Annotated in this window: 57 protein-coding genes (2 of these 57 cut by a window edge); 41 read left to right on the forward strand and 16 right to left on the reverse strand. The window is 60.9% G+C overall.

The annotated features are described in order from the left end of the window. A protein-coding gene (gene glpB / locus ACUTQY_RS19950) for a glycerol-3-phosphate dehydrogenase subunit GlpB (RefSeq protein WP_103101689.1) crosses the window boundary here: on the forward strand, nt 1-452 show its 3' portion. The gene continues 817 nt to the left of window position 1, outside the view; only the last 452 of its 1269 coding nucleotides appear in the window; the start codon falls outside the window, past its left edge; the stop codon is at nt 450-452. Further along, nucleotides 449-1648, forward strand: a complete 1200-nt coding sequence (glpC, locus tag ACUTQY_RS19955) for an anaerobic glycerol-3-phosphate dehydrogenase subunit GlpC (RefSeq protein ID WP_033645005.1) — start codon at nt 449-451, stop codon at nt 1646-1648. Before glpB ends, glpC begins: the two co-directional genes overlap by 4 nt. 35 nt (nt 1649-1683) lie before the next feature. Here glpC and ACUTQY_RS19960 read toward each other — a convergent pair whose 3' ends face one another. The 3 genes from ACUTQY_RS19960 to ACUTQY_RS19970 all read right to left on the reverse strand — a co-directional run bounded on the left by ACUTQY_RS19960 (nt 1684) and on the right by ACUTQY_RS19970 (nt 3463). Continuing rightward, nucleotides 1684-2247 carry a DcrB family lipoprotein gene (locus ACUTQY_RS19960; protein ID WP_046688053.1) on the reverse strand — a complete coding sequence of 188 codons (564 nt, stop codon included), beginning with the start codon at nt 2245-2247 and terminating at the stop codon, nt 1684-1686. An 80-nt stretch (nt 2248-2327) separates the two neighbouring features. Then, nucleotides 2328-2762: a GNAT family N-acetyltransferase gene (locus ACUTQY_RS19965; RefSeq protein ID WP_046688054.1), complete on the reverse strand. Its 435-nt coding sequence runs from the start codon at nt 2760-2762 to the stop codon at nt 2328-2330. 41 nt (nt 2763-2803) lie between these two features. Further along, entirely contained in the window at nt 2804-3463 is a 660-nt protein-coding gene (locus tag ACUTQY_RS19970) for a 7-cyano-7-deazaguanine/7-aminomethyl-7-deazaguanine transporter (protein ID WP_025304889.1), read from the reverse strand. 220 nt (nt 3464-3683) lie between these two features. Here ACUTQY_RS19970 and tusA point away from each other — a divergent pair, with 220 nt between their 5' ends. The 3 genes from tusA (at nt 3684) to ACUTQY_RS19985 (ending at nt 4466) form a co-directional block, all read left to right on the forward strand. Further along, a complete protein-coding gene (gene tusA / locus ACUTQY_RS19975; protein ID WP_025304890.1) occupies nt 3684-3929 on the forward strand; it encodes a sulfurtransferase TusA in 246 nt (81 codons plus the stop codon). 61 nt (nt 3930-3990) lie between these two features. Then, nucleotides 3991-4191 (forward strand): type II toxin-antitoxin system RelB family antitoxin, encoded by a 201-nt coding sequence (gene relB, locus ACUTQY_RS19980; protein ID WP_223524348.1) that lies wholly within the window; start codon nt 3991-3993, stop codon nt 4189-4191. Next, a complete protein-coding gene (locus ACUTQY_RS19985) occupies nt 4191-4466 on the forward strand; it encodes a type II toxin-antitoxin system RelE/ParE family toxin (RefSeq protein ID WP_033645001.1) in 276 nt (91 codons plus the stop codon). The genes relB and ACUTQY_RS19985 overlap by 1 nt, the downstream gene beginning before the upstream one ends. 59 nt (nt 4467-4525) lie before the next feature. Here the strand turns inward: ACUTQY_RS19985 and ACUTQY_RS19990 are convergent, their stop codons facing one another. Next, entirely contained in the window at nt 4526-6838 is a 2313-nt protein-coding gene (locus ACUTQY_RS19990) for a zinc/cadmium/mercury/lead-transporting ATPase (RefSeq protein WP_046688055.1), read from the reverse strand. Nucleotides 6839-7518: 680 nt separating this feature from the next. On the opposite strand from ACUTQY_RS19990, the gene ACUTQY_RS19995 reads away from it, so the two are divergent. After that, nucleotides 7519-8982 (forward strand): serralysin family metalloprotease, encoded by a 1464-nt coding sequence (locus tag ACUTQY_RS19995; RefSeq protein ID WP_033644999.1) that lies wholly within the window; start codon nt 7519-7521, stop codon nt 8980-8982. 54 nt (nt 8983-9036) lie between these two features. Beyond that, nucleotides 9037-9414, forward strand: coding sequence for an AprI/Inh family metalloprotease inhibitor (locus tag ACUTQY_RS20000; protein WP_025304893.1), 378 nt, complete (start codon nt 9037-9039; stop codon nt 9412-9414). Between the two features lie 40 nt (nt 9415-9454). On the opposite strand, the gene ACUTQY_RS20005 is transcribed toward ACUTQY_RS20000, so the two are convergent. Next, entirely contained in the window at nt 9455-10081 is a 627-nt protein-coding gene (locus ACUTQY_RS20005) for a lysoplasmalogenase (RefSeq protein WP_033644998.1), read from the reverse strand. Between the two features lie 160 nt (nt 10082-10241). Between ACUTQY_RS20005 and ACUTQY_RS20010 the strand changes: the two genes are divergently transcribed. Next, complete coding sequence (locus ACUTQY_RS20010) at nt 10242-10598, forward strand: DUF2500 domain-containing protein (RefSeq protein WP_033644996.1); 357 nt, start codon at nt 10242-10244, stop codon at nt 10596-10598. A gap of 3 nt (nt 10599-10601) precedes the next feature. Here the strand turns inward: ACUTQY_RS20010 and ACUTQY_RS20015 are convergent, their stop codons facing one another. Together ACUTQY_RS20015 and rsmD are read right to left on the reverse strand one after the other, a co-directional pair. Next, entirely contained in the window at nt 10602-10874 is a 273-nt protein-coding gene (locus tag ACUTQY_RS20015) for a DUF1145 family protein (RefSeq protein ID WP_004934327.1), read from the reverse strand. Beyond that, entirely contained in the window at nt 10864-11484 is a 621-nt protein-coding gene (gene rsmD, locus ACUTQY_RS20020; protein WP_033644994.1) for a 16S rRNA (guanine(966)-N(2))-methyltransferase, read from the reverse strand. The genes ACUTQY_RS20015 and rsmD overlap by 11 nt, the downstream gene beginning before the upstream one ends. Before the next feature lie 242 nt (nt 11485-11726). Between rsmD and ftsY the strand changes: the two genes are divergently transcribed. From ftsY to rpoH, 4 genes are all read left to right on the forward strand, one after another. Continuing rightward, complete coding sequence (gene ftsY, locus ACUTQY_RS20025; protein ID WP_046688056.1) at nt 11727-13358, forward strand: signal recognition particle-docking protein FtsY; 1632 nt, start codon at nt 11727-11729, stop codon at nt 13356-13358. A gap of 5 nt (nt 13359-13363) precedes the next feature. After that, a complete protein-coding gene (gene ftsE / locus ACUTQY_RS20030; protein ID WP_004934337.1) occupies nt 13364-14035 on the forward strand; it encodes a cell division ATP-binding protein FtsE in 672 nt (223 codons plus the stop codon). Further along, nucleotides 14025-14978 (forward strand): permease-like cell division protein FtsX, encoded by a 954-nt coding sequence (gene ftsX, locus ACUTQY_RS20035; protein ID WP_033636680.1) that lies wholly within the window; start codon nt 14025-14027, stop codon nt 14976-14978. The genes ftsE and ftsX overlap by 11 nt, the downstream gene beginning before the upstream one ends. Nucleotides 14979-15295: 317 nt before the next feature. Further along, entirely contained in the window at nt 15296-16153 is an 858-nt protein-coding gene (gene rpoH, locus ACUTQY_RS20040; RefSeq protein ID WP_004934345.1) for an RNA polymerase sigma factor RpoH, read from the forward strand. Nucleotides 16154-16217: 64 nt separating this feature from the next. On the opposite strand, the gene ACUTQY_RS20045 is transcribed toward rpoH, so the two are convergent. The 3 genes from ACUTQY_RS20045 to panM are packed head-to-tail and all read right to left on the reverse strand — an operon-like array spanning nt 16218 to nt 19880. Beyond that, nucleotides 16218-18230 carry a hypothetical protein gene (locus ACUTQY_RS20045; RefSeq protein WP_405053043.1) on the reverse strand — a complete coding sequence of 671 codons (2013 nt, stop codon included), beginning with the start codon at nt 18228-18230 and terminating at the stop codon, nt 16218-16220. A 43-nt stretch (nt 18231-18273) separates the two neighbouring features. Further along, nucleotides 18274-19491 (reverse strand): DUF3142 domain-containing protein, encoded by a 1218-nt coding sequence (locus ACUTQY_RS20050; RefSeq protein WP_033644989.1) that lies wholly within the window; start codon nt 19489-19491, stop codon nt 18274-18276. Continuing rightward, nucleotides 19488-19880: an aspartate 1-decarboxylase autocleavage activator PanM gene (gene panM, locus ACUTQY_RS20055; protein WP_033644987.1), complete on the reverse strand. Its 393-nt coding sequence runs from the start codon at nt 19878-19880 to the stop codon at nt 19488-19490. The genes ACUTQY_RS20050 and panM overlap by 4 nt, the downstream gene beginning before the upstream one ends. Before the next feature lie 405 nt (nt 19881-20285). On the opposite strand from panM, the gene ACUTQY_RS20060 reads away from it, so the two are divergent. The 12 genes from ACUTQY_RS20060 to ACUTQY_RS20115 all read left to right on the forward strand — a co-directional run bounded on the left by ACUTQY_RS20060 (nt 20286) and on the right by ACUTQY_RS20115 (nt 32572). Continuing rightward, the gene (locus tag ACUTQY_RS20060) at nt 20286-21401 is read left to right on the forward strand and encodes a branched-chain amino acid ABC transporter substrate-binding protein (RefSeq protein ID WP_025304902.1); all 1116 of its coding nucleotides are present in this window, start codon (nt 20286-20288) and stop codon (nt 21399-21401) included. 117 nt (nt 21402-21518) lie between these two features. Further along, entirely contained in the window at nt 21519-22445 is a 927-nt protein-coding gene (gene livH / locus ACUTQY_RS20065; protein WP_015376290.1) for a high-affinity branched-chain amino acid ABC transporter permease LivH, read from the forward strand. Further along, the gene (locus tag ACUTQY_RS20070; RefSeq protein ID WP_445583312.1) at nt 22442-23725 is read left to right on the forward strand and encodes a high-affinity branched-chain amino acid ABC transporter permease LivM; all 1284 of its coding nucleotides are present in this window, start codon (nt 22442-22444) and stop codon (nt 23723-23725) included. The genes livH and ACUTQY_RS20070 overlap by 4 nt, the downstream gene beginning before the upstream one ends. Continuing rightward, on the forward strand, nt 23722-24489 hold the full coding sequence (livG, locus tag ACUTQY_RS20075; RefSeq protein ID WP_004934389.1) for a high-affinity branched-chain amino acid ABC transporter ATP-binding protein LivG: 768 nt from the start codon (nt 23722-23724) through the stop codon (nt 24487-24489). The genes ACUTQY_RS20070 and livG overlap by 4 nt, the downstream gene beginning before the upstream one ends. A 4-nt stretch (nt 24490-24493) precedes the next feature. Next, nucleotides 24494-25195, forward strand: coding sequence for a high-affinity branched-chain amino acid ABC transporter ATP-binding protein LivF (gene livF, locus ACUTQY_RS20080; protein WP_015376292.1), 702 nt, complete (start codon nt 24494-24496; stop codon nt 25193-25195). A 44-nt stretch (nt 25196-25239) separates the two neighbouring features. Then, on the forward strand, nt 25240-26427 hold the full coding sequence (locus tag ACUTQY_RS20085; RefSeq protein ID WP_033652643.1) for an aminotransferase-like domain-containing protein: 1188 nt from the start codon (nt 25240-25242) through the stop codon (nt 26425-26427). 187 nt (nt 26428-26614) lie between these two features. Next, nucleotides 26615-27934, forward strand: coding sequence for a sn-glycerol-3-phosphate ABC transporter substrate-binding protein UgpB (gene ugpB, locus ACUTQY_RS20090; protein WP_033644983.1), 1320 nt, complete (start codon nt 26615-26617; stop codon nt 27932-27934). Between the two features lie 78 nt (nt 27935-28012). Beyond that, a complete protein-coding gene (ugpA, locus tag ACUTQY_RS20095; protein ID WP_342188422.1) occupies nt 28013-28900 on the forward strand; it encodes a sn-glycerol-3-phosphate ABC transporter permease UgpA in 888 nt (295 codons plus the stop codon). Then, complete coding sequence (ugpE, locus tag ACUTQY_RS20100; RefSeq protein ID WP_033638989.1) at nt 28897-29742, forward strand: sn-glycerol-3-phosphate ABC transporter permease UgpE; 846 nt, start codon at nt 28897-28899, stop codon at nt 29740-29742. The genes ugpA and ugpE overlap by 4 nt, the downstream gene beginning before the upstream one ends. Before the next feature lie 5 nt (nt 29743-29747). After that, nucleotides 29748-30818, forward strand: a complete 1071-nt coding sequence (locus ACUTQY_RS20105) for a sn-glycerol-3-phosphate import ATP-binding protein UgpC (RefSeq protein ID WP_046688059.1) — start codon at nt 29748-29750, stop codon at nt 30816-30818. Next, complete coding sequence (gene ugpQ / locus ACUTQY_RS20110) at nt 30818-31555, forward strand: glycerophosphodiester phosphodiesterase (RefSeq protein WP_047573114.1); 738 nt, start codon at nt 30818-30820, stop codon at nt 31553-31555. The genes ACUTQY_RS20105 and ugpQ overlap by 1 nt, the downstream gene beginning before the upstream one ends. 60 nt (nt 31556-31615) lie before the next feature. Then, complete coding sequence (locus ACUTQY_RS20115) at nt 31616-32572, forward strand: AEC family transporter (protein ID WP_046688061.1); 957 nt, start codon at nt 31616-31618, stop codon at nt 32570-32572. Here ACUTQY_RS20115 and ACUTQY_RS20120 read toward each other — a convergent pair. Further along, a complete protein-coding gene (locus ACUTQY_RS20120) occupies nt 32553-32882 on the reverse strand; it encodes a hypothetical protein (protein ID WP_033652650.1) in 330 nt (109 codons plus the stop codon). The genes ACUTQY_RS20115 and ACUTQY_RS20120 overlap by 20 nt on opposite strands. 151 nt (nt 32883-33033) lie before the next feature. On the opposite strand from ACUTQY_RS20120, the gene ACUTQY_RS20125 reads away from it, so the two are divergent. Further along, nucleotides 33034-33894 carry a carboxylate/amino acid/amine transporter gene (locus tag ACUTQY_RS20125; RefSeq protein WP_033652651.1) on the forward strand — a complete coding sequence of 287 codons (861 nt, stop codon included), beginning with the start codon at nt 33034-33036 and terminating at the stop codon, nt 33892-33894. A gap of 15 nt (nt 33895-33909) precedes the next feature. Here the strand turns inward: ACUTQY_RS20125 and metR are convergent, their stop codons facing one another. Beyond that, complete coding sequence (gene metR, locus ACUTQY_RS20130) at nt 33910-34854, reverse strand: HTH-type transcriptional regulator MetR (protein WP_046688062.1); 945 nt, start codon at nt 34852-34854, stop codon at nt 33910-33912. Between the two features lie 90 nt (nt 34855-34944). On the opposite strand from metR, the gene metE reads away from it, so the two are divergent. Beyond that, nucleotides 34945-37233, forward strand: coding sequence for a 5-methyltetrahydropteroyltriglutamate--homocysteine S-methyltransferase (gene metE / locus ACUTQY_RS20135; RefSeq protein WP_083223815.1), 2289 nt, complete (start codon nt 34945-34947; stop codon nt 37231-37233). An 84-nt stretch (nt 37234-37317) separates the two neighbouring features. Here the strand turns inward: metE and ACUTQY_RS20140 are convergent, their stop codons facing one another. Beyond that, nucleotides 37318-38145 (reverse strand): dienelactone hydrolase family protein, encoded by an 828-nt coding sequence (locus tag ACUTQY_RS20140; RefSeq protein ID WP_033644976.1) that lies wholly within the window; start codon nt 38143-38145, stop codon nt 37318-37320. Between the two features lie 487 nt (nt 38146-38632). On the opposite strand from ACUTQY_RS20140, the gene udp reads away from it, so the two are divergent. The 12 genes from udp to hemB all read left to right on the forward strand — a co-directional run bounded on the left by udp (nt 38633) and on the right by hemB (nt 49405). Then, nucleotides 38633-39394 carry a uridine phosphorylase gene (gene udp / locus ACUTQY_RS20145; RefSeq protein WP_004934432.1) on the forward strand — a complete coding sequence of 254 codons (762 nt, stop codon included), beginning with the start codon at nt 38633-38635 and terminating at the stop codon, nt 39392-39394. Between the two features lie 294 nt (nt 39395-39688). Next, complete coding sequence (locus ACUTQY_RS20150; protein WP_046688063.1) at nt 39689-40471, forward strand: tyrosine-protein phosphatase; 783 nt, start codon at nt 39689-39691, stop codon at nt 40469-40471. A 79-nt stretch (nt 40472-40550) separates the two neighbouring features. Next, a complete protein-coding gene (locus tag ACUTQY_RS20155) occupies nt 40551-41081 on the forward strand; it encodes a DedA family protein (RefSeq protein ID WP_004934438.1) in 531 nt (176 codons plus the stop codon). A 140-nt stretch (nt 41082-41221) separates the two neighbouring features. Then, on the forward strand, nt 41222-42769 hold the full coding sequence (gene rmuC, locus ACUTQY_RS20160) for a DNA recombination protein RmuC (protein ID WP_033644974.1): 1548 nt from the start codon (nt 41222-41224) through the stop codon (nt 42767-42769). Between the two features lie 78 nt (nt 42770-42847). Beyond that, nucleotides 42848-43603: a bifunctional demethylmenaquinone methyltransferase/2-methoxy-6-polyprenyl-1,4-benzoquinol methylase UbiE gene (gene ubiE, locus ACUTQY_RS20165; protein WP_004934443.1), complete on the forward strand. Its 756-nt coding sequence runs from the start codon at nt 42848-42850 to the stop codon at nt 43601-43603. A 13-nt stretch (nt 43604-43616) separates the two neighbouring features. Next, nucleotides 43617-44225, forward strand: coding sequence for a ubiquinone biosynthesis protein UbiJ (ubiJ, locus tag ACUTQY_RS20170; protein ID WP_033644973.1), 609 nt, complete (start codon nt 43617-43619; stop codon nt 44223-44225). Beyond that, the gene (gene ubiB / locus ACUTQY_RS20175; RefSeq protein ID WP_033644971.1) at nt 44222-45853 is read left to right on the forward strand and encodes a ubiquinone biosynthesis regulatory protein kinase UbiB; all 1632 of its coding nucleotides are present in this window, start codon (nt 44222-44224) and stop codon (nt 45851-45853) included. Before ubiJ ends, ubiB begins: the two co-directional genes overlap by 4 nt. Before the next feature lie 80 nt (nt 45854-45933). Beyond that, the gene (gene tatA, locus ACUTQY_RS20180) at nt 45934-46197 is read left to right on the forward strand and encodes a Sec-independent protein translocase subunit TatA (RefSeq protein WP_004934452.1); all 264 of its coding nucleotides are present in this window, start codon (nt 45934-45936) and stop codon (nt 46195-46197) included. 3 nt (nt 46198-46200) lie between these two features. Next, nucleotides 46201-46758 (forward strand): Sec-independent protein translocase protein TatB, encoded by a 558-nt coding sequence (gene tatB, locus ACUTQY_RS20185; RefSeq protein WP_033644970.1) that lies wholly within the window; start codon nt 46201-46203, stop codon nt 46756-46758. 3 nt (nt 46759-46761) lie between these two features. Beyond that, nucleotides 46762-47532 carry a Sec-independent protein translocase subunit TatC gene (gene tatC / locus ACUTQY_RS20190; protein ID WP_033644968.1) on the forward strand — a complete coding sequence of 257 codons (771 nt, stop codon included), beginning with the start codon at nt 46762-46764 and terminating at the stop codon, nt 47530-47532. Nucleotides 47533-47585: 53 nt separating this feature from the next. Next, nucleotides 47586-48368 carry a 3'-5' ssDNA/RNA exonuclease TatD gene (gene tatD, locus ACUTQY_RS20195; protein WP_445583313.1) on the forward strand — a complete coding sequence of 261 codons (783 nt, stop codon included), beginning with the start codon at nt 47586-47588 and terminating at the stop codon, nt 48366-48368. 14 nt (nt 48369-48382) lie between these two features. Then, the gene (gene hemB, locus ACUTQY_RS20200; protein ID WP_042783470.1) at nt 48383-49405 is read left to right on the forward strand and encodes a porphobilinogen synthase; all 1023 of its coding nucleotides are present in this window, start codon (nt 48383-48385) and stop codon (nt 49403-49405) included. A gap of 42 nt (nt 49406-49447) precedes the next feature. Here the strand turns inward: hemB and rfaH are convergent, their stop codons facing one another. Next, nucleotides 49448-49936, reverse strand: a complete 489-nt coding sequence (rfaH, locus tag ACUTQY_RS20205; RefSeq protein WP_033644965.1) for a transcription/translation regulatory transformer protein RfaH — start codon at nt 49934-49936, stop codon at nt 49448-49450. Between the two features lie 245 nt (nt 49937-50181). Between rfaH and pepE the strand changes: the two genes are divergently transcribed. From pepE to fre, 3 genes are all read left to right on the forward strand, one after another. Next, nucleotides 50182-50907 (forward strand): dipeptidase PepE, encoded by a 726-nt coding sequence (pepE, locus tag ACUTQY_RS20210; RefSeq protein WP_033644964.1) that lies wholly within the window; start codon nt 50182-50184, stop codon nt 50905-50907. 62 nt (nt 50908-50969) lie between these two features. After that, nucleotides 50970-52490 (forward strand): 4-hydroxy-3-polyprenylbenzoate decarboxylase, encoded by a 1521-nt coding sequence (gene ubiD, locus ACUTQY_RS20215; protein ID WP_046688064.1) that lies wholly within the window; start codon nt 50970-50972, stop codon nt 52488-52490. A 50-nt stretch (nt 52491-52540) separates the two neighbouring features. Continuing rightward, on the forward strand, nt 52541-53242 hold the full coding sequence (gene fre, locus ACUTQY_RS20220; RefSeq protein ID WP_033644962.1) for an NAD(P)H-flavin reductase: 702 nt from the start codon (nt 52541-52543) through the stop codon (nt 53240-53242). A gap of 172 nt (nt 53243-53414) precedes the next feature. On the opposite strand, the gene fadA is transcribed toward fre, so the two are convergent. Both fadA and fadB read right to left on the reverse strand, forming a co-directional pair. Further along, complete coding sequence (gene fadA, locus ACUTQY_RS20225) at nt 53415-54578, reverse strand: acetyl-CoA C-acyltransferase FadA (RefSeq protein WP_025304928.1); 1164 nt, start codon at nt 54576-54578, stop codon at nt 53415-53417. Nucleotides 54579-54588: 10 nt separating this feature from the next. Then, on the reverse strand, nt 54589-55098 hold the 3' portion of the coding sequence (gene fadB / locus ACUTQY_RS20230) for a fatty acid oxidation complex subunit alpha FadB (protein WP_033644960.1). It continues 1680 nt past the right edge of the window; 510 of the gene's 2190 nt are visible here — the last part of the coding sequence; its start codon lies beyond the right edge, outside the window; it ends in the stop codon at nt 54589-54591.

Raw genomic sequence — 55098 nt, forward strand, 5'->3', positions numbered from 1 at the left:
AGTTGGGCGGCGTTTTCATGCCGGGCGACAGCGTGCTGCGCGCCGAGAGCGAGGCCAGCCGCGTCACCGGTTTGTACACCCGCAACCACGGCGATATTCCGCTGCGGGCGCAGCAGGTGGTGCTGGCCAGCGGCAGCTTCTTCAGCAATGGACTGGTGGCCGATTTCGACGGGGTGCGCGAACCGATCTTCGGGCTGGACGTACACAGTCGGGCGGATCGCGCCGACTGGAGCCGACGCGAGCTGTTCGCGCCGCAGCCTTACCTGCAGTTCGGCGTGCGTACCGACGGCAGGTTGCGGGCGATGAAGCAGGGAGTGCCGTTCGACAACCTGTACGCCATCGGCGCGGTCGCCGGCGGCTACGACCCGCTGCAGCAGGGCTGCGGCGCCGGCGTGTCATTGATCGGCGCGCTGCACGTCGCGCAGCAGATCGCCGCGGAGGAGAACGTATGAGCCTGCATCGGGACCACAGCTTTGAAAGCTGCATCAAATGCACCGTCTGCACCACTTACTGCCCGGTCGCCAAAGTGAACCCGCTCTACCCGGGGCCGAAACAGGCGGGGCCGGACGGCGAGCGGCTGCGGCTGAAAGACCCGGCGCTGTACGACGAAGCGCTGAAATACTGCACCAACTGCAAGCGTTGTGAAGTGGCCTGCCCGTCCGACGTCAAAATCGGCGACATCATTCAGCGCGCCCGCGCCGACTTCGCCCAGAGCAAGCCGACGCTGCGCGATGCCATCCTCAGCCATACCGATATCATGGGATCGCTGTCGACGCCGTTTGCGCCGATCGTCAACGCCGCCACCGGGTTGAAACCGGTGCGCAAGCTGCTGGACAAGGCGCTGAAGATCGATCACCGGCGCGAACTGCCGAAATATTCCTTCGGCACCTTCCGCCGCTGGTACCGGCAACAGGCGCAGGCTCAGCAGCGTTACGCCGAGCAGGTGGCATTCTTCCACGGTTGCTTCGTCAACTATAACCACCCGCAGCTGGGCAAGGATTTGGTCCGGGTGTTCAACGCGCTGGATATCGGCGTGCAGCTGCTGAAACGCGAGAAATGCTGCGGCGTGCCGCTGATCGCCAACGGATTTATCGAGCAGGCTAAAAAGCAGGCCAGGGTCAATGCCGAATCGCTGCAGGAAACGGTGCTGGAGCGCGGCATTCCGGTGGTGGCGACCTCATCGAGCTGCACCTTCACCCTGCGTGACGAATACCCTCATCTGCTGGACGTAGACACCACTGCGGTGCGCGATCGGGTGGAGCTGGCGACGCGCTATCTCTATCGCCTGATCAATCAGGGGCGCAGCCTGCCGCTCAAGCGCACGCCGCTGCGGGTGGCTTATCACACGCCTTGCCATATGGAGAAGATGGGCTGGACCGCCTATACCCTGGAGCTGCTGCGGCAGATACCGGGGCTGGAGCTGGTGGTGCTGGATTCGCAGTGCTGCGGCATCGCCGGCACTTACGGGTTCAAATCGGAGAACTACGCCACGTCGCAAGGCATTGGCGCGCCGCTGTTCCGGCAGATAGAAGAGAGCGGAGTGGATCTGGTGGTGACCGACTGCGAAACCTGCAAGTGGCAGATCGAAATGTCCACCAGCAAACGCTGCGAACATCCGATCACCCTGCTGGCGCAGGCGCTGGCATAAAAACGAAAGGGCCGGCAAGCCGGCCCTCTGTGGGATTACTGCTTCAGCTTCAGGGTGGAGATGATGCCTTCGGCTTCAGTCTGCGCCTGCTGCTGATTGTCTGCCGGCAGCGTTACCTGGATGGTCAGCATGTTGTTGTTCAGCGAGCCGATCAGGACGGAAGAATACGCCTTTTCACCGCCGCTGGTGATGATGCTGTCCAGCTGACGCAGCGGCACACCGTTGACGTCGAGCGCTTTGTTGGTGATCACCTGCAGGTTGGCGTCACGCGCGCGCTGGGTGTTCTCCAGGCGCTGGGCCAGGGTCTCCAGGCTGTCTGCGGTCTTGTCGCCCAAGATGACGATCACTGCGCGCTGGCCGGTGCTGTCTGCGTAAACATGCATGTTGTTGGCCTGGTTGCCCAGCTTGCCGCTCTGATCCGCCATGCCGACCGGCAGGGTGAACGCCAGCTTACCGTCCAGCAGGCTCACCTGCTGCCCGGCCGGCGCGCTGGCCGCCGCGCCGTCTGGCGCTGCCTTGGTGTCTTTGGTGTCGCCGTCGCAGGCCGCGAGGCCAAGCGCCAGCAGGCTGATACCCATCAATTTCGCTACTTTACGCATCGGGCTTCCTTCTTCCTTTCCGGTAGGGATTCACTGTCGTATCGCAACCTATTCCAGGTTGAAATGCAAGGCAGATGTTGTCACAAGTTTTTTTCCAGTAATAGCCGATAATCAGCCACTTCGCCTTTCTTTTCCAGCTGAACAATCTGATAGTGGTGGGCGAGCAGCATCGTCAGCATGGCGCGGAACCGGTTACGGGTTTTGACCGTCAGTTGGCGATAGCCCTGCACCCGCGCCCAGCGTTCTTGTTCGGCCAACAAGGCCTGCGCCACGCCGTGGCGACGGAATGCCGGCAGCACGCCGCCCAGCCAGCTGTAAAACACCGTTTCCTGCCGTTGATAGCCGAGTTTGAAACCGGCCGGCTGCCCGTCTATCTCGGCGATCAACAGGCTGGCGGGGGCGGTGCCGATACGCTGCTGCAGATCGGCCAGGCTATGCAGGCTGCCGAATTCGGGGATGCTTTGGTAAAGGCGGTGGATTTCTTCGAGCGTGGCGGTGCGGACGATGGGGAGCATGGGCGGCCTCCAAAGGATAGGGCCGCCCAGAATAACACGACTCAGCTCGGCTGCAGGCTGCCGCTGCGCGCCGCGATGCGTTTGAGCAGCATGTTCAGCAACACGCCGTACATCGGCAGGAAGAACAGCAGGCAGATCATCACCTTGAAGCTGTAATCCACCAGCGCGATCTCCACCCAGTTGTTGGCCATGAAGGGATCGCTGCTCTTGTAGAAGGCGATGAAGAAGAACGCCAGCGTATCGCTGATGTTGCCGAGGAACATCGCCGCCGCCGGCGCCACCCACCAGGCGCTGCGTTGGCGCAGGCGGTTGAAGACGTGTACGTCGAGGATCTGGCCGAGCACATAGGCCATAAAGCTGGCCACGGCGATGCGCGCCACGAACAGGTTAAAACTGCTCAGCGCCGCGAAGCCCTGCCATTCTCCCTGATAGGTGACGGTGGAGATCACATAAGAGATGAACAGCGCCGGCACCATCACCGCCAGGATAATACGTCGCGCCAGCGGCGCGCCGAAAATGCGTACGGTCAGATCGGTCGCCAGGAAGATAAACGGGAAGGTAAAGGCGCCCCAGGTGGTATGGAAGCCGAAAACGGTGATCGGCAGCTGCACCAGGTAGTTGCTGGAGGTAATGATGGCGATATGAAACAGCGAAAGCCAGACCAACGCCGTGAAGCGCTGCTGTGCGGTAAACGAATACATGTTGTAGCCTTTTTAGCAGTGGGGTGAGGGAACCCAGTGTGTCTTGTCAAAACAGCAAAAAACGCTGCGCGGCGGCATGATACGCGTTTGCGCAACCAATGCAATGGTTAAATTTAACGCAAACGTTAACGCATCTTGCGCAGAAAAACTACCGGCGTAAACTAGGCGCTAATGAGATGCGGCGAGCGTTCGCCGATCGTTTTTGAACGAGAAAAATTGCATGACTGACTTATTTGCCCAGGCAGACCAGACGCTCGACGCGCTGGGGCTGCGTTGCCCGGAACCGGTGATGATGGTGCGTAAAACCGTGCGCCATATGGACAACGGCGAAACGCTGCTGATTATTGCCGACGATCCGGCCACTACCCGCGATATCCCGGGGTTCTGCCGCTTTATGGAGCACACGCTGGTGGCGCAGGAGACCGAGCAGGCGCCATACCGTTATCTGTTACGGAAAGGTGTATAGTTTTTAATCGTCTCGTAAGATAAGCTCCCTGCGATTGGGGAGCGTTCGAAAGGGACAAACGATGATGAGTATTTTACTACTGCCTACGGTTGCCAAGATGGAAAATGAGGAACACACACAGGGCTATGAGCGCTGGTTTCTTGAAAGAGTTCAGGAAGCCATGGATGAGCCGTGGCCCGGTATTCCTCATGATGACGTGATGGCTGAAATGGATGCTGTTATCGCTGCTGCAGAAGCCAGGATCAACGCGAAGCAGGCATAATGCTCAACATCGAATGGACTCGAGCCGCACGTCAGGATCTGGCGGAGATTGTGGGATTCATCGCCAACGATAACCCTCTGGCGGCCAGAAAAATGAAGGTTCTCATCATGGAGGCCGTCACTCCCGCCGCCAGGCATCCTCGAATTTTCCGGCGTGGCAGAGTGGACGGCACGCATGAAATCCCCTTGCATCCCCATTATCTCCTGATTTACCAGGTGCTGGAAACTCACATCCGGGTGTTGCGGGTGTTACATACGCGCCGACAATATCCTTAGTATCTTCGCTGCAATCGATAATGGCGGGTTCCCATTGAGGAACCCGGCCTGGCGTCACGTTATTGGCGCTTTCTCAACAGCCGCAGCGCGTTGGCGGTGACCAGCGCGGTGGCGCCGGAGTCCGCCAGCACTGCCAGCCACAGCCCGGTTAACCCCAGCAGGCTGGTGATCAGAAAGACCCCTTTCAATCCCAGCGCGATGGTGATGTTTTGCCGGATATTGGCGTGGGTGGCGCGCGAGATGCGGATCATTTCCGCGACGCCCACCAGCCGGTTGTGGGTCAGGGCGGCGTCGGCGGTCTCCAGCGCCACATCGGTGCCGCTGCCCATGGCGATGCCGATGTTGGAGGCTTTCATCGCCGGGGCGTCGTTGATGCCGTCGCCGATCATCGCCGTCGGGCGCAGTTCGTTCAGCTCGGTAACCGCGGCGACCTTATCTTCCGGCAACAGACCGGCGCGATAGTCGAGGCCCAGCTCGCCGGCGATCGCCGCGGCGGCGCGCGGGTTGTCCCCGGTCAGCATCACGCCGCGAATACCCAGCGCGTTCAGTTCGGCTATCGCCTGTTTGGCGTCGCTGCGCAGCGTATCGCGCAGCGCCAGCAAGCCGATGGGCGCGCCGTCTGCCAGCACCACCACCGCCGTTTTACCGGCGTTTTCCAGCTTGTCTACCTGGCTCTGCCATTGGGTGTCGAGCAGGCCCGGCGCCAGCTTGCCCGGCGCGCTGATCAGCACGGTCTTGCCGTCCACGATCCCTTCCACACCGACCCCGGCCAGGGCGCGGCGCGCCTGCGCCAGCGGCAGCTCGGCACCGCTGGCGGCGGCGCGGTTAATGATCGCTTGCGCCAGCGGGTGATGTGAACCGGCCTCTACCGCGGCGGCAAGCTGCAACAGCCGTTGTTCGGTGAGCGCGCCGATGGGCAGCACGTCGGTGACCGTCGGCTTGCCTTCGGTCAGGGTGCCGGTTTTATCGAAGGCGATGGTTTGAATCTGGCCCAGTTGCTCCAGCGCCGCACCGCCTTTAATCAGCGCGCCGCGCCGCGTGGCGGCGGCCAGCCCAGATGTGATGGCCGCCGGTGTCGAGATCACCAGCGCGCATGGACAGCCGATCAGCAGCAGCGTCAGGCCGCGATAGATCCAGGTCTCCCACGGCTGCGAGAACAGCAGCGGCGGCACCAGGATCACCGCGACGGCCAGCAGCATGATGGCCGGGGTGTAGTAGCGGCTGAAGCGATCGAGGAAGCGTTCGATCGGCGCGCGGCGCTCTTCGGCCTCTTCAATCAATTGCAGAATGCGGTCGATGGCGTTTTTGCCGGGCTCTGAGATCACCTTCATCTGTGCCGCCTGATCGACGGACAGGCTGCCCGCGGCCACTTTTTCCCCCCGTTGACGCTCGACCGGCACCGATTCGCCGGTCAGGGCGCTTTCGTCGAAGCTGGCGAACGGATTGAGCAGTTCGGCGTCGGCCGGCAGACGCCCGCCGGGCGCGATTTCAATCACGTCGCCGGGGCGCAGGCTGGCGACCGGCACGCGTTTGCGTTCCGTGCCTTGCAGCAGCAGCGCATCTTCCGGCACCAGCTCCATCAGCGCCTTCACCCCGCGCCGCGCACGGTTGGCGGCGTAGGATTCCAGCAGCTCGCCAACCATAAACAGCAGCAGCACCATCGCCGCCTCGGCGGTGGCGCCAATGAACAGCGCGCCGATGGCCGCCACGCTCATCAGCGTTTCGATGGCGAACGGCGTGCCGGAGCGAATCAGACGCAGCGCCTTCGCGGCGACCGGCGCCAACCCGACCAGCGTGGTGGCGATAAAGGCGATGCGACCCAGCTCCGGGTTAATCCGATCCAGCACCCAGCTGACCACCATCAGGGTGGTTAACAACAGCAGCGGCGCAAATTCGCCGAAGCGCGAGGCTTTTGGCACGGCATCTTTGGCTGTCTGAGCGCCGAGCAGGGTAAAACCGGCCTGGGCGACCGCGTCCTGGATCCGCAGGCTGATATCGGACTGTGCGTCGACCACCAGTTTTTCGGTGGCGAACAATACGCGTGCGCTGTCAACGCCGGGGAGCGCGGTGACGGCATTTTCGATTTTCTTGGCGCAGCTGGGGCAGTCCATACCGGTGACTTTCCAGCTGAAACGTTGGCTGCCGGAAGGGGGAGCGGCGGCCAGCCTGTCGCTTTCCTCGTCCGGATCGTCGTGTGCGGCGGCGCAGCAGCCGCTCTCGCCATGATCGTGATGGTGATGGGCGGTCTGCGCAGCGGCGTTTTTCGGCTCGCTGCTGCAGCCATGCTGGTTTTTGCTGTGGCTGTGGTTGCAGCCGCATCCGCCTTCGGCGTGGTGATGTTCCTGATGATTATGATTTTGCTGATTGTGCATAACGTCCCCCTTCGGGCAGTTAACCGGGTTTGCTCAGCTGACTCTACACCCTGGAGTCCACTCCAGAGTCAAGCGCCGGATGAGAATTATTGCTAACGGCGTACGGGCGTTATGGGGGGGTTCATTCAATAATGAATAATGCGAATTTTAATCTATTGCTTTTTCTTATTACCTATTTCGAGAAAAAGTCTCGCCGCCGTTAGTTTAAATAAGAAAATAATATTCCTATAGAAACTAAAAAGTCGCCCGGTCTAATAATAAAGAGTTATTTATCTATAACGCGTTAGCAAAATTTATCTTTTTGCGCCTGATTAGCCAGCATGATTCGCTTGTGTCTGCAAGCCGCATTGCTATTGAAGTTTGGTGCCAACTTCTCCTCTCTAAGTTTCATTTGTTTTGTAAATAAGCGCAAAAAGTAGCATAACAAACTTTCGTTGCGATAATAAATGGTTGATTATTTTATGTGCAGTTTTGCGGTCCTGCCTATAATTGGAATCGATTACCATTTTTAATGGTGATCTTATTTGCTGATATATATGCATTAATTCTACCAAACACACTGCCGGCAACGGCGCATAAGCCCCTTCCAGCAAGCTTAAGGTTCATTAACCGTGGCTTACGGGGAGGTTATGTCTATCTGTCTGATTGATATCAATCAGGTAATGAGTGGAATCGAACCAATGCAATCTACTAAAAAGGCAATTGAAATTACTGAATCCAACTTCGCGGCCGCCACAACCGGCTACGATGCTGTAGACGACCTGTTGCATTATCATGAGCGGGGCAACGGGATTCAGATTAATGGCAAGGATTCATTTTCTAACGAGCAAGCTGGGCTGTTTATTACCCGTGAGAACCAAACCTGGAACGGTTACAAGGTATTTGGCCAGCCGGTCAAATTAACCTTCTCCTTCCCGGACTATAAGTTCTCTTCCACCAACGTCGCCGGCGACACCGGGCTGAGCAAGTTCAGCGCGGAACAGCAGCAGCAGGCTAAGCTGTCGCTGCAGTCCTGGGCCGACGTCGCCAATATCACCTTTACCGAAGTGGCGGCCGGACAAAAGGCCAACATCACCTTCGGTAACTACAGCCAGGATCGTCCCGGCCACTATGATTACGGCACCCAGGCCTACGCCTTCCTGCCGAACACCATTTGGCAGGGGCAGGATCTGGGGGGCCAGACCTGGTACAACGTCAACCAGTCCAACGTGAAGCATCCGGCGACCGAAGACTACGGCCGCCAGACGTTCACCCACGAGATTGGCCATGCGCTGGGTCTGAGCCACCCGGGCGATTACAACGCCGGTGAAGGCAACCCGACCTATCGCGACGTCACTTATGCGGAAGACACCCGCCAGTTCAGCCTGATGAGCTACTGGAGCGAAACCAACACCGGTGGTGATAACGGCGGTCATTACGCCGCAGCTCCGCTGCTGGATGACATTGCCGCCATTCAACATCTGTATGGCGCCAACCTGTCGACCCGCACCGGCGACACCGTGTACGGTTTTAACTCCAACACCGGTCGTGACTTCCTCAGCACCACCAGCAATTCGCAGAAAGTGATCTTTGCGGCCTGGGATGCGGGTGGCAACGATACCTTCGACTTCTCCGGTTATACCGCTAACCAGCGCATCAACCTGAACGAGAAGTCGTTCTCCGACGTGGGCGGCCTGAAAGGCAACGTCTCGATCGCCGCCGGTGTGACCATCGAGAACGCCATTGGCGGTTCCGGCAACGACGTGATCGTCGGCAACGCGGCCAATAACGTGCTGAAAGGCGGCGCGGGTAACGACGTGCTGTTCGGCGGCGGCGGGGCGGATGAGCTGTGGGGCGGTGCCGGTAAAGACATCTTCGTGTTCTCTGCTGCCAGCGATTCCGCGCCGGGCGCTTCAGACTGGATCCGCGACTTCCAGAAAGGGATCGACAAGATTGATCTTTCGTTCTTCAACAAAGAGGCGCAGAGCAGCGATTTCATTCACTTCGTCGATCACTTCAGCGGCGCGGCCGGTGAAGCGCTGCTGAGCTACAACGCTTCCAACAACGTGACCGATTTGTCGGTGAACATCGGTGGTCATCAGGCGCCGGACTTCCTGGTGAAAATCGTCGGTCAGGTAGACGTCGCCACTGACTTTATCGTGTAACGCAGCAACGGAGCGCCCGGCGCAGTCTCGGCCGGGCGTGATGTGGGAGCCGGTATGAAAGGTACTTTAACGCGCGCTGCCCTGGCGGCGGGGGGCATGATGGTGACGAGTGCGGTGATGGCCGGCAGTCTGGCGCTGCCGACCGCGCAGTCGCTGGCGGGGCAATGGCAGGTAGCCGACAGCGAACGGCAATGCCAAATCGAGTTTCTGGCCAATGAGCAAAGCGAGACCAACGGCTACCAGCTGGTGGATCGGCAGCGTTGTCTGCAAAGCGTATTTGCGGCCGAGGTGGTGGGCTGGCGCCCGGCGCCGGACGGCATCGCCCTGCTGCAGGCGGATGGCAGCACGCTGGCGTTCTTCTCGCGCGACGGCGATCTGTACCGCAATCAGCTGGGTGCGGGTGATGCCCTGACGTTGAAAGCGCTGGCTTGATGAAGAAACGGGTTCGGCGCGCCGAACCCGCGGCAGGTCTCTACAGGTAGAGCGAACGCACGATCAGGAAGTGGCCGGAGAAGTAACAGAAAGCCACGATGGCGTCCGCCGCGCGGAAGGTGAAGCGGTAGCGGTTGAGCAGCCAAACCACGTTGGCCAGCAGCAGCAGCGAGGTGCCGGTCAGCAGCGAGAAGCCGAAATCGGTGCTGCGCAGGAAATATTGCTCGCCCGCCAGCCAGACCATCAGCAGCGTCATCGCCACATAGGTGACGATCGGCCAACGCATCTCTTCCAACCGGGTCCAAAGGGCGGCCAGCAGCAATGCGCCGATCGCCAGCAGCGCCAGCGGCAGCGGCCAGAACAGACTGAACGTCATCTGGCTAGCGAAACTCAGGGTGTACAGCAAGTGGGACAGGAAAAAGGCGCCGATGGCGTACAGCACCCGCTCGCGCGGCAACAGAAGCAGCGCATCGCCGATCAGCGTTGCCAGCAGGCCGAGTACGATCAGATAGCCCGCGGCGCTGAGCACCGGCGCCTGCCAGGCCAACAGCAACAGCAGCAGCAGCGTGACGGGTTTGAACACCCAACGCTGCCAGCGCGGCCCACGGTAAGAGGCGTCGACGAACAGCCAACCGGAAAAGAATACGGCAAGGAACGGCCAACTCATTTATGTCTTCCTTATGTAGGAGGGAGCCGCAACCACCGGCTCCAAACTGTCACCCATGTCACTTCTTCATTTCAGTGTAGGTAGCCTGCCGACGATCGACAATGCTTTCTTGAGAATGCTATGTTTACGCCGATTTGACCGTGAAGGAAATGGGAAACCGATGAGTAAGCCACCGTTATTTTTTGTCGCCGTCATTGCGTTGATCGCCGTGCTGGCCACGCAACGTTACTTCAAACAGCGCCAGCAGGAGGCGGAAAACGATCGCGCGCCGATGCGCAGTCTGCAGGTGACGGTGAGTGACAAGCGGAGCTTCCCGGTCGCCAAGACCCGTGCGCCGCAGCGCGAGCCGTTGGTCAACGAGCCGATGTATTACGAGGTGGTGTTCAGCCCTAACCAGGGTGGTGAAAACATTACGCTGCGGCTGAAGCAATGGCAGTACAACCCGATAGAAAAAGGCGCGCAGGGCACGTTAAACATGCAGGGCACGCGCTTCGTCTCGTTCACCGTTCAGCCGTAGCGGTCACTTTTTCTTGATGGGCGGCTGTTTCTTTTGCCAGGCCAGCAGCTCGAACACGCCAAAGATAAAGATCTTGGCCTCTTGCCAGTAGCTGATCGGCTGATCCTTCGGCTGGGTGGATTTCAACAGCACCAACTGCAGGCCGTGCATCACCACCATAAAGAACAGCGCCACGTCGATGAAATACTTCAGCGGCTTGGGAAACGGATGGAACAGGTTAGAGAGCAGGAAGCCCCATACGCACAGCATCAGCAGGCGGCCCAGATTAATCAGCATGGTCGGTTTTCTCTTGCGAACGAAGATAAAGGCGATAAGCCACCTGGCCGGCGACCTTCTCCCGGTGCAACTGCCAGCTGGCAGGCACGTCCGCCGCGGCGCTTTCCGCCTCGGCTTCTACATAGATCCAGGCCTCGTCGGCCAGCCAGCCCCGCTGCTCCAGCAGCAGGGCGGTCTCCGCCAGCAGGCCTTTGCGAAACGGCGGATCGAGGAACACCACGTCGAACGGTTGACCGTCGCCCGCCAGCCAGCTCAGCGCGTTGGTGTTGATAACCACCCCTTTGCCCTGCAGCAGCGCCAGATTTTTTTCCAGCTGCTGCGCCACCGGCCGCTCGAATTCCAACAGCGTGGCGCTGCCGGCATAGCGCGACAGCGCTTCCAGCCCTAATGCGCCGCTGCCGGCGAAGCAGTCCAGGCAGCGCGCGCCCTGAATCACCGGCGCCAGCCAGTTGAACAGGGTTTCGCGTACCCGATCGGTGGTGGGGCGCAGCCCCGGGCTGTTCGGCACCGGAAGCTTACGGCCGCGCCATTGGCCGCCGATGATGCGGATCTGTCCGGCTGCGGCCTGGGGCGGTTTTTTGGCCGCCGCCCGTGGCGAGAGTCTTGTCATAAGCGTTGTTTGATTTCTTTTGCGGCGCGGGGCCGCAGAGGTTAACGAAAAGTTGTCCCTATTCTACCGGTGACGGGCGTCGGGGGGAACGGTAAAACTTTGTTGTCTGATTTCACACCGGAAAGCATGCCGGATGCGTGTTGCTGCGCGAGGGAAAGTGATAGACTCGGCGGATTATTGTCAGCATATATCCTTCAGGTATGTAGGGTAAGCGAGCCTTCGGTACGGAGTAGAGTCATAACATGGCAAAAGATAAGAAACGTGGGTTTTTCTCCTGGCTGGGCTTTGGCCAGAAGGAAAAGGAAGAAGAGCAACAGCAACCTGAGCAGGCGGAAGCTCAGGCCGCGGAGACGCCGGCTGCACCGGCCGCCGCCAAGCTGGACGACAAGCTCCCCGCCCAGGAATCTGAACCTGCCGCCTCCGTCGACACCCCGGGAGAGTGGGATAACGGTCAGGCCGGCGAGCAAATCGCGGAAAATTTGCCGGCGGCGGCTGAACAGCCGGCGGCGCAAGCGCTGGCCGAAGAGATCGTCAGCGTCACCGAACAGGTGGCGGCGCAACAGCAACCGGTCGTTGAACCTGAGCCGGTCGTCGAGCCTGAGCCGGTCGTTGAGCCTGAGCCGGTCGTTGAGCCTGAGCCGGTGGTTGAACCCGAGCCGGTGGTTGAACCCGAGCCGGTCGTCGAACCTGAGCCGGTCGTCCAACCTGAGCCGGTGCCGGTCGTTGAACCTGAGCCGGTCGTCGAGCCTGAGCCGGTCGTTGAGCCTGAGCCGGTGGTTGAGCCTGAGCCGGTCGTCGAGCCTGAGCCGGTTGTTGAGCCTGAGCCGGTCGTCGAGCCTGAGCCGGTCGTCGAGCCTGAGCCGGTCGTTGAACCTGAATCCGTGCCGGAAGTGGAAGAAGAACCGCTTGAGCCGGTGGTGCCGGCCGCGGCGCAAGAACAGGAAAGGCCGACCAAAGAAGGCTTCTTCGCCCGCCTGAAACGCAGCCTGCTGAAGACCAAACAAAACCTCGGCTCCGGCTTTATGGGGCTGTTCCGCGGTAAAAAGATCGACGACGATCTGTTCGACGAGCTGGAAGAACAGCTGCTGATCGCTGACGTCGGCGTGGATACCACGCGCAAAATCATCACCTCCCTGACCCAGCACGCCAGCCGCAAGCAGCTGAAAGACGCCGAAGCGCTGTACGGCAAGCTGAAGGAGGAAATGTCCGAAATTCTGGCCAAGGTCGATCAGCCGCTGGATGTCAGCGGGAAAACCCCGTATGTCATCTTGATGGTCGGGGTGAACGGCGTGGGTAAAACCACCACCATCGGCAAGCTGGCGCGTCAATTCCAGGCGGAAGGCAAGTCGGTGATGCTGGCGGCGGGGGATACCTTCCGCGCCGCCGCGGTGGAGCAGCTGCAGGTGTGGGGTGAACGCAACCGCATTCCGGTGGTAGCGCAGCATACCGGCGCGGATTCCGCTTCGGTGATCTTCGATGCAGTGCAGGCCGCCAAGGCGCGCGGCATCGATGTGTTGATCGCCGATACCGCCGGCCGTCTGCAGAACAAATCGCACCTGATGGAAGAGCTGAAGAAGATCGTCCGCGTCATGAAAAAACTGGACGACCAGGCCCCCCATGAGGTTATGCTGACGCTCGATGCCAGCACCGGCCAGAATGCGGTCAGTCAGGCGAAATTATTTAATGAGGCCGTGGGCTTAACCGGCATCACGCTGACTAAACTGGACGGTACCGCCAAGGGCGGGGTGATCTTCGCCATCGCCGATCAGTTCGGTATCCCGATCCGCTATATCGGCGTCGGGGAAGGCATCGAAGATTTGCGGCCGTTTAAGGCTGACGATTTTATTGAGGCACTTTTTGCCCGAGAGGATTAATACGGATGATTCGCTTTGAACAGGTCAGTAAAGCTTATCTGGGCGGACGGCAAGCGCTGCAGGGGGTTGATTTCCATCTGCGCCCAGCGGAGATGGCGTTTCTGACCGGCCATTCCGGCGCGGGGAAAAGTACCCTGCTGAAACTGATTTGCGGTATCGAACGGCCCAGCGCCGGCCACATCTGGTTTGGCGGTCACGACATCAGTCGCTTGAAAAACCGCGAGGTGCCGTTCCTGCGTCGGCAGATCGGCATGATCTTCCAGGATCACCACCTGCTGCTGGATCGCACGGTGTATGACAACGTGGCGATGCCGCTGATCATCGCCGGCGCCAGCACCGAAGATATCCGCCGCCGCGTTTCCGCCGCGCTGGACAAGGTCGGTTTGCTGGATAAAGCGAAAAACTTCCCGATTCAGCTGTCCGGCGGTGAGCAGCAGCGCGTGGGCATCGCCCGTGCGGTGGTGAACAAGCCGGCGGTGCTGCTGGCGGATGAACCGACCGGTAACCTGGATGATGCGCTGTCGGAAGGCATTCTGCGCCTGTTTGAAGAATTCAACCGCGTCGGCGTGACCGTACTGATGGCGACGCACGACACCGGGCTTATCGCCCGCCGCAATTACCGCATCCTGACGCTGAGCCAGGGCCGCATGCAAGGGGGCGCTCACCATGGCCAATAACGCAAAAACCGCCAAGAGCAAGGCGCTGCGCGGCGGCTGGCGCGAACAGTGGCGTTACGCCTGGATGAACGCCATCAAAGACATGCTGCGTCAGCCGTTGGCGACGCTGCTGACGGTGATGGTGATCGCCATTTCCCTGACGCTGCCGAGTGTGTGCTACATCGTGTGGAAAAACGTCAGCACCGCGGCCAGCCAGTGGTATCCAACGCCGCAGCTGACCGTTTATCTGGATAAATCGCTCGATGACGACGCCGCGCTGAAAGTGCTCGACGCCATCAAGGCGGAAGCCGGCGTGGAGAAGGTCAATTACCTGTCGCGTGAAGAAGCGCGCGGCGAGTTCCGCAACTGGTCGGGCTTTGGCGGCGCGCTGGACATGCTGGAAGAGAACCCGCTGCCGGCGGTGGCGATCGTCACGCCGAAGATGAGCTTCCAGAGTTCGGATACCCTCAACACCCTGCGCGATCGCGTAGCGGCGGTGCAGGGCGTGGAAGAAGTGCGTATGGATGACAGCTGGTTTGCCCGCCTGGCGGCGCTGACCGGGCTGGCGGGTCAGATCGCGGCGATCATCGGCGTGCTGATGATCGTGGCGGTGTTCCTGGTGATCGGCAACAGCGTGCGTCTGAGCATCTTCAGCCGCCGCGACACCATTAACGTGATGAAGCTGATCGGTGCCACCGACGGCTTTATTCTGCGGCCGTTCCTCAACGGCGGGGCGATGCTGGGTTTTGCCGGCGCGCTGCTGTCGCTGGTGTTGTCCGGCGCGCTGGTGTGGCAGCTGGAGTCGGTGGTCGCCGGGGTGGCCAAGGTATTCGGCACCACCTTCACCTTGCACGGGCTGGGCTGGGATGAGGCGCTGCTGCTGCTGATCATCTCCGCGATGATCGGCTGGATCGCCGCCTGGCTGGCGACGGTGCAACATTTACGCCGATTTACACCACAGTAAGATTTTTTTGGTATACTCTTCTCCTGCTGCTTTTGATCGCGTTGCGGGAGAAGAGTGACCTCAAGCGAAGTCAGCACCATCCCTCTCTTCTTAGCGCACAAATTCCCTATCGGCCTGCACCCTCGTCACGTATTGTCAGCAACAATGCTTGCAAAAAAGGGTGAACTTTTAGGGCGGAGTACGGTCAAAAATTGCAGCAAATGTTAAGGTGCCCGGCGTGTGGAACCGCTTTTGCTTCAGCAACTGCCGTAGAATCAATCATTTCCCCGCTGTAATAATCACCTGCATGATTTTGTATTCTCATAGAGAGGGTTTGAATGACCAAAGAAATGCAAACTTTAGCCTTAGTACCCCAAGGTAGCTTGGAAGCCTATATCCGGGCAGCCAACGCCTATCCGATGCTGACGGCAGAGGAAGAGCGGGAGCTGGCTGAACGGCTGCATTATCAGGGCGATCTGGATGCCGCTAAGCAGCTCATCCTGTCTCACCTGCGCTTTGTCGCTCATATTGCCCGCAACTATTCAGGCTATGGTCTGCCGCAGGCGGATCTGATTCAGGAAGGCAACATCGGCCTGATGAAAGCCGTTCGCCGCTTCAACCCGGAAGTCGGCGTGCGTCTGGTTTCCTTTGCGGTGCATTGGATTAAGGCGGAAATCCACGAGTACGTATTGCGCAACTGGCGCATCGTGAAAGTGGCGACCACCAAAGCGCAGCGCAAGCTGTTCTTTAACCTGCGCAAAACCAAACAGCGTTTGGGCTGGTTCAACCAGGACGAAGTGGAACTGGTGGCCCGTGAGCTGGGCGTCACCAGCAAAGACGTGCGCGAGATGGAATCGCGCATGGCGGCGCAGGACATGACGTTCGATCCGACTCCGGACGACGAGGCCCGCGATGGCCAGTCGATGGCGCCGGTGCTGTACCTGCAGGACAAGAGCTCGGACTTCGCCGAAGGCATCGAGGAAGATAACTGGGAAAGCAACGCCGCAGACAAACTGGCCTATGCGCTGGAAGGTCTCGACGAGCGCAGCCAGCATATCATCCGCGCCCGTTGGCTGGATGACGACAATAAGTCGACACTGCAGGAGCTGGCCGATCAGTACGGCGTTTCCGCCGAACGCGTGCGCCAGCTGGAAAAGAACGCCATGAAGAAACTGAAAATGGCGATCGAAGCCTGAGTCGATGCGAGATTCGATAAAAAAAGCCCGGCGAGCCGGGCTTTTTAGTGCCTGAAATTCGGCGTTATGGCGCCACGGCGGCGAAGTCCGGCGCCGGGCAGTCGTAGCCGAATTTCGCCGCCCACGGATAACGGGTGCCGGTGTTGATATAGCGCTGATAAAGCGCCCGGCCGGTTTTGGCATCGCGTTTGATAACCCAGCTGGCGGCGTTACACAGCACGGCGGCATAGGCCTGGCTCTTAGGCGGCAGCAGATCGGCCGCCTGTTGCGCCAGCCCCACCGCCTGCCAGCGATAGTGCAGGAAACGGTTGTCTTCCGCCGGTAGCGCCGCCTTGGCGCGCGCCGCTTCGGCGCTGTCGATCCAGCTTTTATGCTTCAGCTCGCGGGTATCGAACGCATCTCCCAGATAGGAATAGCCGGCGCCATAGATGGCGTAATCCGGCGTCATCTCATAGCCGGTAAACTCCAGCCCCTGGGCGCGCAGCAGGTTGGCGGCGCGATAGTAAGCCTGCGCGCGCGCCAGCGGCGCAGCGGATTTGTCCTTGGCGGCCTTCAGCTCGTCGGCGAACTGCTGCGCCGCTTGCCGGTAGTTGGGAATATCGAAGTAGGCCAGCGCCTCCGGCGATCGCCCGGCGCGCATCAGCCGCCGCGCCAGCAGTTCGCGCAGCTGCACCTCCGGCGTGATCTGCTGGCCGCCGTAATCGTCCGGATTAACCGGCTTGAGCGGCGTCGTCGGCGCCGGGGCGTGCTTATCGACAAAGCCTTTCAACTCATCGACGGTCAGCACCCGTTCCGCCACGTCGGCCACGTCGGCCCAGTAAAGCGCTTTGCCGCGATACAGCAGGTCCATCGCCTGCAGATAGTCGCCTCGGTTCAGCGCCAGGATGGCCTGTTCGCCGGCCACCCGGCACTCCGGCACGATGGTTTCCGCGACGAAGTCGGCGTTGCGCTGTTCACCCCAGCTTTCGTCGGCGGGGAACGCGCTTGCCGCCTTGGCGTAGGCGGCGGTGGCGGCTTTCACGTCACCGTCGCGCAGCGCCATTTTGGCGCGCAGCCACCACGCCAGGCCGCTGTCGCCGGCGTTTTTCAGCAGGCTGGCCGCCATCGGGTACTGCCCCGAACGGTAAGCCAGCGCCGCCAGCCGATCGCTGCCGGCGAAGCCGCTTTTCACTGAGCCGTCCAGCAGCGTCAGGATCTGGTTGATGATTTGCGCGGAGCGGCCGTTGCCGTCGGTATCCGCCATTTGCAGGTTGCCGCTGCGGGCGAACAGCTCAATGGTCACCAGCTGCTGGATCAACGGATCGCCGATAATCTGTTTCAGCGTGTCCAAATGGTCGGGATTGACCAGGAAGCTGGAGACGTACTGCAGCGACTGCCCGCCGCTCGGATCGCCCTGCGCCGCCTGTTGCGCGTACAGATGGGCGGCGGGGGCGACGTCACCCAGCCACAGGTGGATGCGCGCCTGCTGCCCAAGGCTGCTCAGCGCCAACTGATCGGGATCGGCGGCGCCGCTTTTCACCCGGTCGATCACCTGCTGGAATGCCGTCAGCGCCTGTTCAAGCGCGGCTTTTGGCGGGTGCTCGGCGGCGGGGGCCGCTTCACCGGATTCGTTCACCGGCGTCCCGTGGTCAGCCATCAGTACGCGGCCAAGCGAATACTGCGCCCGCAGTCCCCAGTCGCCCTGTTCGGCGGCCGGTAGCTTCAGCACCTGCTGGAAATAGTCTGCGGCGCGCGGATCGTGGTTGGCGAAAGCCACGGCGCCCAGTTGATAGAGACGCGCGGCGTTGGACAACCCCTGCGTATTGACGGCGTCAGCCTCTTCCACCGTTTTGGCGGCGCGCATTTTGCCTATCGCTATCGTTTCCGGCGATTGCGGCATCGGTTTCGGCGGCATCGGCGGCGGCGGGGCTTGCCAGTGCGGCAACTGTTTATCCGTCGGCACCAGCCGGCCGGCTTCGAAGGCGAAATTGCCCTCCGGCATATACAGCAGGGTGCCGTTGCGATCGATCAGCAGCCGATTAGGAAAATCCGGGCCGCAGGCATAGCCGCCCAGCGGCAGTGCGGCGCCGATCAGCATGGCCAGCGGAAGAAGGCGGCGGGTGTTCCGTGCCGCGCGCGAATCAAGGTGTGACAAGGGTGCCTCCTGGCGTCAGTTGTTGGCAGCGCAGCCAGCCCAACGGCCGGGATTGCCCGGCGCGCAGCTGGTCGCTGCTGATGCGAATAAAGCGTTGCCGTTGCGGTGCGGATTCCAGCCGGTAGTTGCCGACCGCGTCCGCCGCCAGGCAGTCGTCGGCGCGGATGACCACCTCTTGCGGCAGCGGGGCGTCCACCGGCCCGTTGTTATGAATTATCAGATCATACAGCCCGTTTTGCTGCGGCTGAGGCCTAAATTTTACCTGCCAGTCTACATTCAGCGGCCGCTGTTCGATCACCGCTCGCAGCGTGGCGAGCGACCAGGCGCGCCGATCGTCCGCCAGCGGCAGTCGGAACCAAATCACGCCGCGCAGCCGGGGCGGCGTTTGCTGCGCCAGCGTTTGCAGAAAATCGGCGATCTGCTGCGGCGCGACCGTCAGTTCTCGGCCGTTGCCGGCTACGCGCAGCGAGGATTCGCTCTCCACCTGCGCGCCCTGCGCATCAAACCCCAACAGCGCCATGCCATAGGCCGGCAGCGCGACGCGAAACGGTTTCGGTGTGACGGCGGCGTACTGCCGCACCCAGCGCAGCGCCAGCGGGCCGTCAAACAGCCCCTGCTGCGGTGAGAGCACCGCATGCACTTGCAGAACGGAACTGTCGGCCTGTTGCAGTACGCCGGGCAAGTTGGGCGAGCCGATCCAGGCGGGCAGGGCGGTGATGCCGAGTTGCAAAGCGGCGGGCAGCCGTTGGCGCAGCCGCTGCAGAAAACGTTGGTAATCCGGCAGGCGAGCCGTGGCGGCGTCATGATCGATCTCGACGCCGGTGACGGGCAGCCCGGCCGCCTGCCAGCGCTGGGTGATCGCCAGCAGACGCTGGATAATGGCTTCTTGGTCCAGCTGCGGCAGCTGGCCGTCGAGGCGCGCTACCAGCCAGAGCGGGCGGCCGTCCCGCTTCAGCAGGCTGAGATCGGCCGGGATTTCCCGCCAGCCTTCGCGTGGATGCACCTGCAGCACCAGCACCCGCAGCGCGCCGAACAGATCGCGGCTACGCGCCAGCGCATCGGCGTGTTGCGGCGTCCAAACCCGCTGCCAAACGTAAACCTGCTGATCCCAGCCTGAGGCCTGGCGCAGCGCCTGCTGACGCCCGGCGAACCAGGCCGCCAACCCCAGCGCAATCAAGACCAGCGCCGCCAGCCAGCGTTTCATTTTTGCCAGAGATCGCCCTGCGGCGCGAAGCCGCAGGCGCGCATGAAGTTATCGACTTCCCCACGTTCGCGCGGCGCCAGACCGGCGGTCGACAGCTGCCAATGGGCGACCTGCGGCAGCTGACGCTGTGCATCTTGCACCAGGTAAAGACCGACGCCGCGGCGGCGCGTCACTTCGCGTACCAGCAGATCCAGCAGTTCGGCGCGGTCGTCCTGCAGCGCAATTTTCACCGCGCCCAGCAGACGCTCGTTGAAGCGGGCGGCGAACAGCGCCTTGCCGCCGCTCAGCCAGCTCTGCCACTGTTCCGGCTGCTGGTGCGGCCAAATTTTACCGAGGTCGATAAGGTCTTGCGGGGACAGCGCGGTCAGGCGCTCGATGGTCAGTTTCATGCAGAATTTCCGCGCAGCTAAATGATGCCGACAGTGTAATAGATCTTGTGCAGAGCGTTGTGTAAGTTTTTCTGTACGATTACTGTGCAATATGTTTTTTGCACGGGGCATTTTCCGAGTAAATAGTTAGTAAACGGATTGTTAACCAGCACAACGCGCTACGACTCAAGGTAAACAGCGCAGATTTAATTCGAATTTTATCCTGTTTACACCGCTTGTTTCTGTCGGATGAAGTTGATTTGCAGCAGAAAATTCCTGTTTAATGGTATGAAAAATAAAGTCTTATTAGAAAATAATGCCAACGAAGCGCCTAAATCATTATTACTTATAACAAAAGCGGTCAATAACGATCGGGCGCAGCCAAACACAACAGGTACGTTCACAACGACAGATGGGGATTTGCGGATGAAATTAACAACAGGTAAGGCACTGCTGGCGGGTTGTATTGCGATGGCCATGAGCCAGGCGGCCATGGCGAAAGACATCAAGGTGGCGATCGTCGGGGCAATGTCCGGCCCGGTCGCGCAGTATGGCGACATGGAATTTACCGGCGCGCGCCAGGCGATTGCCGACATTAACGCCAAGGGCGGCATCAAGGGCGACAAGCTGGTCGGCGTGGAATACGACGACGCCTGCGACCCGAAACAGGCGGTTGCGGTCGCCAACAAGGTGATCAACGACGGCATTCGCTACGTGATCGGCCACCTGTGCTCCTCATCCACCCAGCCGGCGTCCGATATCTATGAAGATGAAGGCGTGATCATGATTACCCCGGCGGCCACCAACGCCGATCTGACCACCCGCGGCTACAAGATGATCCTGCGCACCACCGGTCTGGATTCGGATCAGGGCCCGACCGCCGCCAAATACATCCTCAGCGACATCAAGCCGAAGCGCATCGCCGTGGTGCACGACAAGCAACAATACGGCGAAGGCCTGGCGCGCTCGGTGCGCGACAGCCTGAAAAAACAGGGCACCGAAGTGGCGATGTTCGAAGGCATCACCGCCGGCGACAAAGACTTCTCCACCCTGGTGGCGCGCCTGAAGAAAGAGAATATCGACTTCGTGTACTTCGGCGGTTACTACCCGGAAATGGGCCAGATCCTGCGTCAGGCCAAACAGGCCGGGTTGACTACCCGCTTCATGGGGCCGGAAGGCGTGGGCAACTCCTCACTGTCCAACATCGCCGGCGCCGCTTCGGAAGGCATGCTGGTGACGCTGCCGAAACGCTACGATCAGGTGCCTGCCAACCAGCCGATCGTCGATGCGTTGAAAGCCAAGAAGCTGGATCCGACCGGCCCGTTCGTCTGGACCACCTATGCCGCGCTGCAGTCGCTGACCACCGGCATGGAGCGCAGCGGCAGTCAGGAACCGGCGGACATCGTCAAGGATCTGAAAACCGGTAAGCCGGTGGAAACCGTGATGGGGCCGCTGACCTGGGATGACAAGGGCGACCTGAAAGGCTTCGAGTTCGGCGTGTTCGAATGGCATGCCAACGGCACGTCCACACCGATCAAATAAGCCATAATGATTAGGGTGGGGCGCAGCCCGCTGCGCCCGGCGGGTCGGCTTGTCGGCCCCGTCTCCCTTTACCCGCCGGTTCTCCGCCGGCGGGTTTCGCAGCCAAGGGTTCAGAGTATGTCAGAGCAGCTCCTCTATTTTCTGCAGCAGATGTTCAACGGCTTAACGTTGGGCAGCACCTATGCATTGATCGCCATCGGTTACACCATGGTTTACGGCATCATCGGCATGATCAACTTCGCCCATGGCGAGGTGTACATGATCGGCAGCTATGTCTCCTTTATCGTTATTGCCGCCCTGATGATGCTCGGCATCGACGTCGGCTGGCTGCTGATCGGCGCCGCGTTCCTGGTCTCGATCGTCATCGCCAGCGCCTACGGCTGGAGCATCGAGCGGGTGGCCTACAAGCCGGTGCGCAACTCCAAGCGCCTGATTGCGCTGATCTCGGCCATCGGCATGTCGATATTCCTGCAAAACTACGTCAGCCTGACGCAGGGCTCACGCGATCTGGCGCTGCCCAGCCTGGTCACCGGCCAGTGGGTGCTGGGGGAAAGCAACGGCTTCGCCGCCACCATCAGCACCATGCAGCTGACCATCTGGCTCGTGACCTTCCTGGCGATGCTGGCGCTGACGCTGTTTATCCGCTATTCGCGCATGGGCCGTGCCTGCCGCGCCTGTGCGGAAGATCTGAAGATGGCCAGCCTGCTGGGCATCAACACGGACCGGGTGATCTCGCTGACCTTCGTCATCGGTGCGGTGATGGCGGCGGTGGCCGGGGTGTTGCTCGGCCAGTTCTACGGCGTCATCAACCCTTACATCGGCTTCATGGCCGGTATGAAAGCCTTCACCGCCGCGGTTCTGGGCGGCATCGGCAGCATTCCGGGCGCGATGATCGGCGGCCTGGTGCTGGGCGTGGCGGAAGCGCTGACCTCCGCCTACCTGAGCACCGAATACAAAGACGTGGTGTCGTTCGCGCTGCTGATCGTGGTGCTGCTGATCATGCCGACCGGCATCCTCGGGCGTCCGGAGGTTGAGAAAGTATGAAACTCAATCTGCTCAATGCGCTGATCGCCACGGCGGTGCTGTTCGTGATGGCGTCGTTCCTGATGGGCATGCAGCTGAGCCTGGACGGCACCAAACTGGTGGTGCACGGCGCGGCGGAAGTGCGCTGGATGTGGATCGGCATCGGCTGCGTCATCGTCTTTTTCTTCCAGCTGTTGCGCCCGCTGCTGCAGCAGGGCCTGAAAAAGGTCTCCGGCCCGGCGTTCGTGCTGCCGAGCTTCGACGGCACCACGCCGCGGCAAAAGCTGCTGGCGGCTCTGCTGCTCGTCGCGGCGGTCGCCTGGCCGTTCCTGGTGTCGCGCGGCACGGTGGATATCGCCACCCTGACGCTGATCTACGTGATGCTGGGCCTCGGCCTCAACGTGGTGGTGGGCCTGTCCGGTCTGCTGGTGCTCGGCTACGGCGGTTTCTACGCCATCGGCGCCTACACCTATGCGCTGCTGAATCATTATTACGGCCTCGGCTTTTGGGAGAGCCTGCCGCTGGCGGGTATCGTCACCGCCGCCTTCGGCTTCCTGCTCGGTTTCCCGGTGCTGCGGCTGCGCGGCGACTATCTGGCGATCGTGACGCTCGGCTTCGGTGAGATCGTGCGCATTCTGCTGCTGAACAATACCGAGATCACCGGCGGGCCGAACGGCATCAGCCAGATCCCGAAACCGACCTTCTTCGGCCTGGAGTTTAACCGCAGCGTGCGCGACGGCGGCTGGGATACCTTCCATAACGTCTTCGGCCTGAAATACGATCCGAGCGATCGCATCGTATTTTTGTACCTGGTGGCGTTGCTGCTGGTGGTGCTGACGCTGTTCGTCATCAACCGCCTGCTGCGCATGCCGCTCGGGCGCGCCTGGGAAGCGCTGCGCGAAGACGAGATCGCCTGCCGCTCGCTGGGCCTCAGCCCGACGCGCATCAAGCTGACCGCCTTTACCATCAGCGCCGCGTTCGCCGGGTTTGCCGGCACGCTGTTCGCCGCGCGCCAGGGGTTCGTCAGCCCGGAATCCTTCACCTTCGTCGAGTCGGCCTTCGTGTTGGCGATCGTCGTACTGGGGGGCATGGGCTCGCAGTTAGCGGTCATTCTGGCGGCGATCCTGCTGGTGGTGTCGCGCGAGCTGATGCGCGATCTGAATGAATATAGCATGCTGCTGCTGGGGGCGCTGATGGTGCTGATGATGATTTGGCGGCCGCAGGGGCTGTTGCCGATGAAGCGGCCGCAGCTGAAGCTGCAGGCGGCGGACATTCACGCGGGCAAGGGGGAACAGGCATGAGCGTTCAACCTTTACTGCAGGTGGAAGGCCTGTCGATGCGTTTTGGCGGGCTGCTGGCGGTCAACAATGTCGCGTTGACGCTCAATGAAGGCGAAATCGTGTCGCTGATCGGCCCCAACGGCGCCGGTAAAACCACGGTGTTTAACTGCCTGACCGGTTTCTACCGCCCGAGCGGCGGCACCATCAAATTGCGCGATCGCCATCTGGAAGGGCTGGCGGGGCAGGCCATCGCCCGTATGGGCGTAGTGCGCACCTTCCAGCATGTGCGGCTGTTCCGTGAAATGACGGTGATTGAGAACCTGTTGGTGGCGCAGCATCAGCACCTGAAAAGTGGCGTGTTCGCTGGGCTGCTGAAAACCCCGGCCTTCCGCCGCGCCGAAGCCGAGGCGCTGGCGCGCGCGGCGGAGTGGCTGGAGCGCGTCGGCCTGCTATCGATGGCCAACCGTTCGGCGGGCAACCTGGCCTACGGGCAGCAGCGTCGGCTGGAGATCGCCCGCTGCATGGTGACCCGGCCGGAGCTGCTGATGCTGGACGAACCGGCCGCCGGTCTGAACCCGAAAGAGACCGACGAGCTGGATCATCTGATCGTCGAGCTGCGCGATCGGCATAAGGTCTCGGTGTTGCTGATCGAGCACGACATGAAGCTGGTGATGGGCATCTCCGATCGCATTTACGTGGTGAATCAGGGCACGCCGCTGGCGCAGGGCACACCGGCGGAGATCCGCAACAACCCGGACGTGATCCGGGCTTATTTGGGCGAATAATAATATGTTGTCATTCAATCAGGTATCCGCCCATTACGGCAAAATTCAGGCGCTGCATCAGGTCAGTCTCACGATTAGTCAGGGCGAAATCGTGACGTTAATCGGCGCCAACGGCGCCGGTAAAACCACGCTGCTCGGCACCCTGTGCGGCGAACCGCGCGCCAGCGAAGGCAGCATCGTCTTCCAGGGGCAGGACATCACCCAGTGGCAAACCTCGCGCATCATGCGCGAAGCGGTGGCGATCGTGCCGGAAGGGCGGCGCGTCTTCTCGCGCATGACGGTGGAAGAAAACCTGGCGATGGGCGGCTTCTTCGCCGATCGTCACCAATATCAGCAGCGCATCGAACGGGTGTTCACGCTGTTCCCGCGCCTGCTGGAGCGCCGAAGCCAGCGTGCCGGCACCATGTCCGGCGGCGAACAGCAGATGTTGGCCATCGGCCGCGCGCTGATGAGCCAGCCGAAGCTGCTGCTGCTCGACGAACCTTCGCTTGGGCTGGCGCCCATCATCATCCAGCAGATTTTCGACATCATTCAGCAGCTGCGGGAAGAGGGCATGACCATCTTCCTGGTGGAGCAAAACGCCAATCAGGCGCTGAAATTGGCGGACCGCGGTTATGTGCTGGAAAACGGCCGCGTGGTGTTGGAAGATACGGGGGCTGCATTGTTAGCCAACGAAGCAGTGAGGTCGGCGTATCTGGGCGGTTAATCCGCCCCCCTACGAATTAAAATAATCAGGTACGAGAAGAAGAAATGAAGACAGAAGGGTTACTCGCGCAGCGCATCGTTAACGTAAAAAGTTCGGCCATCCGTGAATTGCTTAAGCACAGCAAGATGGAACACGTCATTTCGCTGGCGGGCGGCATCCCCTCTGATGCGTTGTTCGATTTCGAAGGATTGAGCATCGCCACCCAGCAGGCGATCACCGAACAGCCGAAAAGCGCATTCCAGTATGGCCTGACCGAGGGCAGCCCGCTGCTGCGTGAGCGCATTTGCGCGCTGTGCGCCGAGCGCGGCGTCACCGCGCGCGCAGAAGAGGTGATGGTCACCGCCGGCTCTCAGCAGGCCCTGGATTTGGTGATGCGCGCCATCGTCAACCCGGGCGACGTGTTCGTGGTGGAGCGCCCGACCTACCTGGCGGCGCTGCAAACGCTGGAACTGGCGGAGGCCAACATCATGTCGGTCTCGTCCGACAGCGACGGCATGGTGGTGGAAGAGCTGGCCGAGCTGCTGAAAACCCAGCGCATCAAGGGCGTGTACGTGGTGCCGAACTTCGGCAACCCCAGCGGCATCACCCTCAGCGCCGCGCGCCGCGAACTGCTGGTGAAGCTGGCCGCCGAACATAACTTCCTGATCATCGAAGACGATCCGTACGGCGAGCTGCGTTTCACCGAAGAGCGCCACCCGACGCTGCATCAGGTGTCGCAGCAGGTGCTGGGCAACACCGACCACATCATCTATACCTCGACCTTTTCCAAGATCCTGGCGCCGGGCCTGCGTTTGGGCTGGGCGATCCTGCCGCCGTTCCTGCTGCATAAAGTGGCGATCATCAAACAGGCGGCGGATCTGCACGCCAGCGCCCTGTCGCAGAGCATCGTCGAATGCTACCTTGGCCTGGATCGCCTGCCGGCGCAGATCGACAAGATCCGCGCCGCCTATAAACACAAGGGCGAGATCCTGGCCGGTTTGGTGGAGCAGGAGCTGGGCGACTACATCACCTTCGATAAACCGAAGGGCGGCATGTTCCTGTGGGCGCGTTTCCGCCAGCCGTTCAACGCCACCGAATGGCTGAACACCACGCTGCAGCAGGGCGTGGTGTTCGTGCCGGGGGAATACTTCTTCTCCGACAACCCGGATCGTTCGACCTTCCGCCTGTCGTTCGCCACCGCCACCGAGCAGCAGATGCAAGAAGCGGTCGCGCGCCTGCGCCGTTCGCTGTAATCCTCGCGGCGGCGGAGCCCATGCCCGCCGCCGACATCAAACCGCCATCTTCACTTCACTTTGCCGTCATGTGGCTGTCATCTAACGGTTATTTTTCTGTCATCCGCGCATGGCATGTTAGCTTCCGAACAAAAAACTGATTCTTTTCGCTCACGCGCTTTTACACCAGCTTTTTCAGGAGTTAGGCATGCTCACCTACGCTATTCGCAAAACCACGCTGTGCGTCGCATTGACCCTGGCGGTCAGCGCACAGGCGCTGGCGGCGACAGAAATCCCGTTCTGGCATTCGATGGAAGGCGAACTGGGTAAAGAAGTGGACTCTCTGGCGGATCGCTTCAACCAGTCGCACAGCGACGTCAAGATTGTGCCGGTTTATAAAGGCAACTACGAACAGAGCCTGGCGGCGGGCATCGCCGCTTACCGCTCCGGCAAGGCGCCGGCGATCCTGCAGGTTTACGAGGTGGGCACCGCCACCATGATGGCCAGCAAAGCCATCAAACCGGTCTATGAAGTGTTTAAAGAGGCCGGCATCAACTTCGACGAGTCGGTGTTCGTGCCGACGGTGGCCGGCTATTACACCGACAACAAGAGCGGCCATCTGCTGTCGCAGCCGTTCAACAGCTCCACGCCGGTGCTGTACTACAACAAAGACGCCTTCAAAAAGGCCGGCCTGAACCCGGAACAACCGCCGAAAACCTGGCAGGAACTGGCGGCGGATACCGCCAAACTGCGCGAAGCCGGCATGAAGTGCGGTTACGCCAGCGGCTGGCAGGGCTGGATCCAACTGGAGAACTTCAGCGCCTGGCACGGCGTGCCGTTCGCCAGTGAAAACAACGGCTTTGGCGGCACCAGCGCCAAGCTGGAGTTCAACCAACCGCTGCAGGTCAAACATATTGCGCTGCTCGAAGCGATGAACAAGAAGGGCGACTTCACCTATTTCGGCCGCAAAGACGAATCCACCGAGAAGTTTTATAACGGCGACTGCGCCATCACCACCGCCTCATCCGGTTCGTTGGCGGACATCAAGCACTACGCCAAATTCAACTACGGCGTCGGCATGATGCCGTACGACGCCGACGCGAAAAATGCGCCGCAAAACGCCATCATCGGCGGGGCCAGCCTGTGGGTGATGAACGGCAAAGACGCCGCCACCTACAAGGGCGTGGCCGAATTCCTGCAGTACCTGGCGCAGCCGGAAATCGCCGCCGAATGGCACCAGAAGACCGGCTATCTGCCGATCACCACCGCGGCTTACGATCTGACCAAGCAGCAGGGCTTCTACGACAAGAACCCGGGTGCTGACGTCGCCACTCGCCAGATGCTGAACAAGCCGCCGTTGCCGTTCACCAAGGGCCTGCGCCTGGGCAACATGCCGCAGATCCGCAGCGTGGTGGATGAGGAGCTGGAAGGCGTGTGGACCGGCAAGAAAACGCCTCAGCAGGCGTTGGACGCCGCCGTGCAGCGCGGTGACGTGCTGCTGCGCCGCTTCGAAGCTTCGACCAAGTAACCCCGCGTCGCGGGCCCGGTAGACCGGGCTCGCGTCTTCACGCCGATCCTTCCGTACCCGATTAATGGTTTAACTGCTATGTCATCTTCCCGTCCCGGTTTCGGCTGCAGCTGGTTGCCCTATGCGCTGGTGCTGCCGCAGCTGCTGATTACCGCCGTCTTCTTTTTATGGCCCGCCGGCGAAGCGCTGTGGTATTCGGTGCAGAGCCTCGATCCGTTCGGCCTGTCCAGCCAGTTTGTTGGGCTGGATAACTTTAAACAGCTGTTCCAGGATCCTTACTACCTCGACTCGTTCTACACCACGCTGTTCTTCAGCTTCCTGGTGGCCGGCATCGGGCTAGCGGTTTCGCTGTTCTTCGCTGCGCTGGTGGACTACGTGCTGCGCGGCAGCCGCCTCTATCGCACGCTGATGATCCTGCCCTACGCGGTGGCGCCGGCGGTGGCGGCGGTGCTGTGGATCTTTCTGTTCAACCCCGGTCTGGGGTTGATCACCCATTTCCTCAATGGTCTGGGCTATAACTGGAACCATGCGCAAAACAGCGGCCAGGCGATGTTCCTGGTGGTGCTGGCCTCGGTATGGCAGCAGATAAGCTATAACTTCCTGTTTTTCCTCGCGGCGCTGCAGTCGATCCCGCGTTCGCTGGTGGAAGCGGCGGCCATCGACGGCGCCGGCCCGGTGCGGCGTTTCTTCCATCTGGTGCTGCCGCTGATCGCGCCGGTGAGCTTCTTCCTGCTGGTGGTCAATCTGGTGTACGCCTTCTTCGATACTTTCCCGGTGATCGACGCCGCCACCGGCGGCGGGCCGGTGCAGTCCACCACCACGTTGATCTACAAGATCTACCGCGAAGGCTTCGCAGGGTTGGATCTTTCCAGTTCCGCCGCGCAGTCGGTGATCCTGATGTTGCTGGTGATCGGCCTGACGGTGATCCAGTTCCGCTTCGTTGAACGTAAGGTGCGCTACCAATGATTGAGAATCGACGCGGGCTGGATGTCTTCAGCCATGTGATGCTGATTATCGGCGTGCTGGTGGTGCTGTTCCCGCTGTACGTGGCCTTTGTCGCCGCCACGCTGGACGACAAACAGGTGTTTCAGGTGCCGATGACGCTGGTGCCCGGCGGCCACCTGTGGGAGAACATCCGCAACATTTGGCAGGGCGGCGTGGGCAACCTCAAAGTGCCGTTCTCGCTGCTGCTGCTCAACAGCGTGATCATGGCGCTGGCGATCACCTGCGGCAAGATCGCGGTGTCAGTGCTGTCGGCTTACGCCATCGTGTATTTCCGTTTCCCGCTGCGCAGCCTGTTTTTTTGGCTGATTTTCCTCACCCTGATGCTGCCGGTGGAAGTGCGCATTTTCCCGACGGTGGAGGTGATCTCCAACCTCAACCTGCTGGACAGCTATACCGGCCTGACGCTGCCGCTGATGGCCTCGGCCACCGCGACCTTCCTGCTGCGCCAGTTCTTCATGACGCTGCCGGATGAGCTGCTGGAGGCGGCGCGCATCGACGGCGCCGGGCCGATGCGTTTCTTCTGGGACATCGTGCTGCCGCTGTCGAAAACCAATCTGGCGGCGCTGTTCGTCATCACCTTTATCTACGGCTGGAACCAATACCTGTGGCCGATCCTGATCACCAGCGACGCCTCGATGGGCACCGCGGTGGCGGGCATCAAGAGCATGATCTCCACCTCCGGCGCGCCGACCCAGTGGAACCAGGTGATGGCGGCGATGATTCTGACTTTATTGCCACCGCTGGCGGTGGTGCTTCTGATGCAGCGCTGGTTTGTGCGCGGTCTGGTTGATAGCGAGAAATAACGACGATGGCAGGATTAAAACTACAGGCGGTCACCAAGTCTTACGACGGTAAAACGCCGGTGATCAAACAGATCGACCTCGATGTGGCGGACGGCGAATTCATCGTGATGGTCGGCCCGTCCGGCTGCGGCAAATCCACGCTGCTGCGGATGGTGGCCGGGCTGGAACGCACCACCAGCGGCGATATCTATATCGATACCCGGCGCGTGACCGATCTGGAGCCCAAGGATCGCGGCATCGCGATGGTGTTCCAGAACTACGCGCTCTATCCGCACATGAGCGTGTACGACAACATGGCCTACGGCCTCAAGATCCGCGGTTTCGGCAAGGAGCATATCCGCCAGCGGGTGGAGGAGGCGGCGCGCATCCTGGAGCTGGAGCCGCTGCTCAAACGCAAACCGCGCGAACTTTCCGGCGGCCAGCGCCAGCGCGTGGCGATGGGGCGCGCTATCGTGCGCGAACCGGCGGTATTCCTGTTCGATGAGCCGCTGTCCAACCTGGACGCCAAGCTGCGGGTGCAGATGCGCCTGGAGCTGCAACAGCTGCATCGTCGTCTGAAAACCACCAGCCTGTACGTCACCCACGATCAGGTGGAGGCGATGACGCTGGCGCAGCGGGTGATCGTAATGAACAAGGGCGTGGCGGAGCAGATCGGCACCCCGAGTGAAGTGTACCAACGGCCGGCTTCGCTGTTTGTCGCCGGCTTTATCGGATCGCCGGCGATGAACCTGCTGCCCGGCACCCTCAGTGCCGACGGCGGCCAGCTGCTGCTGGCGGACGGCATGGCGCTGCCGTTGCCGGCGGCCAAGCCGCAGTGGGCGGGGCGGTCGTTGACGCTGGGCGTTCGGCCGGAGCATATTCAGCTGGTGGCGCAAGGCCAGGGCGTGCCGCTGCAGCTGCAGACGCTGGAACTGCTGGGGGCCGACAATCTGGCGCACGGCCAGTGGGGCGGGCACGGGGTGATCGCGCGGCTGTCGCATGAAACCTTGCCGACGGCGGGCAGTACGCTATATTTGCAGCTGCCTGCTCAGGCGCTGCACTTCTTTGACACCCACAGCGGATTACGGATGGATTGATGACGAGACCCTGGCCTTACCCTCATATTGTCGCCCACCGCGGCGGCGGTTCTCTGGCGCCGGAAAACACCCTGGCGGCGATCAACGTCGGCGCGCGCCACGGCCACAAGATGATCGAGTTCGACGCCAAGCTGGCGCAGGACGGGCAAATTTTCCTGCTGCACGACGACACGCTGGATCGCACCAGCAACGGTTGGGGCGTGGCGGGCGAGCTGCCGTGGGACAAACTGGTGCAGCTGGACGCCGGCAACTGGTACAGTTCGGCCTTCAAGGGCGAGCGGCTGCCGCTGCTGTCGGAGGTGGCGGAACGCTGCCGGGAACACGGCCTGATGGCCAATATCGAGATCAAACCGACCACCGGCAGCGACGATGAAACCGGGCGGGTGGTGGCGCTGGCGGCGCGGTTGCTGTGGCAAGGGCAGACCGACCCGCTGCTCTCCTCCTTCTCGGTCGAAGCGCTGGCGGCGGCGCAACGCACCGTGCCGGACTTGCCGCGCGGCCTGCTGCTGGAGGCCTGGGACGACAACTGGCGCGAGCTGACGGAGCGTCTGGATTGCGTCTCGCTGCATATCGATCACAAAGCGCTGACCGCTGAGCGGGTGAAAGCGTTGAAAGACGCCGGTCTACGCATTCTGGTGTATACCGTCAACCAACCGGATCGCGCGCGTCTGCTGCTCGACTGGGGCGTTGACTGCATTTGCACCGACCGGATAGATTTGATTGGCCCGGATTTTTAATCCGGCGCCGATGAATCCCGCGACGACAAGCCTTGCCGCCGCACCACCGGAAGGAATGCGATGCCTGGCTTTATCCTGTCACTGTGGCACCAGATCGTGCTGTCTTTACCGCTGTTCGTCCTGATCGCGTTGGGTTATGGGCTGATTCGCTGGGGGAAATGGCCTTCCAGTATCACTGATGGCCTGACGCGCTTCGTGTTTTCCCTCGCCTTGCCCGCCATGCTGTTTCGCATGATGTGCGACTTCTCGCAGCGCCCGGCGGTCGACGCCCGGCTGCTGATCGCGTTCTTCGGCAGTTGCCTGCTGGTGTTCGTGCTCGGCCGCCTGGTCGCCCGGCACCTCTTCCGGCTGGATGGGGTCGCTGGTTCGGTGTTTGCGCTGGGCGGTATTTTCTCCAATAACGTGATGCTCGGTTTACCGATCGCCAGCGTGATGCTGGGGCAGGCGGCGATCCCGTCGGTAGCGCTGGTGCTGGTGTTCAACGGCCTGATCCTGTGGACGCTGGTGACGGTGTCGATCGAATGGGCGCGCAACGGCTCGCCGACGCTGAGCGGCTTTGCCAAAACCGCCCGCAGCGTGCTGACCAACCCGTTGATCGTCGGCATCCTGTCCGGCACCCTGTTCAGCCTGACCGGCCTGCCGCTGCCGGCCTTCGTCGATCGGCCGGTCAGCATGCTCGGCCAGGTGGCGGCACCGCTGTCGCTGGTGGTGCTCGGCATGGGCCTGGCGGAGTATCGCATCAGCGAAGGCTGGCAGCTGAGCAGCGCCATCTGCGTGCTGAAGTTGCTGGTGCAGCCGTTGGTGATTTGGCTGCTGGCCTGGATGATGGATCTGCCGCCGATGGAGACCCGCGTGGTGGTGCTGTTGGGCTCAATGGCGGTGGGGGTGAACGTCTACCTGATGTCGCGCCAGTTCAATACGCTCACCGGCCCGGCCGCCACCAGCTTGGTGATGTCCACCGTGCTGGCGGCGATCACCACGCCGCTGATCCTCACCGTTATGGGCGTGCGGGCGTAGCCGGCATCGGCGCCTGCGGCACCGCCGGCGCGGTGCGATTGAACGGATCGCGCGGCTGGTTGCCGTTAGGCAGCAGTTGCCCGCCGTTCGGCGCGGTTTGCAACAGCTGTTGCCGTTGATTGTCGAACTGTCGCTGCTGCTGGAGGCGGCGTTGATCCATCTGCCGGTTGTTCAACAAGCGCTGTTGTTGCGCCTGCTGGCTGTTTTGGTTGAGTAACTGCTGCTGTGAGCGCAGGTCGGTTACGCCGTTGGCCGCCGCCGCCAACCCAGGCAGCAACAGCAGAGCGAACAGAATGTGAGAAGTTTTCATGATGGTTACCTCGCCTTTTTATTAAGCCTAACTCAGCGGTGAAATTTTGCTGGTAGTTTGTATTTTGTTCAGATGTAAACCGCCTTTCATCCCCTTATGCGTCCATCTTCCGTTACAATCGCGGTTTATGAATTGTTAGGATGAACCCATCGTGCTGCTCTTGGTTATCACCACCATTCTGTGGGCGTTCTCTTTCAGCCTGATCGGCGAATATTTGGCGGGCCATGTCGACAGCTGGTTCTCGGTGCTGATGCGCATCGGGCTGGCGGCGCTGGTGTTCCTGCCGTTCCTGCGCTGGCGCAACATCAAACTCAAGGTGATCCTGCTGTATATGCTGGTGGGTGCCTTCCAGCTGGGCATCATGTACCTCATCAGCTTCCGCGCTTATCTCTATCTGACGGTGCCGGAGTTCCTGTTGTTCACCGTGCTGACGCCATTGTACATCACGCTGATCTACGACTTGCTGAGCGGCCGTCGCCTGCGCTGGGGCTACGCCTTCAGCGCGCTGCTGGCGGTGCTGGGCGCGGCGATCATTCGCTATCACCAACTGAGCGAACATTTTTGGTGGGGGCTGTTGCTGGTGCAGGCGGCGAACATCAGCTTCGCCATCGGCATGGTCGGCTATAAGCGCCTGATGGAAGTGCACCCCTTGCCGCAACATACCGCCTTTTCCTGGTTCTACCTGGGGGCGGCGGCAGTGGCGGTGGTGGCCTGGTTCCTGTGGGGCAACCCGCAGCAGCTGCCAACCACCAATCTGCAGTGGGGCGTGCTGATCTGGCTGGGCGTGGTAGCGTCTGGGCTGGGCTATTTCATGTGGAACTACGGCGCGACGCAGGTGGATGCCGGCACGCTCGGCATCATGAACAACATGCATGTGCCGGCCGGCTTGTTGGTCAACCTGGCCATTTGGCAGCAGCAGCCGCACTGGCCGAGCTTTATCCTCGGTGGGGCGGTGATCGTCGCTTCGCTGTGGGTGCACCGCCGCTGGGTGGCGCCGAAACAGCTCGGCTAAACGAGGGCCGGCAGTTTACACGCCGGCCGCCAACGCTTTGGCGCCGGTCGCGCCGGGGCGTGCGGCGTCGCGCACGAACGGCAGATGATCGCAGGCGTGCTGGCGGGCCGAGCGGATAAAGGCTTCGGTCACCGCCTGGCGCTGTTCGCCGTCGCGCACGGCGGCGTACAGGCGGCTCCACAGGCCGTCACCCAGGGTTTTGGTCACCACCAGCCCCTGCCGTTCGAAACTCTCCACCACCCAATGCGGCAGCGCCGCAATCCCCATCCGCGCCGATACCATCTGGATCAGCAGTAGCGTGTTATCGACGTTCTTCAATGCCGGGTTGACGCCCGCCGGCTGCAGGAAATGCCGCCAGATATCCAACCGCTGGCGCTGCACCGGGTAAATCAACAGCGTTTCATCGCTCAAGTCTTCCGGCTCGATGTGCGGCTTGCCGGCCAGCGGATGATCCGGCGCCAGCACCAGACGCACCTCGAAATCGAACATCGGCGAATAGTGCAGGCCGCTGCGCGGCAGAATATCCGACGTCATCACCAGATCCAGTTCGCCCTGTTGCAAGGCTGGCTGCGGATCGAAAGTCACGCCGGAAGTGAAGTCCATCATCACCTGCGGGAAACGCTGGCGGAAGTTGTCCAGCGCCGGCGTCAGCCACTGAATGCAGCTGTGGCATTCGATGGCGATGCGCAGCGTGGTTTGATGCGGCTCGTGGCAGGCCTGCAACGCCTGCTGGATCTGCGGCAGCACCTGTTCCGCCAGCTGCAGCAGGATCTCGCCCTGGGCGGTGAAGCGCAGGGGCTGGCTCTTGCGCACGAACAGCTTGAAGCCCAGACGTTGTTCAAGATCGCTGAACTGGTGCGACAGGGCAGACTGCGTCTGATGAAGTTGGGCCGCCGCCCCCGCCAACGAACCGCTGTTGCGCAGAGCCTGCAGCGTCCGTAAATGTTTCAGTTCGATCATGAGAGTCCTTCACATTGACAGTGAATAAATTGCGCTTGTGGTTAATACAGTACCTGCTGATTATGGATGTGTAAACATCTGGACGGCTAAATGGGGAATATGACGATGGCAATTTTGAATCACACACTGGGTTTTCCTCGCGTTGGGCTACGACGTGAGCTGAAAAAAGCTCAGGAAAGCTACTGGGCCGGCAACTCAACGCAGGAAGAGCTGTTGGCGGTTGGCCGCGAGCTGCGCGCTCGTCATTGGCAGCAGCAACGGCAGGCCGGGGTGGATTTGGTGCCGGTCGGCGATTTCGCCTGGTACGATCATGTGTTGACCACCAGCCTGCTGCTGGGCAACGTGCCGGCGCGCCATCAGAATGCGGATGGCTCTATTGATCTGGACACGCTGTTCCGCATCGGCCGTGGCCGCGCACCGACCGGCGAGCCGGCGGCCGCGGCGGAAATGACCAAATGGTTCAATACCAACTACCACTACATGGTGCCCGAATTCCAGCAAGGCCAGCAGTTCAAGCTGGGCTGGACCCAACTGCTGGACGAAGTGGACGAAGCGCTGGCGCTGGGGCATCACATCAAGCCGGTGTTGCTTGGCCCAGTGACTTATCTGTGGTTGGGTAAAGTGAAGGGCGAGCCGTTCGACCGCCTGTCGCTGCTGAAAGAGATCCTGCCGGTTTACCAGCAGGTGCTGGCGGAGCTGGCGAAGCGCGGCGTCGAGTGGGTGCAAATCGACGAACCTGCGCTGGTGCTGGAGCTGCCGCAAGCCTGGCTGGACGCCTTCAAACCGGCGTATGACGCGTTGCAGGGGCAGGTTAAGTTGCTGTTGACCACGTATTTCGACAGCGTCGGCCACAACCTCGACACCATTCGCACGCTGCCGGTGCAGGGGCTGCACGTCGATCTGGTCGCCGGCCATGACGATATCGCCGCGCTGAGCGCCGCATTGCCGCAAGACTGGCTGCTGTCGCTGGGCGTGATCAACGGCCGCAACGTTTGGCGCGCCGATCTGAGCCGCTGGTTCGAACGTCTGCAGCCGCTGGTGGGACAGCGCCCGCTGTGGATCGGCACCTCCTGTTCACTGCTGCACAGCCCGATCGATCTGAGCGTGGAAAGCCGTCTGGACGAAGAAGTGAAAAGCTGGTTCGCCTTCGCCCTGCAAAAATGCGCCGAGCTGGCGCTGTTGAGCTCGGCGCTGAACGCGCCTGACGCGACGAAACAGGCCGAGCTGGACGCCTACAGCGCGCCGATCCGCGCCCGTCGCCAGTCGAACCGCGTGCATAACCCACAGGTTGAGCGCCGTCTGGCCGCGATCACCGCGCAGGACTGCGAACGCCGCAGCGCGTACGCCGAGCGCGCCAGGGCGCAGCGCGAGCGTTTCAAGCTGCCGGCCTGGCCAACGACGACCATCGGTTCGTTCCCACAGACCACCGAAATCCGCGGCCTGCGTCTGGACTTCAAACAGGGCCGTTTGGACGGCAGCAACTACCGCACCAGCATCGGTGAGCACATCAAACAGGCGATCGTCGAGCAGGAGCGCCTCGGGCTGGACGTACTGGTGCACGGTGAAGCCGAGCGCAACGACATGGTGGAATATTTCGGTGAGAACCTCGACGGCTTCGTGTTTACCCAGAATGGTTGGGTGCAGAGCTACGGTTCCCGCTGCGTGAAGCCGCCGGTGATCATCGGTGACGTCAGCCGCCCGGAAGCCATTACCGTCGAATGGGCCAAATTCGCCCAGTCGTTGACCGACAAGCCGGTGAAAGGCATGTTGACCGGGCCGGTGACCATCCTGTGCTGGTCGTTCCCGCGTGAAGACGTGACCCGCGAAGTGATCGCCAAGCAGATTGCGCTGGCGCTGCGCGACGAGGTGGAAGATTTGGAAAAAGCCGGCATCGGCATCATTCAGATCGACGAACCTGCGCTGCGCGAGGGGCTGCCGCTGCGACAATCCGACTGGGCCGCCTACCTGAACTGGGCGGTGGACGCCTTCAAATTGAACGCCGCCGTGGCGCAGGATGACACCCAGATCCACACCCACATGTGTTACTGCGAGTTCAACGACATCATGGACTCCATCGCCGCGCTGGACGCCGACGTGATCACCATCGAGACCTCGCGTTCCGATATGGATCTGCTGGAAGCCTTCAAAGAGTTCGAATACCCGAACGAAATCGGGCCGGGCGTCTACGATATCCACTCGCCGAACGTGCCGAGCGTGGAATGGATCGAAGCGCTGCTGCGTAAAGCGGCGCAGAACATCCCGGCGGAACGCCTGTGGGTCAACCCCGATTGCGGCCTGAAAACTCGCGGTTGGCCTGAAACCCGGCAGTCGCTGGCCAACATGGTATTGGCGGCGCAGCGCCTGCGCGAGCACGCGTGATGCCGTGCGGCGGGTAAACCGCCGCAGATAGATTTACTGGTGTGATGATTGGGCGCTTCGGCGCCCTTTTTTATGCGAGGGGGATTACTTGACGCCGTGCTGGGCGAACCACGCCAGCATGCGCTGCCAGCCGTCTTCCGCCGCTTCGGCGTTGTAGCTGGGGCGATAGTCGGCGTTGAATGCGTGCCCGACGCCAGGATACACCACGATTTCGGCATCGGCGTTGGCGGCGCGGATCGCCTGACGCATGTTTTCCACCGTATCCAGCGGAATGCCGCTGTCCTGCCCGCCATACAGCCCCAGCACTGGCGTTGACAAGTGCGTGGCGATATCGACCGGATGCTTCGGCGAATTCAGCGTTTTTTCACCCACCAGTTTGCCGTACCAGGCGACGGCCGCTTTTAACTGCGGGTTGTGCGCCGCGTACAGCCAGGTAATGCGGCCGCCCCAGCAAAAACCGGTGATCGCCAGCTTGCCGGCGTCGCCGCCGTGGCGGATAGCCCAGTGCGCGGCGTGATCCAGATCCGACAGCACCTGACGATCCGGCACCTTGGTCACCAGCTGCTGGAACAGCTCGCCGATATCGGTGTAGTCGTTGGCGTCGCCCTGGCGGAAATAGAGCTCGGGAGCAATCGCCAGATAGCCCTGTTTGGCCAGACGGCGGCACAGATCCTGAATATGTTCATGGACGCCGAAGATTTCCTGCACCACCAGCACGATGGGGAAGGGGCCGTTGTGGTCGGCGGGTTTGGCGACGTAGGCCGGCAGCGCGTCTCCCTGGGAAGGAATAGTCGTTTGCCCGGCGTGAATGCCCTGTTCATCGGTGATAATCGCGGAGGCGGCTACCGGCGCGGCGGCCGGGGCGAATCCTCCCTGAGCCTGTTCTAATGTCATCACATGTTCGGTTTTCATTGCGGTCTCCGTGCAATAGAAAAAAGCGCTGAGATTAACTATAGGAAAGATTACCCATTATTGGCGCCGCGTGGCGCACTTTCGGACAAGTCGATAAAAAACGGCTAATTATCTGGCTTTACGGCATTTTTAAGCGCTTTTTATCATGTTATTACGCGTTTTGGCCCGCGTAAGTGCCATAAGGTGCGTTAGAGGGCTTTTTTGTCCCTAAGCAACCGATAAGATGGGGGTATTTCGAATTGATGAGCTAAATAGTTTCAGCCGGCAATCAACGGGCAGGGAGCGGCAAGGTTTGTCGGCTAGACTGAGGTTTAGCGGTGCGTTCTGGATGCCTTATAGTGCTTTTTTGTGATAAAAATCACAAAAAATATGTAGCATGTAATTTGTTTCTCTTTTCATAGTGACTATCGTCACGAAATTAAGCGGCGATTTTCAGTAGAGTGCTTTTTTGTTCCTCCCAATAAACATGATCCATGAGGAGTCTCGTATGTCTCAGTCTGATGTTTTTCATCTCGGCCTCACCAAGAACGATTTACAAGGGGCCCAGCTTGCCATCGTGCCGGGCGATCCGCAGCGCGTAGAGAAAATTGCCAAGCTGATGGAAAATCCGGTGCATCTGGCCTCCCATCGTGAATTCACCACCTGGCGCGCAGAGCTGGATGGCAAGGCGGTGATCGTCTGCTCCACCGGCATCGGCGGCCCGTCTACCTCTATCGCGGTGGAAGAGCTGGCGCAGCTGGGCATCCGCACCTTCCTGCGTATCGGCACCACCGGCGCCATTCAGGCGAACATCAACGTCGGCGACGTACTGGTGACTACGGCAGCGGTACGCCTCGACGGCGCCAGCCTGCACTTTGCGCCGATGGAGTTCCCGGCGGTCGCGGACTTCGCCTGCACCACCGCGCTGGTGGAAGCGGCCAAAGCCAGCGGCGCCACCACCCACATTGGCGTGACGGCTTCTTCCGATACCTTCTATCCGGGCCAGGAACGTTACGATACCTACTCTGGCCGCGTGGTCAGCCGTTTCAAAGGCTCGATGGAAGAATGGCAGGCGATGGGCGTGATGAACTATGAAATGGAATCCGCCACGCTGCTGACCATGTGCGCCAGCCAGGGCCTGCGCGCCGGCATGGTGGCCGGGGTGATCGTTAACCGCACCCAGCAAGAGATCCCGAACGCCGAGACCATGAAAAACACCGAAAGCAAAGCGGTGCAGATCGTGGTGGACGCCGCCCGCCGTCTGCTGTAATCACCTTCCCTCAACGGGCCGCCGACGCGGTCCGTTGAGATTGATGACAAACCTCATGCCATTGCCCGGTTTGCAGAAAGCAGCGGATAACAAACAGGGAAAATCAATTCATTGATTTTCGGCGGATAACCACAAAGGAGGAAAAACCGCGTTTTTTCCTCCTTTGTCAACGGAGTGAACGGGCCGCCGACGCGGTCCGTTTTTCCATTCGCGGCTAATCTGTTACGGTGATACTCCTCAGCGCTGCGCCGATGGCTGCCGCGCGTTGTCAGAACAAAAACAACGAGGACGTTTATGACCGCCCAGATCCTGCTTCATCCTTCGCTTGCGCCGCTCGACGGCGGCATTAACTTCCGTGACTTCGGCGGCAACGGCGTGGCCGACGGGCGCCGCATCAAACGCGGCCTGCTGTTCCGCTCCGGTTCTCTCGAGCGGCTGACGGAAAACGACTGCACTTTCCTCGCTGGGGTGCCGGTGCGTTCGGTGCTGGACTACCGCGATGCCGACGAAGTGCATGCCAAACCGGATATTCTGTGGAATGGCGCCGACTATCACCACGTGCCGGCCAACCCGCTGAGCAGCGAAGTCAACGCCAACCTGGAAAAGCTCACCAACGAAACGCTGGCCGCTTTCGACGCCCGGGCGTTCATGCTGGAGCTGTATCGCCGCCTGCCGTTCGGCAATGCGGCCTATCAGCGGTTGGCGCAGCTGTTGAGCAACCCCGGCGGCGGCGCGATCGTGCAACACTGCGCGGTCGGCAAGGATCGCACCGGGGTCGGTTCGGCGCTGGTGCTGTTCGCGCTGGGGGCCGACGAAGCGACGGTGCTGGAAGACTATCTGCTGACCGAAACCACGCTGGCCGCTTTCCGCGAGCAGATGCTGGATCAGCTGTCTATCAAGTTGAATGCGGCGGCGCTGGAGCAATTCGCCTACGTGCTCAGCGCGCGCGAGGAGTTCCTGATGACGGCGCTGGGCTGCATCCGCCAACAATACGGCTCCACCGACCGCTGGCTGGAAGCGGAATACGGCCTGGGCGCGGCCCAGCGCGAAGTGCTGCGGGCGTTCTACCTCGAGTAAATTGCCGCGTGTTTAGCCGGGGTTTAACTCGCCCCGGCTTATCCTAGGCGGCGAACCATCGCGTATCAGGAGCCCTGCATTGAGCCTCAATGACGTTATTAACTGGGTCAGCGACGTCGTGCGTCAGCACGAAGGCTGGGCCATTCCCATCATCTTCTTCCTGGCGTTCGGCGAGTCGCTGGCGTTTTTGTCGCTGCTGCTGCCGGCCACGGTGATCCTGCTGGCGCTGGGCGCGCTGATCGGCGAAAGCGGCATCGCCTTTTGGCCGATTTGGGCCGCCGCCGCCGCCGGGGCGTTTTTCGGCGACTGGCTCTCGTACTGGATCGGCTACCACTATCAGGATCGGGTGGCCCATATGTGGCCGCTGTCGCGCAATCCGCAGCTGCTGGCGCGCGGCCACGCCTTCTTTGAGCGCTGGGGCGTGCTGGGCATTTTCATTGGCCGCTTCTTCGGCCCGCTGCGCGCCGTGGTGCCGCTGGTGGGGGGCATTTGCGGCATGCCGCAGCGCTACTTCCAGTTGGCCAACGTCACGTCGGCGATGATCTGGGCGTTCGGCATTCTGGCGCCGGGGGCCTTCGGCATCAAGTGGCTCAGCCAGTGGCTGGGCTGATTTCTCGCTAAATTGCGCAGCGCCGCGCAATATTGTGCGCGGCGGGCAAAATCAGGCTGGACATCCATACAGCCTCCCCTTAACGTGACGGGCAATGGGCGTGCGAAACGCCGGAACGGCAAGGTGCAACAGGAGGCAGGGTGGATACCAGTCTGATTTATGGGATTGGCGGCGTCGCGATCGGCATGCTGTTAGGGTGGCTGATCGCCAGTCTGCGAGTGCAGCAGACGAACGCGCAACATGAAACCGAACTGCGGTTGCTGGAGCAAGCGTTGCAGCAGGCGCAGCAGGAGACGGCCGTGCGGCAGGAGGCCCTGCTGCGCCACGAACAGCAGTCGCGCCAGAACGAGCTGGAGCTGCGCAACCTGCACAGCCAGCTGGCGGCCGGGCATGAAAAACTGCAACAGCTCAACCATTGGCGCAACGAATGCGAGCTGCTCAACCAAGAGCTGCGCGCCCAGCGCGAGGTGAACAGCGCGCAGGAGGCCGAGCTGCGCGAAGTCACCATCCGTCTGGAAGAGACGCGCATGGCGGCGGAGGAGAAGCAGCGTCTGCTGATCAACAGCGAACAGCGCCTCACTACCCAGTTTGAAAACCTCGCCAACCGCATTTTTGAACACAGCGGCCGCAAGGTGGACGAGCAAAATAAGCAAAGTTTGGATCGGTTACTGCTGCCGCTGCGCGAACAACTGGACGGTTTCCGCCGGCAGGTGCAGGACAGCTTTGGCCAGGAGGCGCGTGAGCGCCATACGCTGACGCACGAGATACGCAATCTGCAGCAGTTGAATGCGCAAATGGCGCGCGAGGCCATCAACCTCACCAAGGCGCTGAAAGGCGACAACAAGACCCAGGGCAACTGGGGTGAAGTGGTGCTGAGCCGGGTGCTGGAGGCCTCCGGCCTGCGCGAAGGGCACGAGTATGAAACGCAGGTCAACGTGCGGGTAGATCATCAGAGTCGCATGCAGCCCGATGTGATCGTGCGCCTGCCGCAGGGCAAGGATGTCGTGATCGACGCCAAGATGTCGCTGATCGCCTACGAGCGCTATTTCAACGGTGAAGACGAGGCGGAGCGCGAAGCGGCGCTGAGCGAACATATCGCTTCGCTGCGTGGCCACATTCGCATGCTGGGCCGTAAGGACTACCAGCAGCTGCCGGGGCTGCGTTCGCTGGACTATGTGCTGATGTTCATTCCGGTCGAGCCGGCCTTCCTGCTGGCTATCGATCGCGAGCCGGAGCTGATCAGCGAAGCGCTCAAGCACAACATCATGCTGGTCAGCCCGACCACGTTGCTGGTGGCGCTGCGTACCATCACCAACCTGTGGCGCTATGAGCATCAGAGCCAGAATGCCCAGCGCATCGCCGAGCGCGCGGCGAAACTGTATGACAAGATGCGGCTGTTCGTGGACGATATGTCCGCGCTGGGGCAGAGCCTGGACAAGGCGCAGGGCAGTTATCGTCAGGCGATGAACAAACTGAGCGAAGGCCGTGGTAATCTTATCGGCCAAATTGAAGGTTTCCGTGCGCTGGGGGTTGAGGTCAAGCGGCCGATAAACCCGCTGCTGGCGCAGCAAGCCGGCGCGCAACACGATGAAGCGGAAGAGGCGAACGACGACGAGGTTGCCGCGCTGCCGCAGACGAACGACGATGATGATACCACCGGGGAACCGGGCTTCGTTTCGCACGGCTGAGGCCGTGGCGAGGTGGGGTATTCCTCGGGCTTCTGGTACACTCATCCACACAAAATTGACTGAATAGCAGGCAGGACAATGGCAGATCAATCGCAGGAAACCACCGATTTCGGTTTTCGCACCGTCGCTAGAGACGAAAAACAGGCCATGGTGGCGGACGTTTTTCATTCGGTAGCGGCAAAGTATGACGTGATGAACGACCTGATGTCGTTCGGCATCCACCGTATCTGGAAGCGTTTCACCATTGACTGCAGCGGCGTGCGCCGCGGGCAGCGCGTGCTGGATCTGGCCGGTGGCACCGGCGACCTGGCCGCCAAGTTCTCCCGCATGGTTGGCGAGCAGGGGCAGGTGGTGCTGGCGGACATCAACGATTCGATGCTGAAGATGGGGCGCGAGAAGCTGCGCGATCGCGGCATCGTCGGCAACATCAATTACGTGCAGGCCAACGCCGAGGCGCTGCCGTTCCCGGACAATTACTTCGATTGCATCACCATCTCCTTTGGCCTGCGTAACGTCACCGACAAAGACAAAGCGCTGCGTTCGATGTTCCGCGTGCTGAAGCCGGGCGGCCGCCTGTTGGTGCTGGAGTTCTCCAAACCGCTGCTGGCGCCGCTGAGCAAAGCTTACGACGCATACTCTTTCCACGTGCTGCCGAAGATCGGCGAGCTGGTAGTGAAAGATCCGGACAGCTATCGCTATCTGGCGGAATCGATCCGTATGCACCCCGATCAGGAAACCCTGAAGGGCATGATGGGCAACGCCGGTTTTGAAAACGTCACCTATTTCAACCTGACCGGTGGGATTGTCGCCCTGCATCGCGGCTTCAAGTTCTGAGAGGGAGATGCCGATGCTGTTTACCCCTCTGCTGACCGGTGCGCTGGAAACCTCGCTGAATAACCTGCTGTTTCGCGATCGCAGCATGAAAGCCGCTCGCCAACGCCTGGCGGGCAAGGTGCTGCGCATCGAACTGGAAGAGTTGGCTTCACCGCTGGTGCTGGTGTTCAGCGAACTGCGCGTGGATGTGCTGGGGCAGTCTGAAGACAGCGCCGATTGCACGGTGCGCAGCCGCATTCCCTCCTTACTGAAGCTGCGCGATCGCCAGCAGTTGCCGGTGCTGATGCGCAGCGGCGAATTGACGGTGGAAGGGGATATTCAGGTGGTGCAACAGCTGGTTGGCCTGCTCGATCTGGCGGAGTGGGATCCGGCGGAATGGCTGGCGCCCTATATCGGCGATATCGCCGCTCAAGGCATTACGCAGGCGCTGGGCAAAGGTGCTTCGTTACTCAAGGCCGGATTGATGCGTCGGCAGCAAGACATGGCTGAGGCGCTGACGGAAGAGTGGCGTCTGGCGCCGGGGCCGCTGGAAGTGGTGTGGTTCAATGAAGAAGTGGATGCGCTCGCCCGCAGCGCGGAAGCGCTGATTGCCCGCATGGATAAGTTGGAGGGCAAGCGATGACCCCAGGCGAACTGCGCCGTTTGTATTTTATCGTCCGCGTTTTTCTCAGCTATGGGCTGGACGAGCTGATCCCGACAATGCGTTTGACGCTGCCGCTGCGCTTCGGCCGCCGGCTGCTGTTCTGGATGCCTAATCGGCACAAGGACAAACCGCTGGGCGAACGTCTGCGGCTGGCGCTGCAGGAATTGGGGCCGGTCTGGATCAAGTTCGGCCAGATGATGTCGACCCGCCGCGATCTGTTCCCGCCGCACATTGCCGATCAGCTGACGCTGCTGCAGGATCGGGTGGCGCCTTTCGACGGTGCGCTGGCGCGCAAGCATATCGAGCTGGCGATGGGCGGCCCGCTGGAAACCTGGTTCGACGACTTCGAGCAGCAGCCGCTGGCGTCCGCCTCGATCGCGCAGGTGCATACCGCGCGGCTGAAAACCACCGGCCAGGAAGTGGTGCTGAAGGTGATCCGGCCGGATATCGGGCCGATTATCAAAGCCGACGTGCGCTTGATGTACCGGCTGGCAGGCTGGGTGCCGAAGCTGTTGCCGGACGGCCGCCGCCTGCGTCCGCGCGAAGTGGTGCGCGAGTACGAAAAAACCCTGCTGGACGAATTGAACCTGCTGCGCGAAGCGGCCAACGCCATTCAGCTGCGTCGCAATTTCGACGGCAGCCCGATGCTGTACGTGCCGGAAGTTTACTCCGACTACTGCCGCGAAAGCGTGTTGGTGATGGAGCGTATCTACGGCATTCCGGTCTCGGACATCGCCACGCTGGAGCAGCAGGGCACCAACATGAAACTGTTGGCGGAACGCGGCGTTCAGGTGTTCTTTACCCAGGTATTCCGCGACAGCTTCTTCCATGCGGACATGCATCCCGGTAATATTTTCGTCAGCTACGAACATCCGGAAGATCCTTGCTACATCGGCATCGACTGCGGCATCGTCGGTTCGTTGAACAAGGATGACAAACGCTATCTGGCGGAAAACTTCATCGCCTTCTTCAACCGCGATTACCGCAAGGTGGCGGAACTGCACGTCGACTCCGGCTGGGTGCCGCGCGACACCAACGTGGAAGACTTCGAATTCGCCATCCGTACCGTGTGCGAACCGATTTTCGAGAAGCCGCTGGCGGAGATCTCCTTCGGCAACGTGCTGCTGAACCTGTTCAACACCGCGCGCCGCTTCAATATGGAAGTGCAGCCGCAGCTGGTGTTATTGCAGAAGACCTTGCTGTATGTTGAAGGGCTGGGGCGTCAGCTTTACCCGCAGTTGGATCTGTGGACCACCGCCAAGCCGTTCCTCGAGAGTTGGCTGCGCGATCAGGTCGGCATTCCCGCCGTGGTGCGCGCGCTGAAAGAGAAGGCGCCGTTCTGGGCGGAGAAACTGCCCGAGCTGCCCGAGCTGTTTTACGACAGCCTGCAGCAGCATAAACTGTTGCAACAAAGCGTTGATAAGCTGACCAACCAGATGCAGGCTCAGCGGGTTCGTCAGGGGCAGTCACGTTATTTGTTCGGCGTTGGCGCTACACTGTTGGTAAGCGGCACGCTGTTGCTGCTGGGGCAAATCGAGGTGTTCCCCGCCTGGATGATGGCCGCCGGCATCGTATGCTGGGTGATTGGCTGGAAGCGAACCACCTGATTTAATTCGTTACTCTGGTAAAGTCGGCTCTATAATGCGGGCTGGCTTTAAAAGACCCCTTAAAATTAGAGGTAATTAAAATGGGCGGTATTAGTATTACGCAATTGTTGATCATCGCAGTGATCGTGGTGCTGCTGTTCGGCACCAAAAAACTGCGCACGCTGGGTTCCGATCTCGGCGCCTCGATCAAGGGCTTCAAAAAAGCGATCGGTGACGATACGCCGTCGACCCCCAACACGGCTGAAAAAAGCAGCCTGGATGACGCTGATTTCTCGGCCAAGCCTATTACCGATAAGCAGCCGGAAGTGAAACCGGAAGAGTCGAAGAACAAAGAGCAGGTATAAACCGTGTTTGACATTGGGTTTAGTGAGCTGCTGCTGGTGCTGGTGATCGGCCTGGTTGTTCTGGGGCCGGAACGCTTGCCGGTTGCGGTCAGAACGGTATCGGGCTGGATCCGCGCGCTGCGCTCGCTGGCGGCCTCGGTGCAGCACGAACTGTCTCAGGAGCTGAAGCTGCAGGAGCTGCAGGACAGCCTGAAGAAAGCCGAACAGGCCGGCCTGCAGAACCTGACGCCGGAGTTGAAGGCGTCGATGGATGAGCTGAAAGACGCGGCGGAATCCTTGAAACGCACCTACCGGGGCGAGAAAGAAGAGCTGGCGAACACCATCCATAACCCGCAGGCCATCGATCCGGAAGCCTTGCACGACGGCGTGACGCCGGCGGAAGCGGCAACCAGCGCCAGCGCGCCCGCCGCCGTGCCAAAACCGGCAGTGGAACCTGAAGCCGTCGTGGCTGCGCCAGTGGCGGCGCAACCGGCTAAAGCGCCGGTGGAAACAGCGCCTGCTCCTGTCGAACCTGTTGCGGATAAAACCCCAGCGTCTCACCAACCTAGTGGCGATCGTTAATACATGGCTGTTGAAGATACCCAACCCCTTATCAGTCATCTGATAGAGCTGCGCAAGCGGCTGTTGAACTCGATTATTTGCGTACTGGCGGTGTTCGTGGTGCTGGTGTTTTTCGCCAACGACATCTACCAGCTGGTTTCTGCGCCGCTGCTCAAGCAGTTGCCGGCCGGCGCGAGCATGATCGCCACCGACGTGGCGTCACCGTTTTTCACCCCGATCAAGCTGACCATGATCGTTTCGGTGTTCGTCTCCGCGCCGATGATCCTGTATCAGGTATGGGCGTTTATCGCGCCTGCGCTGTACAAGCATGAACGCCGCCTGATGATGCCGTTGCTGGTGTCCAGCAGCCTGTTGTTTTACCTCGGCATGGCCTTCGCCTACTTCATCGTGTTCCCGCTGGCCTTCGGCTTCTTCGCCAAGACCGCGCCGATGGGGGTGACCATTGCGACCGACATTAAAAACTACCTCGATTTCGTCATGGCGCTGTTTATGGCGTTTGGCGTCGCCTTCGAAGTGCCGGTCGCCATCATTCTGCTGTGCTGGAGCGGCGTCACTTCGCCGGAAGACCTGAAGAAGAAACGGCCGTATGTGTTGGTCGGCGCGTTTGTGGTCGGCATGTTGTTGACGCCGCCGGACGTGTTCTCGCAAACCCTGCTGGCGATACCGATGTATCTGCTGTTTGAAGTGGGGGTATTCTTCGCTCGCTTCTATACCGGCAAACGCCGTCCGCAGGCGGAAGACGACGACGAGGGTGACGAACCCCCAGCGCCCTGATCCACATTGATTGCGAAGCCGCCCATAGGGCGGCTTTTGCTTTGGAAAAAACCATGTTTGATATCGGCGTTAACCTCACCAGCAGCCAATTCGCCAAAGACCACGAGACCGTGGTGGAGCGCGCCCGCGCGGCGGGCGTTACCGGGATGTTGATTACCGGCACCGATCTGCCTGAGAGCCGCGAGGCCGCCATGCTGGCGCAGCAGCATGCGGGCTATTGCTGGTCCACCGCCGGTGTGCATCCGCATAACGCCGGCAGCTGGGATGAACGCAGCGCCGAGCAGATTTATGCCCTGGCCGCCGGCCCAGAAGTGGTGGCGATCGGTGAATGCGGTCTGGATTTCAACCGCAACTTCTCGACGCCGGAGCAGCAGGAAGCGGCGTTCAGCGCGCAACTGGCGCTGGCGGCGGAGTTGGCGCTGCCGGTGTTTCTTCACTGTCGCGACGCACACGCACGTTTTGCCGAGCTACTGACGCCGTGGTTGGATAAACTGCCCGCGGCCGTGGTGCACTGCTTCACCGGCACCGCCGAAGAATTAGCAAGCTGCCTGTCGCTGGGCCTGTCGATCGGGATTACCGGTTGGGTATGCGACGAGCGGCGCGGTCTGGAATTGCGCGCCCTGCTGCCGCAGATCCCGGCTGAGCGTCTGCTGCTGGAAACTGACGCTCCTTATCTGTTGCCCCGGGATTTACAGCCTAAACCCGCATCTCGCCGCAACGAACCCTGTTTCCTGCCCCACATCGTGCATCAGGTCGCCGTCTGGCGGCAGGAAGAGCCGCAATGGCTGGGGCAAAAAACCGATGAGAACGCCCGCCGGCTATTCCGGCTGGTTTGAGCTAGGAGAAAACTATGAGCTATGCATTTCCGGGCACCTTTCCTGGTCGCCGTATGCGCCGCGTGCGCCGTCATGACTTCAGCCGCCGTCTGGTCGCCGAGAACCAACTGACGGTCAATGACCTGATTTATCCGGTGTTCGTCATGGAAGGCAGCAACCGCCAGGAAGAAGTGGCCTCGATGCCGGGCGTATCGCGCATGACGATCGATCTGCTGGTCAAGGAAGCGGAAACCATCGCCAAACTCGGCGTGCCGGTCATCTCCCTGTTCCCGGTGATTGAACCGGGCTTGAAGTCGCTGCATGCGGAAGAAGCCTACAACCCGGAAGGGCTGGTGCAGCGCACGGTGCGCGCGCTGAAAGACGCGGTGCCTGAGTTGGGCATTCTGACCGACGTAGCGCTCGATCCCTACACCACCCACGGTCAGGACGGGGTGATCGATGAGCAGGGCTACGTGATTAACGACGTGACCAAAGACATTCTGGTGCGTCAGGCGCTGTCTCATGCCGAAGCGGGCGCGGAAATCGTGGCGCCGAGCGACATGATGGACGGCCGTATCGGGGCGATCCGCGATCGTCTGGAGCTGCAGGGCCTGGTGAACACCCAGATCATGGCCTACTCCGCCAAGTACGCTTCCTGCTATTACGGTCCGTTCCGCGATGCGCTGGGTTCCAGCGGCAACCTGAAAGGCGGCAACAAAAAGACCTATCAGATGGATCCGGCCAACAGCGATGAAGCGCTGCAAGAGATTGCGCAGGATCTGCAGGAAGGCGCGGACATGGTGATGGTGAAACCGGGCATGCCTTACCTGGATGTGGTGCGCCGGGTGAAGGATACCTTCGGTGTGCCGACTTTCGCTTATCAGGTGTCCGGCGAGTACGCCATGCACATGGCGGCGATTCAGAACGGCTGGCTGCAGGAGCAGCCTGCGGTGATGGAGTCGTTGATGTGCTTTAAACGCGCCGGCGCCGACGGCGTGCTGACCTACTTCGCCAAACGTGTCGCCCAATGGCTGCATGAAGAAGCGCTGCGCCGCTAAGCGCGATACCGTAAAAAAGGCGCCTGAGGGCGCCTTTTTGCATTACATTTTCTGGAATTGCCGATTGTCGATGCTTTGACTGACCTGTTTGTTGATCAGGTTGAGCAACAGCATCGAGCGGGCCTCGCCGTCCGGCTCGGTGTAGATCGCCTGCAGCCCTTCGAATACGCCGTCGACGATCAGAACGGTATCGCCCGGCTGCGGGGTTTCCGGATCGACATAGGTCTCGCTGGTGTGCGTGCGCAGCTCATCGATCACCTTGCTCGGGATGACGCTCGGCAGCGCGCCGAAACGCACGAAGTGGCTGACGCCGCGGGTGGCGCTGATGGTGGTGGTGTGAATGCGCTCCGGGTCGAATTCCACAAACAGATAATTGGGAAACAGGGGTTCGCTGACCGCGATGCGCTTGCCACGCACGATTTTTTCCAGCGTGATGATCGGGCTGAGGCAGTTTACCTGCTGCCGCTCCAGATGTTCCTGCGCTCGCAACAGCTGACCGCGTTTGCAATAAAGTAGATACCAGGATTCCATAATTTCACATGCCTTTCTGCCAGCCGGTAAGCATATCAAAAGCTATTCCGGATACATAGTGATGCAAGTTTCAGCATGTAACATCGCCTATCTTTCTGAATCTACGGCTATTAGCGAGGGGTCACACACTTATCGATACGGCGCTGGTATAACAGAGGGCTAAAAATTTGTTACCGTCACAGTATGGCAAGGCGTTGCGCCGCCGGCTGTGACGCTATTCATCGTTTTTGACCGAGGGGAGAAAAATGGAGCTGTTTCTGTTGAGCAACGGCAAGCTGTCTGGCGAAGCCGAGCTGCTGGGGTACGCCAAAAGCCAACTGCTGGCGATGATTGCGCGCCGCGGCATCAAATCCGCCGTCTTTATCCCTTACGCGCTGATCCGTTACGACTACGATCGGCGCGCGCAGGAGCTGGCGCAAACATTGGGCATTGAAGTCACCAGCATTCACCACGCCGCTTCACCGGCGGCGGCGATCGCGCAGGCCGAATGCATTTTGGTCAGCGGCGGCAACACCTGGTTGCTGAACCAGATGCTGCACGAACAAAGCCTGATCGTGCCTATCCAGCGCGCGGTGCGCGAGCGTGAAGTGCCCTACGTCGGCTGGAGCGCAGGTTGCAACGTGGCGACGCCGAGTATTCGCACCACCAATGACATGCCGGTGCGCTGCAGCGTGGTGTTGCCGGCGCTGGGGTTGTTCCCGGTGCAGATTAACCCGCATTACATCGATGCGCACATCAGCGGCCACATGGGCGAAACCCGTGACGAGCGTCTCGCGGAGTTCTGTGCGATCAACCCGAGCGAATCGGTAGTGGCGTTGCGTGAAGGCAGTCTGTTGCACGTTGAAGGCAATGCGCTGCGTTATTTCAGCGCCAACGGGCAGGGCTTTAAGGTGTTCCGCCACGGCGAAGAGACGCGCGAATATCAGGATACGCGCGCACTGGCTGCGCTGGTGCCGTTCAACTGCGGCTGAGGGCCACCCGGCAGCGGGCGGCGTTAACAAAATTGCAGCAACAACCTTGAAGAGGGCTTATAATGCCCTCCCCACTGGCCGCTATAATGATCAGCATGAAATACCGTGACTTACGCGATTTCCTCTCGTTGCTGGAGAAGAGAGGGGAACTAAAACGCATCAGCCAGCCGATCGATCCTTACCTGGAAATGACGGAAATTGCCGATCGCACCCTGCGGGCGGGCGGCCCGGCACTGCTGTTTGAAAACCCGAAAGGGTACGACATGCCGGTGCTGTGCAACCTGTTCGGCACCGCCAATCGCGTGGCGATGGGCATGGGGCAGGAAGACATCAGCGCGCTGCGCGAAGTCGGCAAACTGCTGGCTTTCCTCAAAGAGCCGGAGCCGCCGAAAGGTTTCCGCGATCTGTTCGACAAAATACCGAAGTTCAAGCAGGTGCTGAACATGCCGACCAAGGTGCTGGGATCCGCGCCTTGTCAGGAGCAGGTATGGCAGGGCGATGATGTCGATCTGTGCCGCATTCCGGTGATGCACTGCTGGCCGGAAGACGCCGCGCCGCTGATCACCTGGGGGCTGACGGTGACCCGCGGCCCGCATAAGGAACGGCAAAACCTCGGTATCTATCGTCAGCAGGTGCTGGGCAAGAATAAAGTGATTATGCGCTGGCTGTCGCACCGCGGCGGCGCGCTGGATTACCAGGAGTGGTGCCAGGCGCACCCCGGCGAGCGTTTCCCGGTTGCGGTGGCGCTGGGCGCCGATCCCGCCACTATCCTCGGCGCGGTGACGCCGGTGCCGGATACCCTGTCTGAATATGCCTTTGCCGGGCTGCTGCGCGGCAATAAAACCGAAGTGGTCAAGTGCCTTTCCAACGATCTGGAAGTGCCCGCCAGTGCCGAAATCGTGCTGGAAGGCTATATCGAGCCGGGTGAAATGGCGCCGGAAGGCCCCTACGGTGACCACACCGGTTACTACAATGAAATCGACCAGTTCCCGGTATTCACCGTCACGCACATCACCCAGCGTCGCAACGCGATTTACCACTCGACCTACACCGGTCGGCCGCCGGATGAGCCGGCGATCCTGGGCGTGGCGCTGAATGAAGTGTTCGTGCCGATCCTGCAAAAACAGTTCCCGGAAATCGTTGATTTTTATCTGCCGCCGGAAGGGTGCTCGTATCGCCTGGCGGTGGTGACCATGAAAAAACAGTACGCCGGCCACGCGAAACGCGTGATGATGGGCGTCTGGTCGTTCCTGCGGCAGTTTATGTACACCAAATTTGTTATCGTCTGTGACGATGACGTCAATGCGCGCGACTGGAATGACGTGATTTGGGCGATTACCACACGAATGGATCCGGCAAGGGATACGGTTCTGGTGGAGAATACGCCGATCGACTATCTGGACTTCGCCTCGCCGGTTTCCGGACTGGGTTCGAAGATGGGGCTGGACGCCACCAACAAATGGCCGGGTGAAACCGATCGCGAATGGGGCCGTCCGATTCAGATGGATGAAAAGGTACGTGCGCGCGTCGACGAAATCTGGGATGAGCTCGCAATTTTCAGTGACAGGGAACCGACGTTATAGCGTCAGGCCCTGTTCTCAGCTTTGCATTGATGACCCGACAGAGGGAACGCATGACAATATTGAGCTGTAAAGTGACCTCGGTAGAGGCCATTACCGATACGGTTTATCGGGTACGTCTGGTGCCCGAGCAGCCGTTTTCTTTCAAGGCAGGGCAATATCTGATGGTGGTGATGGACGAGCGCGACAAACGTCCGTTCTCGCTGGCATCAACCCCGACGCAGCAAGATTACATCGAGCTGCATATCGGTGCTTCGGAGCTGAATCTGTACGCTATGGCGGTGATGGATCGCATTCTGAAAGAGCAGGCGATCACCGTCGATATGCCGCACGGCGACGCCTGGCTGCGGGAAGAGGGCAGCCGTCCGCTGGTGCTGATCGCCGGCGGCACCGGCTTCTCCTATGCGCGCTCAATCCTGTTGACCGCGCTGGAGCAGCAGCCCGATCGCGATATTTCCATCTACTGGGGCGGGCGTGAGCTGAAGCACCTGTACGATCTGAGCGAGCTGGAAGCGCTGTCGGTGCAACACCCGAACCTGAAGGTGATCCCGGTGGTCGAGCAGCCGGAGGCTGAATGGCGTGGCCGCAGCGGCACCGTGCTCAGCGCGGTGTTGCAGGATTTCGGCACGTTGGCGGAGCATGACATCTACATCGCCGGGCGTTTCGAGATGGCGAAAATCGCCCGCGAGCGTTTCTGCGCCGAGCGCGGCGCGCAGGAAGCGCATATGTTTGGCGACGCGTTTTCGTTTATCTGACAGAGGCGATGCGCAGTGAACGGGGTGGCCGAGAGGCGCCCCGTTTTTATTTGGGCGTCGGCAAATTTCAGGCATAAAAAACCCGCCCCTGACAGGCGGGAAGAACGGCAACTAAACTTGGCGGGATGCCGCGATTTGAAGTGGTGACGCGGTCATCCCAAGATAGACACAGCTAAACGCGTTCAAACACGGTGGCGATACCCTGGCCCAGGCCGATGCACATGGTTGCCAGGCCGAACTGCGCGTCGCGACGTTCCATGTTGTTCAACAAGGTGGTCGAGATGCGGGAGCCGGAACAGCCCAGCGGGTGGCCGAGCGCGATGGCGCCGCCGTTCAGGTTAATCTTGTCGTCAATGCTGTCCATCAGCCCCAGATCCTTGATGCACGGCAGCGACTGGGCGGCGAACGCTTCGTTCAGCTCGAACAGATCGATGTCCTGCACGCTCAGACCGGCGCGTTTCAGCGCCAGCTTGCTGGCCGGCACCGGGCCGTAGCCCATGATGGAAGGATCGCAGCCGACGACCGCCATCGAGCGGATGCGGGCGCGGGCTTTCAAACCGAGCGCTTTGGCGCGTGATTCGCTCATCAGCAGCATGGCGGAAGCGCCGTCCGACAGGGCGGAGGAACTGCCGGCGGTGACGGTGCCGTTGACCGGATCGAACGCCGGACGCAGGGCCGACAGGCTTTCGACGGTGGTTTCCGGGCGAATGACTTCGTCAAAATCGTAACGGGTCAGCACGCCGTCGGCATCATGGCCGTTGGTCGGAATGATCTCGTTTTTGAAGTAACCCGCCAGCGTCGCCGCATGCGCGCGCTGGTGGGAGCGGGCGGCAAACTCATCCTGCATCTGGCGGCTGATGTTGTGCATCTTGGCCAGCATTTCGGCGGTCAGCCCCATCATCCCGGCAGCTTTGGCCACGCTGCGGCTCAGCCCCGGATGGAAATCCACGCCGTGGTTCATCGGCACATGGCCCATGTGTTCCACGCCGCCGATCAGGCTGACGTGTGCGTCGCCAACCATGATGGCGCGTGCCGCGTCGTGCAGCGCCTGCATCGAAGAGCCGCACAGGCGGTTGACGGTCACCGCCGGCACGCGGTGCGGGATCTCGGCCAGCAGTGCGGCGTTGCGGGCGATGTTGAAGCCTTGCTCCAGCGTCTGCTGCACGCAGCCCCAGTAAATGTCATCGATCTCGGCGGCGTCCAGCGCCGGGTTGCGGCTCAGCACTTCACGCATCAGGTGAGCGGAGAGATCTTCGGCGCGTACCTGGCGGAAGGCGCCGCCCTTGGAGCGGCCCATCGGCGTGCGTACGGCATCAACAATAACTACGTTTTCCATCTTTATGACCTCATGCCGGTTGGCGGGTAGCGACGTCGGACAGCGGTGTCGCTACCGGGTAGTAGCTTTCATTACGCTCGGCCTTGGCGCGCAGACCGGCCGGCACCTGATACAGGGCGCCGAGGTGTGCGTAACGCTGGGCCAGCTCCACGTAGTTGGCGGTGCCGAGCGTATCCAGGTAGCGGAACGCACCGCCGTGGAACGGAGGGAAACCGATGCCGTAGACCAACGCCATATCGGCTTCGGCCGGGCTGGCGACGATCTTCTCTTCCAGGCAGCGAACCACTTCGTTGATCATCGGGATCATCATGCGCGCAACGATCTCTTCGTCGCTGATGGTCTGGCGCGGTTGGCTCACTTCTGCCAGCAGCGCATCGGTCTGCTCGTCGTTGTCCTTGCGCGGCTTACCTTTGTTGTCCTGGCTGTAGCGGTAGAAGCCCAGCTGGTTTTTCTGACCGAAGCGCTGGTTGTCGAACATCACGTCAATGGCGTCGCGATAGTCTTTGCTCATGCGCTCCGG

It is taken from the genome of Serratia sp. TSA_130.1 (genome assembly GCF_052691795.1).

Bases quoted from the DNA above. Each gene is read 5' to 3' on its own strand.
- tatC (WP_033644968.1), top strand. From the start codon at position 46,762: ATGGCTGTTGAAGATACCCAACCCCTTATCAGTCATCTGATAGAGCTG.
- pepE (WP_033644964.1), top strand. From the start codon at position 50,182: ATGGAGCTGTTTCTGTTGAGCAACGGCAAGCTGTCTGGCGAAGCCGAG.
- tusA (WP_025304890.1), top strand. From the start codon at position 3,684: ATGACTGACTTATTTGCCCAGGCAGACCAGACGCTCGACGCGCTGGGG.
- ACUTQY_RS20120 (WP_033652650.1), bottom strand. From the start codon at position 32,882: ATGAAAACTTCTCACATTCTGTTCGCTCTGCTGTTGCTGCCTGGGTTG.
- metR (WP_046688062.1), bottom strand. From the start codon at position 34,854: ATGATCGAACTGAAACATTTACGGACGCTGCAGGCTCTGCGCAACAGC.
- ftsY (WP_046688056.1), top strand. From the start codon at position 11,727: ATGGCAAAAGATAAGAAACGTGGGTTTTTCTCCTGGCTGGGCTTTGGC.
- ACUTQY_RS20085 (WP_033652643.1), top strand. From the start codon at position 25,240: ATGAAGACAGAAGGGTTACTCGCGCAGCGCATCGTTAACGTAAAAAGT.
- ACUTQY_RS20150 (WP_046688063.1), top strand. From the start codon at position 39,689: ATGACCGCCCAGATCCTGCTTCATCCTTCGCTTGCGCCGCTCGACGGC.
- ubiJ (WP_033644973.1), top strand. From the start codon at position 43,617: ATGCTGTTTACCCCTCTGCTGACCGGTGCGCTGGAAACCTCGCTGAAT.
- fre (WP_033644962.1), top strand. From the start codon at position 52,541: ATGACAATATTGAGCTGTAAAGTGACCTCGGTAGAGGCCATTACCGAT.
- ACUTQY_RS20000 (WP_025304893.1), top strand. From the start codon at position 9,037: ATGAAAGGTACTTTAACGCGCGCTGCCCTGGCGGCGGGGGGCATGATG.
- ACUTQY_RS20045 (WP_405053043.1), bottom strand. From the start codon at position 18,230: ATGCTGATCGGCGCCGCACTGCCGCTGGGCGGCTATGCCTGCGGCCCG.
- panM (WP_033644987.1), bottom strand. From the start codon at position 19,880: ATGAAACTGACCATCGAGCGCCTGACCGCGCTGTCCCCGCAAGACCTT.
- relB (WP_223524348.1), top strand. From the start codon at position 3,991: ATGATGAGTATTTTACTACTGCCTACGGTTGCCAAGATGGAAAATGAG.
- ACUTQY_RS20115 (WP_046688061.1), top strand. From the start codon at position 31,616: ATGCCTGGCTTTATCCTGTCACTGTGGCACCAGATCGTGCTGTCTTTA.
- ACUTQY_RS20070 (WP_445583312.1), top strand. From the start codon at position 22,442: ATGAAACTCAATCTGCTCAATGCGCTGATCGCCACGGCGGTGCTGTTC.
- ACUTQY_RS20050 (WP_033644989.1), bottom strand. From the start codon at position 19,491: ATGAAACGCTGGCTGGCGGCGCTGGTCTTGATTGCGCTGGGGTTGGCG.
- ubiE (WP_004934443.1), top strand. From the start codon at position 42,848: ATGGCAGATCAATCGCAGGAAACCACCGATTTCGGTTTTCGCACCGTC.
- ugpA (WP_342188422.1), top strand. From the start codon at position 28,013: ATGTCATCTTCCCGTCCCGGTTTCGGCTGCAGCTGGTTGCCCTATGCG.
- ACUTQY_RS19970 (WP_025304889.1), bottom strand. From the start codon at position 3,463: ATGTATTCGTTTACCGCACAGCAGCGCTTCACGGCGTTGGTCTGGCTT.
- rpoH (WP_004934345.1), top strand. From the start codon at position 15,296: ATGACCAAAGAAATGCAAACTTTAGCCTTAGTACCCCAAGGTAGCTTG.
- ACUTQY_RS20140 (WP_033644976.1), bottom strand. From the start codon at position 38,145: ATGAAAACCGAACATGTGATGACATTAGAACAGGCTCAGGGAGGATTC.
- ACUTQY_RS20060 (WP_025304902.1), top strand. From the start codon at position 20,286: ATGAAATTAACAACAGGTAAGGCACTGCTGGCGGGTTGTATTGCGATG.
- ACUTQY_RS19960 (WP_046688053.1), bottom strand. From the start codon at position 2,247: ATGCGTAAAGTAGCGAAATTGATGGGTATCAGCCTGCTGGCGCTTGGC.
- livG (WP_004934389.1), top strand. From the start codon at position 23,722: ATGAGCGTTCAACCTTTACTGCAGGTGGAAGGCCTGTCGATGCGTTTT.
- ugpB (WP_033644983.1), top strand. From the start codon at position 26,615: ATGCTCACCTACGCTATTCGCAAAACCACGCTGTGCGTCGCATTGACC.
- ftsX (WP_033636680.1), top strand. From the start codon at position 14,025: ATGGCCAATAACGCAAAAACCGCCAAGAGCAAGGCGCTGCGCGGCGGC.
- ftsE (WP_004934337.1), top strand. From the start codon at position 13,364: ATGATTCGCTTTGAACAGGTCAGTAAAGCTTATCTGGGCGGACGGCAA.
- ACUTQY_RS19985 (WP_033645001.1), top strand. From the start codon at position 4,191: ATGCTCAACATCGAATGGACTCGAGCCGCACGTCAGGATCTGGCGGAG.
- ugpQ (WP_047573114.1), top strand. From the start codon at position 30,818: ATGACGAGACCCTGGCCTTACCCTCATATTGTCGCCCACCGCGGCGGC.
- glpC (WP_033645005.1), top strand. From the start codon at position 449: ATGAGCCTGCATCGGGACCACAGCTTTGAAAGCTGCATCAAATGCACC.
- tatD (WP_445583313.1), top strand. From the start codon at position 47,586: ATGTTTGATATCGGCGTTAACCTCACCAGCAGCCAATTCGCCAAAGAC.
- ubiB (WP_033644971.1), top strand. From the start codon at position 44,222: ATGACCCCAGGCGAACTGCGCCGTTTGTATTTTATCGTCCGCGTTTTT.
- ugpE (WP_033638989.1), top strand. From the start codon at position 28,897: ATGATTGAGAATCGACGCGGGCTGGATGTCTTCAGCCATGTGATGCTG.
- tatA (WP_004934452.1), top strand. From the start codon at position 45,934: ATGGGCGGTATTAGTATTACGCAATTGTTGATCATCGCAGTGATCGTG.
- ACUTQY_RS20015 (WP_004934327.1), bottom strand. From the start codon at position 10,874: ATGCTGATTAATCTGGGCCGCCTGCTGATGCTGTGCGTATGGGGCTTC.
- ubiD (WP_046688064.1), top strand. From the start codon at position 50,970: ATGCCCTCCCCACTGGCCGCTATAATGATCAGCATGAAATACCGTGAC.
- fadA (WP_025304928.1), bottom strand. From the start codon at position 54,578: ATGGAAAACGTAGTTATTGTTGATGCCGTACGCACGCCGATGGGCCGC.
- ACUTQY_RS19995 (WP_033644999.1), top strand. From the start codon at position 7,519: ATGCAATCTACTAAAAAGGCAATTGAAATTACTGAATCCAACTTCGCG.
- metE (WP_083223815.1), top strand. From the start codon at position 34,945: ATGGGGAATATGACGATGGCAATTTTGAATCACACACTGGGTTTTCCT.
- hemB (WP_042783470.1), top strand. From the start codon at position 48,383: ATGAGCTATGCATTTCCGGGCACCTTTCCTGGTCGCCGTATGCGCCGC.
- ACUTQY_RS19990 (WP_046688055.1), bottom strand. From the start codon at position 6,838: ATGCACAATCAGCAAAATCATAATCATCAGGAACATCACCACGCCGAA.
- ACUTQY_RS20010 (WP_033644996.1), top strand. From the start codon at position 10,242: ATGAGTAAGCCACCGTTATTTTTTGTCGCCGTCATTGCGTTGATCGCC.
- livF (WP_015376292.1), top strand. From the start codon at position 24,494: ATGTTGTCATTCAATCAGGTATCCGCCCATTACGGCAAAATTCAGGCG.
- rfaH (WP_033644965.1), bottom strand. From the start codon at position 49,936: ATGGAATCCTGGTATCTACTTTATTGCAAACGCGGTCAGCTGTTGCGA.
- udp (WP_004934432.1), top strand. From the start codon at position 38,633: ATGTCTCAGTCTGATGTTTTTCATCTCGGCCTCACCAAGAACGATTTA.
- ACUTQY_RS19965 (WP_046688054.1), bottom strand. From the start codon at position 2,762: ATGCTCCCCATCGTCCGCACCGCCACGCTCGAAGAAATCCACCGCCTT.
- ACUTQY_RS20105 (WP_046688059.1), top strand. From the start codon at position 29,748: ATGGCAGGATTAAAACTACAGGCGGTCACCAAGTCTTACGACGGTAAA.
- ACUTQY_RS20005 (WP_033644998.1), bottom strand. From the start codon at position 10,081: ATGAGTTGGCCGTTCCTTGCCGTATTCTTTTCCGGTTGGCTGTTCGTC.
- livH (WP_015376290.1), top strand. From the start codon at position 21,519: ATGTCAGAGCAGCTCCTCTATTTTCTGCAGCAGATGTTCAACGGCTTA.
- rsmD (WP_033644994.1), bottom strand. From the start codon at position 11,484: ATGACAAGACTCTCGCCACGGGCGGCGGCCAAAAAACCGCCCCAGGCC.